Origin of the sequence: Streptomyces sp. NPDC058470, from assembly GCF_042721055.1 — a bacterium.
Classification (GTDB): Bacteria; Actinomycetota; Actinomycetes; order Streptomycetales; family Streptomycetaceae; genus Streptomyces.
On record NZ_JBHXMF010000058.1, the window covers coordinates 1 to 57,671 of the forward strand.

The 57,671-nt window shown below is 69.5% G+C and carries 46 protein-coding genes and 2 pseudogenes (1 of these 48 running past the window's edge); 31 read left to right on the top strand and 17 right to left on the bottom strand.

All coding sequences use genetic code 11. The features are described from left to right. Positions 1-70: 70 nt before the first annotated feature. The gene (locus tag ACFWP7_RS33425; RefSeq protein ID WP_384389268.1) at positions 71-1,603 is read right to left on the bottom strand and encodes an MFS transporter; all 1,533 of its coding nucleotides are present in this window, start codon (positions 1,601-1,603) and stop codon (positions 71-73) included. A 96-nt stretch (positions 1,604-1,699) separates the two neighbouring features. Here ACFWP7_RS33425 and ACFWP7_RS33430 point away from each other — a divergent pair, with 96 nt between their 5' ends. Further along, complete coding sequence (locus tag ACFWP7_RS33430) at positions 1,700-2,299, top strand: TetR/AcrR family transcriptional regulator (RefSeq protein WP_384389271.1); 600 nt, start codon at positions 1,700-1,702, stop codon at positions 2,297-2,299. An 18-nt stretch (positions 2,300-2,317) separates the two neighbouring features. On the opposite strand, the gene ACFWP7_RS33435 is transcribed toward ACFWP7_RS33430, so the two are convergent. From ACFWP7_RS33435 to ACFWP7_RS33450, 4 genes are all read right to left on the bottom strand, one after another. Beyond that, positions 2,318-3,280, bottom strand: coding sequence for an aldo/keto reductase (locus ACFWP7_RS33435; RefSeq protein WP_384389274.1), 963 nt, complete (start codon positions 3,278-3,280; stop codon positions 2,318-2,320). Next, positions 3,277-4,146 carry an amidohydrolase family protein gene (locus tag ACFWP7_RS33440; protein ID WP_384389277.1) on the bottom strand — a complete coding sequence of 290 codons (870 nt, stop codon included), beginning with the start codon at positions 4,144-4,146 and terminating at the stop codon, positions 3,277-3,279. The genes ACFWP7_RS33435 and ACFWP7_RS33440 overlap by 4 nt, the downstream gene beginning before the upstream one ends. An 88-nt stretch (positions 4,147-4,234) precedes the next feature. Next, the gene (locus ACFWP7_RS33445) at positions 4,235-4,564 is read right to left on the bottom strand and encodes an L-rhamnose mutarotase (protein WP_384389394.1); all 330 of its coding nucleotides are present in this window, start codon (positions 4,562-4,564) and stop codon (positions 4,235-4,237) included. Beyond that, complete coding sequence (locus ACFWP7_RS33450; protein WP_384389280.1) at positions 4,564-5,325, bottom strand: SDR family NAD(P)-dependent oxidoreductase; 762 nt, start codon at positions 5,323-5,325, stop codon at positions 4,564-4,566. Before ACFWP7_RS33450 ends, ACFWP7_RS33445 begins: the two co-directional genes overlap by 1 nt. 273 nt (positions 5,326-5,598) lie before the next feature. On the opposite strand from ACFWP7_RS33450, the gene ACFWP7_RS33455 reads away from it, so the two are divergent. The 7 genes from ACFWP7_RS33455 (at position 5,599) to ACFWP7_RS33485 (ending at position 14,905) form a co-directional block, all read left to right on the top strand. Next, positions 5,599-6,447, top strand: coding sequence for a FadR/GntR family transcriptional regulator (locus ACFWP7_RS33455; protein WP_384389397.1), 849 nt, complete (start codon positions 5,599-5,601; stop codon positions 6,445-6,447). Between the two features lie 95 nt (positions 6,448-6,542). Next, entirely contained in the window at positions 6,543-9,887 is a 3,345-nt protein-coding gene (locus ACFWP7_RS33460; RefSeq protein WP_384389283.1) for a discoidin domain-containing protein, read from the top strand. Positions 9,888-9,942: 55 nt separating this feature from the next. Continuing rightward, complete coding sequence (locus tag ACFWP7_RS33465; RefSeq protein WP_384389286.1) at positions 9,943-11,040, top strand: enolase C-terminal domain-like protein; 1,098 nt, start codon at positions 9,943-9,945, stop codon at positions 11,038-11,040. A 94-nt stretch (positions 11,041-11,134) separates the two neighbouring features. After that, entirely contained in the window at positions 11,135-12,565 is a 1,431-nt protein-coding gene (locus ACFWP7_RS33470; RefSeq protein ID WP_384389289.1) for an ABC transporter substrate-binding protein, read from the top strand. After that, positions 12,562-13,494: a carbohydrate ABC transporter permease gene (locus ACFWP7_RS33475; protein ID WP_384389293.1), complete on the top strand. Its 933-nt coding sequence runs from the start codon at positions 12,562-12,564 to the stop codon at positions 13,492-13,494. The genes ACFWP7_RS33470 and ACFWP7_RS33475 overlap by 4 nt, the downstream gene beginning before the upstream one ends. Next, complete coding sequence (locus ACFWP7_RS33480) at positions 13,491-14,408, top strand: carbohydrate ABC transporter permease (RefSeq protein WP_384389296.1); 918 nt, start codon at positions 13,491-13,493, stop codon at positions 14,406-14,408. Before ACFWP7_RS33475 ends, ACFWP7_RS33480 begins: the two co-directional genes overlap by 4 nt. Positions 14,409-14,431: 23 nt before the next feature. Further along, positions 14,432-14,905, top strand: coding sequence for a hypothetical protein (locus tag ACFWP7_RS33485; protein ID WP_384389299.1), 474 nt, complete (start codon positions 14,432-14,434; stop codon positions 14,903-14,905). 156 nt (positions 14,906-15,061) lie between these two features. Here the strand turns inward: ACFWP7_RS33485 and ACFWP7_RS33490 are convergent, their stop codons facing one another. Beyond that, entirely contained in the window at positions 15,062-15,991 is a 930-nt protein-coding gene (locus tag ACFWP7_RS33490; RefSeq protein ID WP_384389302.1) for an AraC family transcriptional regulator, read from the bottom strand. 100 nt (positions 15,992-16,091) lie between these two features. Between ACFWP7_RS33490 and ACFWP7_RS33495 the strand changes: the two genes are divergently transcribed. After that, complete coding sequence (locus ACFWP7_RS33495) at positions 16,092-17,006, top strand: MBL fold metallo-hydrolase (protein WP_384389306.1); 915 nt, start codon at positions 16,092-16,094, stop codon at positions 17,004-17,006. A gap of 125 nt (positions 17,007-17,131) precedes the next feature. Here ACFWP7_RS33495 and ACFWP7_RS33500 read toward each other — a convergent pair whose 3' ends face one another. Then, complete coding sequence (locus tag ACFWP7_RS33500) at positions 17,132-18,319, bottom strand: PucR family transcriptional regulator (RefSeq protein WP_384389308.1); 1,188 nt, start codon at positions 18,317-18,319, stop codon at positions 17,132-17,134. 164 nt (positions 18,320-18,483) lie between these two features. On the opposite strand from ACFWP7_RS33500, the gene ACFWP7_RS33505 reads away from it, so the two are divergent. The 3 genes from ACFWP7_RS33505 to ACFWP7_RS33515 all read left to right on the top strand — a co-directional run bounded on the left by ACFWP7_RS33505 (position 18,484) and on the right by ACFWP7_RS33515 (position 21,694). Next, on the top strand, positions 18,484-19,410 hold the full coding sequence (locus ACFWP7_RS33505) for a proline dehydrogenase family protein (RefSeq protein ID WP_384389311.1): 927 nt from the start codon (positions 18,484-18,486) through the stop codon (positions 19,408-19,410). Between the two features lie 31 nt (positions 19,411-19,441). Next, positions 19,442-21,073, top strand: a complete 1,632-nt coding sequence (pruA, locus tag ACFWP7_RS33510) for an L-glutamate gamma-semialdehyde dehydrogenase (protein ID WP_384389314.1) — start codon at positions 19,442-19,444, stop codon at positions 21,071-21,073. Between the two features lie 84 nt (positions 21,074-21,157). Further along, a complete protein-coding gene (locus ACFWP7_RS33515; protein WP_384389316.1) occupies positions 21,158-21,694 on the top strand; it encodes a GNAT family N-acetyltransferase in 537 nt (178 codons plus the stop codon). Positions 21,695-21,701: 7 nt separating this feature from the next. Here the strand turns inward: ACFWP7_RS33515 and ACFWP7_RS33520 are convergent, their stop codons facing one another. Further along, the gene (locus tag ACFWP7_RS33520) at positions 21,702-22,694 is read right to left on the bottom strand and encodes an NADP-dependent oxidoreductase (RefSeq protein ID WP_384389319.1); all 993 of its coding nucleotides are present in this window, start codon (positions 22,692-22,694) and stop codon (positions 21,702-21,704) included. Between the two features lie 101 nt (positions 22,695-22,795). On the opposite strand from ACFWP7_RS33520, the gene ACFWP7_RS33525 reads away from it, so the two are divergent. Both ACFWP7_RS33525 and ACFWP7_RS33530 read left to right on the top strand, forming a co-directional pair. Then, positions 22,796-23,695 carry a LysR family transcriptional regulator gene (locus ACFWP7_RS33525; RefSeq protein ID WP_384389321.1) on the top strand — a complete coding sequence of 300 codons (900 nt, stop codon included), beginning with the start codon at positions 22,796-22,798 and terminating at the stop codon, positions 23,693-23,695. Between the two features lie 272 nt (positions 23,696-23,967). Beyond that, a complete protein-coding gene (locus ACFWP7_RS33530) occupies positions 23,968-24,111 on the top strand; it encodes a hypothetical protein (protein WP_384389324.1) in 144 nt (47 codons plus the stop codon). A gap of 102 nt (positions 24,112-24,213) precedes the next feature. Here the strand turns inward: ACFWP7_RS33530 and ACFWP7_RS33535 are convergent, their stop codons facing one another. Beyond that, on the bottom strand, positions 24,214-25,809 hold the full coding sequence (locus ACFWP7_RS33535; RefSeq protein WP_384389327.1) for a purple acid phosphatase family protein: 1,596 nt from the start codon (positions 25,807-25,809) through the stop codon (positions 24,214-24,216). 154 nt (positions 25,810-25,963) lie between these two features. Between ACFWP7_RS33535 and ACFWP7_RS33540 the strand changes: the two genes are divergently transcribed. After that, on the top strand, positions 25,964-27,007 hold the full coding sequence (locus ACFWP7_RS33540) for a 3-isopropylmalate dehydrogenase (protein ID WP_384389329.1): 1,044 nt from the start codon (positions 25,964-25,966) through the stop codon (positions 27,005-27,007). Positions 27,008-27,462: 455 nt separating this feature from the next. Continuing rightward, the gene (locus ACFWP7_RS33545) at positions 27,463-28,551 is read left to right on the top strand and encodes a branched-chain amino acid aminotransferase (RefSeq protein ID WP_384389332.1); all 1,089 of its coding nucleotides are present in this window, start codon (positions 27,463-27,465) and stop codon (positions 28,549-28,551) included. Positions 28,552-28,667: 116 nt separating this feature from the next. Here the strand turns inward: ACFWP7_RS33545 and ACFWP7_RS33550 are convergent, their stop codons facing one another. Then, positions 28,668-30,101 (bottom strand): cytosine permease, encoded by a 1,434-nt coding sequence (locus ACFWP7_RS33550; protein WP_384389335.1) that lies wholly within the window; start codon positions 30,099-30,101, stop codon positions 28,668-28,670. A 116-nt stretch (positions 30,102-30,217) separates the two neighbouring features. Between ACFWP7_RS33550 and ureA the strand changes: the two genes are divergently transcribed. The 7 genes from ureA to cimA all read left to right on the top strand — a co-directional run bounded on the left by ureA (position 30,218) and on the right by cimA (position 39,637). Next, positions 30,218-30,910 carry an urease subunit gamma gene (ureA, locus tag ACFWP7_RS33555; RefSeq protein ID WP_384389338.1) on the top strand — a complete coding sequence of 231 codons (693 nt, stop codon included), beginning with the start codon at positions 30,218-30,220 and terminating at the stop codon, positions 30,908-30,910. Beyond that, positions 30,907-32,577: an urease subunit alpha gene (locus ACFWP7_RS33560; RefSeq protein WP_384389341.1), complete on the top strand. Its 1,671-nt coding sequence runs from the start codon at positions 30,907-30,909 to the stop codon at positions 32,575-32,577. Before ureA ends, ACFWP7_RS33560 begins: the two co-directional genes overlap by 4 nt. An 11-nt stretch (positions 32,578-32,588) precedes the next feature. Beyond that, positions 32,589-33,629 (top strand): agmatine/peptidylarginine deiminase, encoded by a 1,041-nt coding sequence (locus ACFWP7_RS33565; RefSeq protein ID WP_384389344.1) that lies wholly within the window; start codon positions 32,589-32,591, stop codon positions 33,627-33,629. 11 nt (positions 33,630-33,640) lie between these two features. Then, the gene (locus ACFWP7_RS33570) at positions 33,641-34,240 is read left to right on the top strand and encodes a TetR/AcrR family transcriptional regulator (protein WP_384389347.1); all 600 of its coding nucleotides are present in this window, start codon (positions 33,641-33,643) and stop codon (positions 34,238-34,240) included. Positions 34,241-34,472: 232 nt separating this feature from the next. Further along, entirely contained in the window at positions 34,473-36,437 is a 1,965-nt protein-coding gene (locus ACFWP7_RS33575) for a TolB family protein (protein ID WP_384389349.1), read from the top strand. A 26-nt stretch (positions 36,438-36,463) separates the two neighbouring features. Continuing rightward, a complete protein-coding gene (locus ACFWP7_RS33580; RefSeq protein WP_384389351.1) occupies positions 36,464-37,732 on the top strand; it encodes a hypothetical protein in 1,269 nt (422 codons plus the stop codon). Positions 37,733-38,032: 300 nt separating this feature from the next. Then, complete coding sequence (cimA, locus tag ACFWP7_RS33585; RefSeq protein ID WP_384389353.1) at positions 38,033-39,637, top strand: citramalate synthase; 1,605 nt, start codon at positions 38,033-38,035, stop codon at positions 39,635-39,637. A gap of 138 nt (positions 39,638-39,775) precedes the next feature. On the opposite strand, the gene ACFWP7_RS33590 is transcribed toward cimA, so the two are convergent. Continuing rightward, on the bottom strand, positions 39,776-41,680 hold the full coding sequence (locus tag ACFWP7_RS33590; protein WP_384389356.1) for a ricin-type beta-trefoil lectin domain protein: 1,905 nt from the start codon (positions 41,678-41,680) through the stop codon (positions 39,776-39,778). Positions 41,681-42,002: 322 nt separating this feature from the next. Here ACFWP7_RS33590 and ACFWP7_RS33595 point away from each other — a divergent pair, with 322 nt between their 5' ends. Both ACFWP7_RS33595 and ACFWP7_RS33600 read left to right on the top strand, forming a co-directional pair. Then, positions 42,003-45,023, top strand: a complete 3,021-nt coding sequence (locus ACFWP7_RS33595; RefSeq protein WP_384389358.1) for a glycoside hydrolase family 3 N-terminal domain-containing protein — start codon at positions 42,003-42,005, stop codon at positions 45,021-45,023. A gap of 198 nt (positions 45,024-45,221) precedes the next feature. Further along, positions 45,222-46,580 carry a hypothetical protein gene (locus ACFWP7_RS33600; RefSeq protein ID WP_384389361.1) on the top strand — a complete coding sequence of 453 codons (1,359 nt, stop codon included), beginning with the start codon at positions 45,222-45,224 and terminating at the stop codon, positions 46,578-46,580. A gap of 38 nt (positions 46,581-46,618) precedes the next feature. On the opposite strand, the gene ACFWP7_RS33605 is transcribed toward ACFWP7_RS33600, so the two are convergent. Continuing rightward, positions 46,619-47,446, bottom strand: a complete 828-nt coding sequence (locus tag ACFWP7_RS33605) for an NAD(P)H-binding protein (protein WP_384389364.1) — start codon at positions 47,444-47,446, stop codon at positions 46,619-46,621. A gap of 165 nt (positions 47,447-47,611) precedes the next feature. Here ACFWP7_RS33605 and ACFWP7_RS33610 point away from each other — a divergent pair, with 165 nt between their 5' ends. After that, complete coding sequence (locus ACFWP7_RS33610) at positions 47,612-47,965, top strand: winged helix-turn-helix transcriptional regulator (RefSeq protein WP_384389400.1); 354 nt, start codon at positions 47,612-47,614, stop codon at positions 47,963-47,965. A 66-nt stretch (positions 47,966-48,031) separates the two neighbouring features. Then, entirely contained in the window at positions 48,032-48,463 is a 432-nt protein-coding gene (locus ACFWP7_RS33615; protein WP_384389367.1) for a group II truncated hemoglobin, read from the top strand. A gap of 184 nt (positions 48,464-48,647) precedes the next feature. Here ACFWP7_RS33615 and ACFWP7_RS33620 read toward each other — a convergent pair. The 3 genes and pseudogenes from ACFWP7_RS33620 to ACFWP7_RS33630 form a co-directional block, all read right to left on the bottom strand. Next, a pseudogene (locus tag ACFWP7_RS33620) lies at positions 48,648-49,100 on the bottom strand (LuxR C-terminal-related transcriptional regulator); the annotation flags it as partial. Between the two features lie 183 nt (positions 49,101-49,283). Next, positions 49,284-49,649: pseudogene (locus ACFWP7_RS33625) on the bottom strand (response regulator transcription factor); the annotation flags it as partial. Continuing rightward, positions 49,646-50,893 (bottom strand): sensor histidine kinase, encoded by a 1,248-nt coding sequence (locus ACFWP7_RS33630; RefSeq protein WP_384389371.1) that lies wholly within the window; start codon positions 50,891-50,893, stop codon positions 49,646-49,648. The pseudogene ACFWP7_RS33625 and the gene ACFWP7_RS33630, both read right to left, overlap by 4 nt. 159 nt (positions 50,894-51,052) lie before the next feature. Between ACFWP7_RS33630 and ACFWP7_RS33635 the strand changes: the two genes are divergently transcribed. Genes ACFWP7_RS33635 through ACFWP7_RS33645 form a run of 3 tightly spaced genes read left to right on the top strand, consistent with a single transcriptional unit; the run spans position 51,053 to position 54,350 of the window. Next, positions 51,053-51,988 (top strand): ABC transporter ATP-binding protein, encoded by a 936-nt coding sequence (locus ACFWP7_RS33635; RefSeq protein ID WP_384389374.1) that lies wholly within the window; start codon positions 51,053-51,055, stop codon positions 51,986-51,988. Further along, positions 51,985-53,565: an ABC transporter permease subunit gene (locus tag ACFWP7_RS33640; RefSeq protein ID WP_384389377.1), complete on the top strand. Its 1,581-nt coding sequence runs from the start codon at positions 51,985-51,987 to the stop codon at positions 53,563-53,565. The genes ACFWP7_RS33635 and ACFWP7_RS33640 overlap by 4 nt, the downstream gene beginning before the upstream one ends. After that, positions 53,562-54,350 carry an ABC transporter permease gene (locus ACFWP7_RS33645; RefSeq protein WP_384389380.1) on the top strand — a complete coding sequence of 263 codons (789 nt, stop codon included), beginning with the start codon at positions 53,562-53,564 and terminating at the stop codon, positions 54,348-54,350. Before ACFWP7_RS33640 ends, ACFWP7_RS33645 begins: the two co-directional genes overlap by 4 nt. Before the next feature lie 92 nt (positions 54,351-54,442). Here ACFWP7_RS33645 and ACFWP7_RS33650 read toward each other — a convergent pair whose 3' ends face one another. Both ACFWP7_RS33650 and ACFWP7_RS33655 read right to left on the bottom strand, forming a co-directional pair. Then, positions 54,443-54,937, bottom strand: coding sequence for an N-acetyltransferase (locus tag ACFWP7_RS33650; RefSeq protein ID WP_384389383.1), 495 nt, complete (start codon positions 54,935-54,937; stop codon positions 54,443-54,445). A 265-nt stretch (positions 54,938-55,202) separates the two neighbouring features. Continuing rightward, positions 55,203-55,817, bottom strand: coding sequence for a YceI family protein (locus tag ACFWP7_RS33655; RefSeq protein ID WP_384389386.1), 615 nt, complete (start codon positions 55,815-55,817; stop codon positions 55,203-55,205). 469 nt (positions 55,818-56,286) lie between these two features. On the opposite strand from ACFWP7_RS33655, the gene ACFWP7_RS33660 reads away from it, so the two are divergent. Beyond that, a protein-coding gene (locus ACFWP7_RS33660; protein WP_384389388.1) for an acyl-CoA carboxylase subunit beta crosses the window boundary here: on the top strand, positions 56,287-57,671 show its 5' portion. Its footprint extends 214 nt past the window's final position; 1,385 of the gene's 1,599 nt are visible here — the first part of the coding sequence; it begins with the start codon at positions 56,287-56,289; the stop codon falls past the right edge of the window.

Sequence of the window (57,671 nt, forward strand, 5' to 3'; positions counted from 1 at the left end):
GTCTGGGGGCGGCAGCCCCCAGGAGCAAGGGACGGGTAGGGGCGGAGGGGGCGAAAAAACCACCACGACCTCAGACCAGCGCCTCCTCGGCCGCCCGTGCCCGCACCCCCCGCAACGTCGCCGCGGCCAGCCCCGCCGCCCCCAGCAGCAGGACCGCTCCCGTGATCGCCGCCGCCTGCATGCCGCTGGTGAACGCGTCCCGGGCGGCGGTCGCCAGGGTCTGGCCCGTGTCGCCCGGCAGGTGCCGGGCCACTGCCAGCGCGCCGCCCAGGGTCTCGTGGGCCGCGGCCGGTGCGTCGGAGGGGATCTCGTTGCGGTAGACCGCCGTGCCGATGGAGCCGAGGACCGCCATGCCCAGCGCGCCGCCGAATTCCGTGCCGGTCTCCAGGAGGGCGGAGGCGGCGCCCGCGTTGCCGACGGGGACGGTGCCGAGGGCGAGGTCCATCATCTGGGACATCACGGTGACGATCCCGGACGCGAGGACGCCGGCGCCGGCGAGCACCAGCCACATCGAGTCGGCCCCGGCGAGGGCCAGCAGACCGTAACCGCACGCGGCGACGACGAAGCCCGCGGTGACGACGTAGGCACGGTTGACGCCCTTCTGCACGAGTTGGGTGGAGACCGGTGCCGCGACGCCGATGAGGACGGAGGGGAGCAGGGCCCAGAGCGCGGCTTCCAGCGCGCTCTTGTCGAGTACCGACTGGATGTACTGGGTCGTGAAGTACGCCGATCCCATCACCCCGAACGCCGAGACGAGGTTGAGGACGACAGCGGGTGTGAATCCGTGCCCGCGGAACAGGGCCGGGGAGATCAGCGGGGACTTCGCGGTGCGCTGGCGCTGGACGAAGAGGTAGGCGAAGAACAGGCCGACGGTGATCGAGAGGACGTACGCGGTGTGCCAGCCCTCGGCCGTGAGCTCCTTCAGACCGTAGATCACGGGCAGCACGGCGGCCATCGACAGCGGGACGCTGAGGAGGTCGAAGCGGCCCGGCTGCGGGTTCCTGGACTCGGGCAGCAGGATCGGGCCGAGGACCAGCAGCAGCACCATCGCGGGCAGGTTGACGAGGAAGACCGAGCCCCACCAGAAGTACTCGACGAGGACGCCGCTCATCACCGAGCCGAGCGCGATACCGCCGGTCATGACGCCGGACCACAGGCCGACCGCCTTCGCCCGCTGGCCGGGGTGCGTGAACATCGTGCGGACCAGCGCCATCGTGGACGGCATCAGCGTCGCGCCGCCGATACCGAGGACCGCGCGGGCCGCGATCAGGGTCTCGGCACTGTTCGCGTACGCGGCCACGAGCGAGGCCGTGCCGAAGGCGGCGGCGCCGAACAGGAGCAGTTTGCGGCTGCCGATGCGGTCACCGAGCGAGCCCATCGTCATCAGCAGGCCGGCGAGCACGAACGCGTAAATGTCGAAGATCCACAGTTGCTGGGTGCCGCTCGGCTCCAGGTCCGCGCTGATCGAGGGGATCGCGAAGTAGAGGACCGAGACGTCCATCGAGACCAGGAGCAGCGGAAGCATCAGCACGCCGAGGGCGGTCCATTCGCGGCGCCCGGCAAAGGAAGGGGGCGCGTTGGTCGTGCACTTCAGGTTCGTCATGGCAGGGACTGTACGAGCGTCTTAAACGCTTGTCTAGTACGGGTGTGTAAGACGTAAGTATGGGACGGATGTATGGATCGGGGTAGGCTGGCCCGCATGGGACACCGTGAGGATCTGCTCGAAGGCGCCAAGCGCTGCCTGCTGGAGAAGGGGTTCGTGCGGACGACCGCGCGCGACATCGTGAAGGAGTCGGGGACGAACCTCGCCTCGATCGGCTACCACTACGGATCGAAGGACAAGCTCCTCGCGGAGGCGTATGTCTCCCTGGTGGAGGGGCTGTCCGGCGCCTTCGACCCCGGCGAGGGCGTCAGCAGCGGTGCCGCGTCGGGCTCCCTCGAACGGTTTCAGGAGGTCTGGTCGAACATCATCAGCACCATGCGTGAGCCCCACTCGATGTGGCGGCTGAGTATGGAGATCGTCGCCATGGGCGACCAACTGCCCGAAGTCCGCGACCACTTGGCGCGTGCCCAGCGTGAGGGGTCACGGGGGTTCGTCCCGCTGTTCCTGGGCGGCCGGGAGGAGGACGTCAGCGAGGAGGAGGTCGACACGGTCGGGCAGTTCTATACGACCCTGATGATGGGGCTCATCGCGCAGTGGACCTTCGACCCCGAGACGGCCACCGATGCCGAGCGGCTCACCACGGGGCTGCGCCGGGTCATCGAGGCGTCGGCGAAGTCCGCGGGACGGCAGGACTAGCAGGACCAGGGCGGAACTTCAGCCGGTGACCGCGTCCAGGTCCCGCCACGCGGCCTCGGTCAGGTCCGTGGCGGCCCACCGCGCGGCGGAAGCGACCTCCGCGGGGGAGCGGAAGCCCGCCACCACACCAGCCACGACGGGGTCGCGGAGCGGGAAGCGGACGGCGGCGTGCGGGAGGACCGTGCCGTGGCGGGTGCAGACCTCGGCAAGCTGCCGGGCGCGGCGCAGCATCGCCTCCGGGGCGGGGCCGTAGTCGAAGAAGGCGTCGTCGGGCGGGCTCGGGCGGCTGAGCAGCCCGGAGTTGAACGGCGCCGCGGCGACCACCGAGACCCCGCGCTCCGCACACGCGTCCAGCAGCGGGCGGGCGGTGCGGTCGACCAGCGTCCACCGGCCGGCCACCATCACGGCGTCCACGTCCGCCTCGGCGACGACCCGCAGCAGCGGGGCGACCGCGTTCATGCCGACGCCGACCGCGCCGATGACGCCCTGGTCGCGCAGGTCGGCCAGGGCGGGCAGCGCTTGGCCGAGCGCGGCGTCCAGGTGGTCGTCGGGGTCATGGACGTACACGATGTCCACCCGGTCGAGGCCGAGCCGGGTCAGGCTGCTCTCCAGGCTGCGCAGTACGCCGTCGCGTGAGTAGTCGGGGCGGCGGATCAGGGTGTCCGGTACGGCGAAGCCCCCGGCGAGGTCGGAACCGGTGGGCGCCGGGTGGGGTTCCAGGAGGCGGCCGACCTTGGTGGAGACGGAGAACTCCGCGCGCGGCCGGCGGGCGAGAGCCGCGCCGAGCCGTCGTTCGGAGAGTCCGAGGCCGTAGTGCGGGGCGGTGTCGTAGTAGCGCAGGCCGGCGTCCCAGGCGGCGTCGACCGTGGCCAGTGCCTGGTTCTCGTCGAGGGGGGTGTAGAGGTTGCCGAGGGGGGCGGCGCCGAAACCCAGTGGGCTGACGCGGACACGCGTACGACCGAGTCGGCGGGCGCCCGTCATACGGTGGTCCCGGCCGGGGGTTCGCCGGCGGCAGCGCTCTCGATTCCGTACCAGCGTGCGGCCGTCGTGCCGAAGACCGACTCCCGCTCGGCGGCGCTCAGTTGGTCCGTGAGTGTCTCGGCGACGGACAGGACGTCGTCGTAGCCGGCCGCGAGCAGGCAGACCGGCCAGTCCGAGCCGTACATGAGGTGGTGGGGGCCGATGGTGGAGAGCAGGACGTCCGCGTAGGGGCGCAGGTCGTCGGCGGGAGCGGGGCCGGTACGGGTGACCAGGCCCGACAGTTTCACGGCGACGTTCGGGCAGTCGGCCAGCTCGGTCAGCAGAGCGGTCCACGGCTCCAGGGTGTCCGTGCCGACGACCGGGTTGCCGGCGTGGTCCAGGACGAAGCGGATGTCGGGCAGTTCGCGTACGGTCCGGACGGCCGCGGCGAGTTGGTCCGGGCGTACCAGCAGGTCGTACACCAGGCCCGCGGCGCCGACCGCCGCGATGCCGCGACGGACCTCGGGACGCGCCGCCCAGTCCGGGTCGGCCTCGTCCTGGATGCCGTGCCGGACGCCGACGAGCGCGGAGCCGCCGGGCCCCTCGCGCAGTTCCGCGAGACGGTCGGCGATACCCGGGTCGGTGAGGCTCGTCCAGCCGACGACCGCCCGGATGTGCGGGTCCTGCGCTGCCAGGGCGAGGAGTTCCGGTGTCTCCTCCGGTACGGCGATGGTCTGTACGACGACCGTGGCGTCGACGGCGTTCCGGTCGAGAGCGGGGCGCAGGTCCGCGGCGGTGAAGGACCGGCGCAGGGTGGGCAGGTCCCGGGTCCAGGGCTGGTCGCGTACCGCGAGGTCCCACAGGTGGTGATGGGCGTCGATGCGCACCGTTCGGTTCCTTGGGTCGGTGGACGGACGGATGGTCTGACGGTCGGAGGGCCGGAGGGTGCACTCGGTCGAGGCATCGGTCGAGGCGTTAGTCGAGGTGGAAGATCTCCTCGGCCGGGGCCCACAACTGCCCCTCGGCCGCGCTGTCCAGCGGCTGTTGGCACGGGTCGGTCCGCGTCCACCACTCGCGGGTGACCGGGTCGGCGGCGATCGGCGCGGTGTCGGCGGCGTAGTCGGTTCCCGTGTACTCGAGGTAGCTGAACAGCAGGCCGTCGCGCAGGAAGATGGAGTAGTTGCCGATGTTGGCCGCCTTGAGGGCCGCGAGTACGCCGGGCCACGCGGCGGCGTGCAGGGCGCGGTACTCGGACTCCTTCTCGGGCCGCAGGCGGACCACGGCGGCGAAGCGCTGCACGGCGATCAGTTCTCCTTCCGCGGCCGGAGCCGCAGTCCGTCCATTCCGCCGTCCACGGCCAGCGAGGCGCCCGTGGTGGAGCCGGCTGCCGGGGAGGCCAAGTAGGCCACGGCGGCGGCGACTTCGTCGGCGCTGACCAGGCGGCCGTGCGGCTGTCTGGCCGCGAGTGCCGCGTGTTCGGCCTCGGGGTCCTCCGCCCGGTCCAGCAGCCGGTTGACCCAGGGTGTGTCGGCGGTGCCGGGGTTGACGGCGTTGACCCGGATGCCTTCCGGCAGCAGGTCGGCGGCCATCGCCCGGGTCAGTGAGAGCACCGCGCCCTTGCTCGCCGTGTACAGGGCCCGCTGGGGCAGGCCGGCGGTCGCCGCGATCGAGCTGATGTTGACGATCGACGCGTGGTCGGACGCGCGCAGGGCGGGCAGCGCGGCCCGGGTGACCCGCACAAGACCGAGGACGTTGATGTCCAGCACACGGTGCCACTCGTCGTCGGTGTTGTCCTCGATGCCGCCCTGCGCGCCGATCCCGGCGTTGTTGACCAGCACGTCAAGACCGCCGAGGGCCGCGACGGCCGCCGCGACGGCGGCCACGACCGACGCGTCGTCGCCGATGTCGGCCCGGACGTGAGCGTCGAAGCGGGGCTTCGCCTCGGTCAGGTCGAGTACGGCCACCCGCGCGCCCTCGGCGGCGAGCAGTCGGGCGGTGGCCAGGCCGATGCCGGAGGCACCGCCGGTGACCAGGGCACCGAGTCCTGCGAAAGCGCCCAGTCTCATCGTGACCTCTCGTGCTGTACGTGAAGAGGGATCCCCGTAAAGAAGGACCCCGTAAGGAAGGATCTGCTTCATCTGGCATCCAGGACCATAAGGATCTGATCCCTTGTTACGCAATAGTTCCAAAGAGATGCGGCAATTAGGACGTTACGTCCGCTTTGTTTAGGACGATTGAACGAACTTCTTCCTCGCTCTTCTCAACGCGTAACACCGATGTCATAGTTGCCCCCACCGATGAACCTGATTAATCCGACCGTGCTGGAGGGGGACAAGGCAGTGGGAGTTCCAACGCAGTTGCCTGGTGGCGGGAATGACGATTCGTCAGGCCGCTACCGGCCCGGTTACGAACTGGTCGCCGAGCAGCTGCTGAACTACATCGCCGAGCAGAACCTGCGCTCCGGGGACCGGCTGCCCACCGAACAGGGCCTGGCGCAGATCCTGGGCGCCACCCGAAACGTCACCCGCGAGGCGGTGAAGGTGCTGGCCGCCATCGGCCGGCTCAGCGTCCGCCGTGGCGCGGGAATCTTCGTCGCCGACTCGACCGGCGGGCTGGTGGACGACCAGCTCTCGCACTTCCGGCCGACGAGCATGGAAGACGTCCTGATGCTCCTGGACTACCGGACGGTGATCGAGTCGGAGACGGCGCGCCGCGCAGCCTCCCTCGCCACGCCGATCGAGGTCAGGACCATCCGGGAGTGCGCCGAGAAGTCGATGGTGGCGGGCAAGGCCGCCGACGGTTACGCCTTCGCCGAGGCCGACACCGCCTTCCATGACGCGGTGGGCGCCGCCGCGCACAACGTGTTCCTGAGGTCGAGCGTCGCCGGCGTACGGCGCCTTGCCTCACAGTCCGACGTCCTGCTGTTCCACGGCGACGCCCCAGGGTCGCTGGAAGTGGCGGCAGGACAGCACCTCGCCATAGCTGAGGCGGTCGCCGCGGGGGAGGCCGATCTCGCGGCGGAGCTGATGGTGGCGCACATCGCCACCACGCAGAGCCAGTTCGAAAGAAAGATCCGCGACCGGCTGTTCAACCTGGACAGCCGAGGCACCTCCGGTACGCCGGTGCAGCCGTCGAGGAGCACCGGTACCGCGGACGCACCGCGGTCGCCGGACGCGTCCGCGTCGTAAGGCCGCATCACGCCGTCACGGTTCGTGAACGGGGCGACCCGCTCTCGCGAGCCGCCAACGCCGGAGGGACCCGGAGGACGACCGGGTCTCCCCAGATGTCATCTCATTCAGGCGATTGGATTTCCGTGTCTGCACCGTCTGCACAGTCGGGGCAGCCTTCACCGGCTGCCCGCGCAAGAATATTTGTGCCGCTCCGAAGAGTGCTGGTAGCCGCCGTGTCCCTGGCCACGATCACGGCGCCGCTGGCCGCCGCGTCGGCCCAGGCAGCCCCTTCGAAGGGCCTGAACGTCTATGTCTCGCCGACCGGTAAGGACACCGGAACCGGCACCTCCGCGCACCCGTTCAAGACGCTGGAATTCGCTCGGGACTATGTTCGTGAGGCCAAGAAGAAGGTCAGCGGCGATGTCCATGTGCTGCTGAAGTCCGGCACCTACCAGCTGAGCCGCACCTTCAGCCTCACCGCCCAGGACTCGGGCAAGGACGGCTCCCGGGTGATCTACGAGGCCGCCCCCGGTGCCACGCCCGTGATCAGCGGAGGCAAGCAGATCAGCGGCTGGACCCCGGCCGACTCGACCGGCAAGGTCTACAAGGCCAAGGTGGGCGACCTCGACACCCGCCAGCTGTATGTGAACGGGGAGCTGGAGACCCGGGCGCGCAGCACGAAGGACCCCTCGGGCTTCAGCAAGACGTCCACCGGCTACACGTTCACCGACAGCGCCATCAGCGCCTACAAGCAGCCCAAGGACCTCGAGGTCGTCAACAGTTGGGGCTGGAAACTGCAGCGCTGCGGTGTGGAGTCGATCTCCGGCAACACGATGACGATGGAACAGCCCTGCTGGCACAACGCCAACCTGCAGCAGGGCCAGGAGATCCAGAACCCCACCTGGCTGGAGAACGCCCGCGAGCTGCTCGACACTCCGGGTGAGTGGTACCTCGACCAGAGCACGGACGAGATCTACTACATGCCCAAGGACGGCCAGAACCTGTCCAAGGCGACCGTCACGGTCCCGGTCGTACAGGACCTGGTCGACCTGAACGGCACCAGGGCCAAGCCCGTCGAGAACGTGTCCTTCGAGGGCATCACCTTCTCCTACTCCACCTGGCTCGCCCCGAGTTCCTCCGACGGCCTGATCGAGGGCCAGGCGGGCTTCCGGATGGTCGGTGACGACAACCCCGACTTCAACTCCACCCGCCTGGAGTGGCAGAAGACGCCCGGCGCCGTCAACGTGAGCTACGGCCACGACGTCAGCTTCGAGGGCAACACCTTCACCCACCTCGGCGCGGTCGGCCTGAACCTGAACACCGGCACCCAGGGCACCGACATCACCGGCAACGTCTTCCGCCAGATCGCCGCCACCGGCATCCAGATCGGCGGAGTCGAGGTGATCGACGCCCACCCCGACGACACCCGGGACATCACCAAGGACACCCTGGTGGACAACAACGTCGTCACCAAGGTCGCCGACCAGTACAACGGCTCCCTCGGCATCCTGGCCGGCTACACCGACCACACGGTGATCACCCACAACAAGGTCTACGACCTGCCCTACAGCGGTATCTCCGTGGGCTGGGGCTGGGGTCTGACCGACGCGGGCGGCGACACCAACTACCCGGACGACAACCTGGGCGTACCGGTCTGGGACACCCCGACGACCAGCCGGGACAACATCGTCACCGACAACGAGATCTACGACATCATGAAGTCGCAGGCCGACGGCGGTGCCATCTACACCCTCAGCTCGAACCCCGGCGGCACGGTGTCCGGCAACTACATCCACGGCGTCCCGACGCACGCCTACGGTGCCGTCTACCACGACGAGGGCAGCCGCTACTGGCAGAACACGGGCAACGCCTTCTGCGACGTGGCGTACCAGTGGCTCCTGTTGAACCACGGCATGGACATCAACGCCAACGGCAACTTCACCACCCAGCCGGCCTTCACCACGCAGTTCAACAGCACGAACAGCAACATCAGCGGCAATGTCACCGTCGACTCCTGCGCCCAGCTCCCGGCCTCGATCGTGAGCAACGCCGGTCTCCAGCCGGCCTACGAGCACCTCGACCCGGGCCCGGCCGTCACCGACACCAAGGCGCCCACCGCTCCCGGCGCCCCGGCCGCGACCACCGACTTCCCGACGGTGGCGGACCTCAGCTGGACGGCGTCCACCGACAACACGGGCGTCACCGGCTACTCGGTCTACCGCGACGGCAAGCTCGTCAGCGCCACCGGCAAGACCTCGGTGCGGCTCTCCGGCCTGACCGCAGGACAGGCCTACAGCTTCAAGATCACCGCCCGTGACGCGGCCGGCAACGAGTCCGCGAAAAGCACGGAACTGAAGGTCACCATGCCTTCCGGCAGCGACCTGGCGCTGAAGCAGCCGGTCACCGCCTCGTCGGACTCGGAGCAGAACTTCCCCGAGAAGGCCGTGGACGGCGACCTGTCCACCCGCTGGGCCCAGGGTCTCGGCCTGCCCGACCCGTCCTGGATCCAGGTGGACCTCGGCGCCCAGTACGACGTGAACGGCGCGATCACCACCTTCGAGAAGGCCAGCGGCTACAAGTACCGCGTCGAGGTCTCCTCGGACGAGGTCAACTGGAAGACGCTGGAGGACCACACCTCCGCGAACACCACGGCGTCGACCAACTACTCCCACACCGACGAGCCGGTCACCGGCCGCTTCGTGCGGCTGACCATCACCGGGACCAGCGGCAACGGCGGCAGCGTCTACGACTTCCAGGTCTACGGCACGCCCGCCACCAGCTCCGACCACACGGCCCCCGCGGCCCCCGGACAGCCCGACGTCACACCGGTGCTGCCCACCGTGGTGGACCTCAACTGGCCGGCCGCGACCGATGACACCGGCGTGACCAGCTACGTCGTCTACCAGGACGGCCAGCGGATCGCCGTCACCGGTGACACCGGCCTGCGGGTCTCCGGCCTGACCCCGGAGAAGGAGTACTCCTTCACCGTCGCGGCCCGTGACGCCGTACTCAACACCTCGGAGCCGAGCCAGGCGGCCGTCTTCACCACTCCGGCCGAGAACGACCTGGCGCTGAACAAGGCGGTCACCGCTTCGTCGGACTCGGAGCAGAACTTCCCCGCGAAGGCGGTGGACGGTGACCTGACCACCCGCTGGGCGCAGGGTCTCGGCCTGCCCGACCCGTCCTGGATCCAGGTGGACCTGGGCAAGGACACCAGCGTCTCCGGCGTGGTGACCACCTTCGAGTTGCGCAGTGGCTACAAGTACCGCCTGGAGTACTCGACCGACGGCACCACCTGGTCGACGCTCGACGACCACACCACCGAGAACACCGTCTCGGCGACCAACTACTCGCTCCCCGACCAGCCCGTCACCGCCCGCTACCTGCGGCTGACCGTCACCGGATCCAGCGGCAACGGCGGCTCCCTCTACGAGATCCAGGCGTACGGCGAGTTCTGACCGTACGAGCCCCCCTCCCCGGGACCGCACGTTCCCACAGAAAACGAAAGCCACGATGAAGATCACCCATGTCGAAGTACACCGGATCGACGTTCCGGCGGCCAGCCCTCCCTTCAAGTGGCGGGACGGACTGAGCGGAAGCGCTCCGGTGGGCGACGGCGCGGTCCTGCACATCGGCACCGACGAGGGAGCCGAGGGAGTGGCCGTGTTCCAGCGGCCAGGCGCCTTCGACACCCTGCGGAACCTGGTCGACATCGTCTTCCGTGACGAACTGGTCGGAGCCGACCCGTTCCAGCGGGAGTGGCTGTGGCACCGGGTGTGGGAGCTGGACCGTATCCACGAACTCCCGCTCCCCACCCTGGGCCTCATCGACACCGCTCTGTGGGACCTCGCCGGCCGGTACTACGGCCAGCCGGTCTGGCAACTGCTCGGCGGTTTCCGGGAGTCGATCCCGGCGTACGCCTCCACCTCGACGTTCTCCAGCATCGCGGAGTTCCTCGACGTGGCGGACCAGTGCCTGGAACTGGGTTACGTCGGCATCAAACTGCACGCCTGGGGCGACGCCCGCCGTGACGCCGAGCTGTGCCTGGCCCTGCGCGACCACGTCGGTCCCTCGATCCCCCTCATGTACGACGGGTCGGCCGGATTCGACCTGCCCGACGCGATCCGCCTGGGGCGGGCGCTCTCGGAAGCCGACTACCTCTGGTACGAGGAGCCGATGCGCGAGTTCAGCATCTCCGCGTACCAGGCACTGGCGGCGGCCGTGGACGTACCGCTGCTGGTGGCCGAGACCTCCGACGGAGCCCATATGAACTCCGCGGACTTCATCAAGGCCGGTGCCGCCACCTTCGGCGTACGGGCCGGTACCACCCTCCGGGGAGGTATCACCGGTGCCATGCGCACCGCACACCTCGCCGACGCCTACCGGCTGCGGGCCGAGGTGCACGGTTCGGACATCCCGAACCACCACCTGTGCATGGCCATCTCCAACACCACCTACTACGAGTCCCTGGTGACCGCGACGACCGTCGTCCGCGAGCGCCATGTGGACGATCAGGGCCTGGTGCACGCCCCCACGGGGCCCGGCATAGCCCTTCCGCTCGACTTCGGCTACGGCAGCGAACTGCTGCCCTTCGTCGAGCAGCCGCGCTGACCGGGAGGTGGCGGTCCGCAAGGCCGCCACCGCACCCGGCGCCCCCCATGAGGCGCGTTACCTGTCCCATGCAAGAAACCAGAAAGGCAAGACAATGAGGTCTTCCGGATCTCCGAGAGTCGGCTCTTCGACAGCCGCCGCTTCGGTAGTCGGTTCCACAGCCGGCCGTCGCCGCACCGTGCTGCGCACCGCCGCCGCCGTGCTCTCCCTGGCCACCGCGGCCGTCCTGACCGGCTGCGCGAGCGCCGACACGTCCACCGGGTCCACCCCTTCGTCGGCCGCGGCGTTCAAGCCGGCCACGCAGAAGGAGGGTTCGCAGATCACGGTGTGGGCCGACTCGACCCGACTGCCGTCGGTGGAGGCGTACCAGAAGGCGCACCCGGACGTGAAGATGGACATCGTCACGTACGACGGCGGCGCCGACGGCTCCACGTATCTCCAGTCGAAGGTGCAGCTCTTCGACCGGACCGGCAGCGGCTGGCCGGACGTGGTGTTCGGCTCACCCACCGACGTGACCTGGGCGTCCGAGCCCACGACCGCCGACGCACAGCCGTTCGCCGCGCCCCTGGACAGCGACCTCGTCCCGCAGAGCACGCTGGACGGCTTCGCCAAGGGCTCGCTCAGCCCCTGCCAGTTCAACGACCACACCTACTGCCTGCGCAACGACATCGCACAGGTCGTCCTCTGGTACAACAAGGACCTCATGGACAAGTGGGGTTACGATGTCCCCACCACCTGGGAGCAGTACGAGGCCCTCGGCAAGCAGGTCGCCAAGGATCACCCCGGCTACCTCGTCGGCTCGGTCGGCGACACCAACTCCCATGAGTCGTACTTCTGGTCCGGCCAGTGCCCGGCGTTCGAGCTGACGAAGCCGGACACCCTGCGCACCGACCTCCAGGACCCGAACTGCACCAAGATGGCGAGCCTGCTCGACGGCCTGATCGACGCCAAGGCCGTCACCACCAAGGGCTTCTTCAGCCAGGGCTTCGCCAAGGACAGCGGCAGCAAGGTCCTGATGGCGTACGGCCCGTCCTGGTACGGCCAGTACCTGTTCAAGACCGCCTTCGAGACCCCGGCCAAGCAGATCGCCGCGGCGCCCCCGCTGAAGTGGGACGGCGAGACCACGACCGCGACCGGCAACGTCGGCGGCGGCGTGTGGATGGTGTCCTCGCACAGCGCCAACCTCAAGGCGTCCACGGACCTGGTCACCTGGCTGACCACCTCCGACGAGAACCAGGCGTCCGCGCCCACCTATCCGGCCTACACCAAGGCCGCCGACGCCTGGCTGGCCAACCCGACCAACAGCGAGTACTTCGCCAACGACGTGAGCGTGCCCTTCAAGGAGGCCGCGAACGACGTGTGGACCGGCTGGTCGAACACCAAGTTCTCGGACGCCACCGCCTGGTCCAGCGTCGTCCTGCCGGCCCTGACCGCCGGCAAGAGCCTGACCTCGACCCTGGAGGCCTGGCAGACGGAGATCAGTAACGAGGCGAAGGCCCAGGGATACAAGGTGACCAACCAATGACCTTGCTGGAGACCGAGCGTGTAGCCGTCTCCCCCCTCCGCCGCGGCGCCAAGCCGCGGCGGAGGGGCCCCGGCCTCACGGGCTACTTCTTCGTCGCCGGCTACGCGATCCTGCTGCTCGCCTTCGGGGTCTTCCCGACCGGCTACTCGTTCTACCTGGCGCTCACCAACGACCAGGGCCAGTTCACCGGGCTCAACCAGTTCGTCAAGGTCGCCCAGGACTACCGCTTCGTGCCGGCCTTCACGCACATGCTGATCTACCTGGTGATGTGGCTGGTGGTTCTCGTCGTGCTGGTCGTGCTGGTCGCGGTGGTGCTGCGCAGCCGGGTGCGGCCGGGTACGTCGGCGCTCTTCCGCTTCCTCTACTACATCCCCGGCGCCCTCGCCGGGGTCGCCAGCGTCCTGGTCTGGCTGTTCATGCTCGACCCGGACGTCAGCCCGGTGTCCTGGCTGCTCAACAGCATGGGCATGCACACCTTCGCGGCCGTGCTCACGCCCGGCAACCTGCCGCTGATCCTCATGCTGATCGCCTTCTGGACCGGCGCCGGCGGCTGGATGGTCGTGATGTACGGGGCGCTCAACAACATCCCCGACGAGGTGCTGGAAGCCGCCCGGATGGACGGCGCGGGGCCCTGGCGCACCGCCTGGCACATTCAGATCCCGATGATCCGGCAGTGGATCGTCTACATGACCATCATGGCGTTCGCGACCGGCACCCAGCTGTTCGTCGAGCCCCAGCTGCTCCAGACCGCCAGCCTCGGCCGGGTGAGCCCCACCTGGTCGCCCAACCAGCTGGCCTACGTCTACGCCTTCCAGCAGGGCGACTTCAACGGCGCCGCCGCCATCTCCGTCTTCCTGCTGGCGCTGGGACTCCTGGCCGCCGGACTGCTGGTCGCCCGCTCGAACCTGTTCAAGTTGGATGAGAAATGACGCAACCCACTCTCACCTCGCCGACAGCGGCGGGGCGACGCCTTCAGCCCTCCCGGGTCGTGTCCTTCCTGATCGTGGGCGTCCTGCTGGCCCTGCTGCTGGTGTTCTTCGTGCTGCCGGTGATCTGGCTGCTGCTCGCGCCGTCCAAGACCGCGGGCCAGGTGGTGCAGGACAACCCGCTCTCCTTCGGGTCGTTCCAGCAGATCGGCGCCGCCTGGCAGCACCTGTTCTCCTTCCAGGACGGCGCGATGCTCACCTGGCTGCGCAACTCGGCGATCTACTCCGGGGGTTCGCTGATCCTGACGCTGGCCGTCAGCATCCCGGCCGGTTACGCGCTGGCCCTGACGAAGTTCCGGGGACGCAAGACACTGCTGACCGTCACCCTGGTCACGATGATCATGCCGCAGGCCACCCTGGTGCTGCCGGTCTTCCTGGAGCTCAACAAGTTCCATCTGATCGGCACCGTCTGGTCGGTGATCCTGCCCTTCTCCTTCTATCCGTTCGGCGTGTACCTGGTCTACATCTACTTCGGCAGCAGCCTGCCCAAGGACCTGCTGTCGGCCGCGCGGATCGACGGCTGCAACGAATGGCAGCTCTTCACCCGCATCGCGCTGCCGCTGGCCAAGCCGGTGGTCGGTCTGGTCGCGTTCTTCAGCTTCGTGGGCAACTGGAACAACTTCTTCCTGCCCTACCTCGTGCTGCCGAAGAGCGAGCAGTTCCCGATCCAGGTCGGCCTGAACCAACTGCTCACCTCCACCCCGTCGTTCAACCCGGTGGCCGGTGCGGGCCTGAACATCACCATCCCGGAACTGGCCCTGGCGATCGTGGTCGCGATCCTGCCCGTCCTGGTGCTCTTCCTCTTCTCGCAGCGCACGCTGGTCTCCGGGATGCTCGCCGGCGCGACCAAGGAATGAACCCGACGACACCTGGAGCAGCGTTGGCATCCGGACCCGGTCACATCACCTGGCCGCCGCCCGAGCTCGCCGTACCACCGGTCCAACTGCCGCCGACCGCGCCCGTCACCGGGGCCGACGACGTCCGCCGGTACGACGGGCTGAGCTACGCCACCAACTCCGGTTACCGGGCGCGGCTGTTGGACCTGTTCGTGCCCCCGGCGGCCGAACCCGCCGCCGTGGTGGTGTGGATTCACGGCGGCGCCTGGATGGAGGGGGACCGGCGTCACCCACCGCCGACCGTGAGCGCGGACCTCCTCTTCGGCTCCCTGCCGCGAGCCGGCCCGGCCGTCGCCACCATCGACGGCAGGAAGCCGGACGACACCGGGCTCGAAGGCGCCGAGGTGATCCCGGAGGGTGACACCACGGTGGCCCCGGTCGTGGACTCGTACGGGATCACCGACGCGGGGGCGCTGCTGCCCGCGGACCCCGTCATGACCGGATTCCGCCTGGAGTGAGCACTGCAGGTGTCGGTCCATCATGCGCTATCGGTGCCCTCGGAACACTGGTCCTGCCACTGCAAGTGCCAGTCGGCCCACCGGCCGATCACCGAACCAGCGCGCAATCTGACGTGGCTTTCTGCGACACCAAGGCTGATGGTTCATCAAGGACTCTCACGTGGATGCCGATCGCCCCGCTGTCTCTGCCCGGAACTGCCCCGGGGTAGTACCGAATTCCCGACTGAAGGCATGTGAGAGGGCGTACGGAGTGCCGTAGCCGACGCGGCGAGCGATGGTGGCCAGCGGGTCCAGGGTGTCGCGGAGCAAAGTGGCGGCCAGCGTCAGGCGCCACCAGGTGAGGTACGCCATCGGCGGGCGGCCGACGAGGGTGGTGAATCGGCGGGCCAGAGTGGCGCGGGACACGCCTGCCTCGGCGGCCAGCCGGTCGTTGGTCCAGAGGGCGGCCGGGTCCGAGTGCAGCGCCCGCAGGGCTGCGGCGGCCACTGGGTCGCCCAGTACGCCCGGCCAGCTGCCGCTCGTGCCCTGGGCCGCCCAGGAGCGGATCATGTAGACGAGGAGGAGGTCGAGCAGGCTGGGCACCGCGAGGCAGGCGCCGGGCCCCGATGTGCTCAACTCGTGGCCCAGCAGGTCAACGGCGGCGCGCAGTTCGGGGTGGGTGCCCACGCGGTTCGGCAGGTGGACGACTGTCGGCAGTTCCGCCATGAGCGGGTGTAGGCGACTGCGGTCGAGACGGTACTTCCCGCACAGCATCTGTACCTCGCCGGAGGTGGCTCGGGGCCGGCTCGGCCCCCGCCCGTCGAGCCATCGCTCGAACGGTACCGACTGTTCCACGGTCCTCGCGTCGGCTGGGGCGTCGGCGATCACATGCCCCGTGCCATGCGGCAGCAGCACCACGTCACCCGCGCCGAGGGAGACCGGAGAGCCACCATCGGGCAGCAGCCAGCAGCTGCCCTCCAGCACCACATGGAAGCCCGCACCGTCGTACGGGGCGAGCCGCGTGCACCAGCTCCCGCTCACCCGCACCCGGTTCGAGGAAGGACGCCCGATGCGTACCGCCGAGACCGCGTCGCTCACCACATCCATCGGACCAGATTACCCGTAGTGTCAATGGTGAGACAGATGCGTATCTGAATGAGCAGAACAGGCATTGGAAAGCTCATCTGTCGTACCTAGAGTCGAGGTCATGAAGAGCGAGAGCAGGCAGAGCATCGTGCTCGGCGATGTCGAGGTCATCCGAGTCGTCGAGTGGCAGGGGGCGTTCGCGCCCGCACGGGGCCTGGTTCCGGAGTCCGGCGCCGAGGTGTGGAAAGGCAACGAGGACTGGCTGACACCTGATCACTGGGAGTCGGACAGCGACAGGGCGGTGGTGGCGCTGCAGACCTGGGTGCTGCGCAGCGGCGGACGGACCGTCCTGGTCGACACCGGCGTCGGCAACGGGCGCGAGCGGCCCGGCTCGCCGCAGTTCCACCACTGGCAGGCTGATTTCCTGGGTGGGCTGGCGCAGGTCGGCGTCCGGCCGCAGGACGTCGACGTCGTCGTCAACACCCACGTCCACGGTGATCACGTCGGTGGGAACACCGTCGGTGTGGACGGAGGGTGGGAGCCGGCGTTCCCCAACGCCCAGTACCTCATCCCGGCCGCGGACGACTTCCACTTCGGCCCGGGCAACGCGTACGGGAACGGCCTCAGGGAGGACGACCGGCTGATCTACGAGGACAGCATCGCGCCCGTCCATCGGGCCGGGCAGGCTGTCCTGTGGGACGGCACCCACCGCATCGATGAACACCTCACTCTGGAGCCCGCGCCCGGTCACACGCCCGGCTCATCCGTACTGCGGCTCGCGTCCGGCGGCGACCGGGCGGTCTTTGTCGGCGATCTTCTGCACAGCCCGGTGCAGATCCTTGCACCCTCCTGCAACAGCTGCTTCTGTCTGGATGCGGATCAAGCAGCGGCCAGCCGCCATCGAGTTCTCGAACGAGCGGCCACCGAAAGGGAGTTGGTCGTCCCTGCACATTTCGGCGGGGCGGGCGCCGTGGAAGTCCGGCAAGAGGGCGGCGGGTTCACCCTCGGACGGTGGGCGGCCTACGGTACGGAGTAGGTCGGGTCAGCCGTAGCGACACCCGCCTCATCCTCGGCGCGAGGAGGGGAAGAGGGTGACCATCCGGAGCCGGTGCACACTGAACCTCGGAATTGCGCATCCATCGCGCAACTCACAGCACGGCGTCAGAGCCGCGCACCCTTCAACGCCATGTGCAGCAACAGCCGGTCCTCCCCGTCGTCCAAGTCGAGGCCGGTGAGCTGCTCGACCCGGGACAGGCGGTAGTACAGCGTCTGGCGGTGGATGCCCAACTCCGCTGCCGTGCGCCCGGCTTGGCCCGCGCAGTCGAGGAAGACCTCTGCCGTGCGGGCGAGTTCGCGGTGGACGGGTGCCAACAGCGTGCGTACGACGGGATCGTGGGCCGCGTCCGGAGGAAGGGACGTCAGGAGCCGGAAGGGTCCGATCGACGCCCACTCGGCGACCGGGCCGAGGCGGGGCTCGGCCAGTACGGCACGTGCGGCGGCCGACGCCTCCTGCCAGGCGGCTCCCAGCTCGGCCAGACCGGTGCGGGCTCCGGCGACACCGGCCGCCGCGTCCGCCGCGGCCTCCCGCACGAACCGCGAGGCCGCCGTCAGCGCCGGAGTCATCACCTCGGGCGACCGGAGCCGTACGAGCAGCGCCAGACTCTGCCCCGCAGCGCCCCACGGCACCGTGCACAGCGCGGTCGCCCCCGGCACCGTACGCACGGATGGGGCCTCGTCAGGGTCCGCGGAGGGCCAGGGGGCCACGCACACCACCGTGTGCAGGCCGTCGCCGCGTGTGCCAAGGGCCGTCCGCAGTTCGGCGACGGCCATGTCGCGCTGCCAGCCGCGCTCGGCGGTGAGGACGGCGCGGAGTTCGCGGGTGAGGTCGGCGCCGGCCTGTGCCTCGTCGGTGAGCAGGGCGCCGATGCGGGAGGCGACCTCCATGGCGGCGGTCAGCTGGTCCGCCGTCGGTCCCGGGTCGTCGTCGAGCAGCCAGACGTAGCCACGGACGACACCCCGATGGCGTACGGGAAGGCAGATCCGGCCCCGGTACACCCCCGCCTCCGGGGTGCGTGGAATGCGGACCGGGGCGGTGGCCCGGGTGATGCCGAAGCCCTCGAACCAGGTGCGCACTGCCGTGGTGGAGCGGCGCGTGAGGATCGAGCGGGCGCGCACGGGGTCGAGGGCGGAGGGATCGAGCTCGCCCTCGCTGTCGTAGGCGGCGAAGGCGATCAGCTCGAAGTCCCGGTTCTCCAGGGTCGCCGGCATGCCGAGGAGCGCCGAGATCTCGTCAACCAGCTCCTGATAGTCACCCCTGTATTCAGCCGTCACCCGGGCATTCTCCCGCATTTCCCCGAAGGCTTCATACATCTGTCTGAGATCCGGGGCACGGATGCGTGACAGCTGTCGATGGCAGACGATCGGAGGGATCCTTAGGTTTCACGGTGGTTGCCCGTGCCGTACCCGAATCGTCGGGATTCGGCCTCCTGCCGGCCTTGTTGTGGAGGTGCCCCGTGCTGGGTCCCGTGATTCTCGCCGCGTCGCGCAGCGACAGGATGCGCCGCTTCGTGTCGGCGGCCCCCGGAACCAAACAGGTGGTCGCCCGCTTCATCGCCGGCGAGTCGGTCGACCAGGTCGTACCGGTCGTACAGGACGCCTGCGCGAAGGGCCTCGCGGTCACCCTCGACGTCGTCGGCGAGGACATCACCACGCGTGAGCAGGCGTACGCCGCGCGGGACGCGTACCTGGAGCTCGTCGAGCACCTCAAGGCGCTGGACCTCGGCACCCGGGCCGAGATGTCGATCAAGCTGTCGATGTTCGGGCAGGCGCTGGAGGACGGGCACGAGCTGGCCCTCGCCAATGTCCGCCCGGTCGTCGAGGCCGCCGCCGCCATCGGCACCACCGTCACGCTGGACGCCGAGGACCACACCACCCTCGACTCGATGTTCGCCATCCACGAGGAGCTGCGGAAGGACTTCCCGGCGACCGGCTGTGTCATCCAGGCCTACCTGTTCCGCACCGAGGCCGACGCCCACCGCCTCGCCGGGAGCGGCAGCCGCGTACGGCTCGTGAAGGGCGCGTACAAGGAGCCCGCCGAGGTCGCCTACCAGCAGAAGGCCGAGGTCGACAAGGCGTACGTCCGCGTCCTGCGCGTCCTGATGGAGGGCGACGGATACCCGATGATCGGGTCCCACGACCCGCGCCTCATCTCCATCGCCCAGGAGCTGGCCCGCAGGGCCGGGCGCAAGCTCGACGAGTACGAGTTCCAGATGCTGTACGGCATCCGCGGCGAGGAGCACCTGCGGCTTGCCGCCGAGGGCCACCGGATGCGTGTGTACACGGCGTACGGCACCGACTGGTACGGCTACTTCATGCGCCGCCTCGCGGAGAAGCCGGCCAACCTCCTCTTCTTCGCCCGCTCGATCCTCACCAAGGGCTGACCCACCGCTCAGTTAAGGAGTCACGGACACCATGGACGCTGTAACCCAGGTCCCCACCCCCGTCAACGAGCCGGTGCACGGCTACGCCCCCGGTTCGCCCGAGCGCGCCCGCCTGGAGGCCAAGCTCAAGGAGCTGGCCGAGAACCCCATCGACCTGCCGATGACCATCGGCGGCGAGAAGCGCCTCGGCGGCGGCGAGGCCTTCCAGGTCGTCCAGCCGCACAACCACAAGGCCGTCCTCGGCACCGGCCGGGGCGCCACGCAGGCCGACGCCCAGGACGCGATCGACGCGGCCCTCGCCGCCGCGCCGGCCTGGCGCGCGATGTCCTTCGACGACCGCGCCGCGATCATCCTGCGCGCCGCCGAGCTGCTGTCGGGCCCCTGGCGCGAGACCCTCGCCGCCTCCACCATGCTCGGTCAGTCCAAGACCGCCCAGCAGGCCGAGATCGACTGTCCCTGCGAACTGGTCGACTTCTGGCGCTTCAACGTCAAGTACGCCCGTGACCTGCTCGCCGAGCAGCCCCCGGCGAACTCCCCGGGGGTCTGGAACCGCCTCGACCACCGCCCGCTCGAAGGCTTCGTCTACGCGATCACGCCGTTCAACTTCTCGGCGATCGCGGGCAACCTGCCCACCGCGCCCGCGCTCATGGGCAACGTCGTCGTCTGGAAGCCGTCGCCGACCCAGACGCACGCCGCCGTGCTGCTGATGCAGCTCCTGGAGGAGGCCGGTCTCCCCAAGGGCGTCATCAACCTCGTCACCGGTGACGGCATCGCGGTCTCCGAGGTCGCCCTCAACCACCGTGACCTCGCCGGCATCCACTTCACCGGCTCCACGAAGACCTTCCAGCACCTGTGGAAGACGGTCGGCGAGAACATCGCGAACTACCGCACGTATCCGCGGCTGGTCGGCGAGACGGGCGGCAAGGACTTCCTGGTCGCGCACCCCTCGGCGGACCGCGGGGTGCTCAAGACCGCGCTGACCCGCGGCGCCTTCGAGTACCAGGGCCAGAAGTGCTCCGCGACCTCCCGCGCGTACATCCCGGCCTCCATCTGGAACTCCGGCTTCAAGGAGGAGTTCGCGGCCGAGGTCGACTACCTGACCATGGGTGACGTCACCGACCTGGCGAACTTCGTCGGCGCGGTCATCGACGAGCGCGCCTTCGCCAAGAACAAGGCGGCCATCGACCGCGCCAAGGCGGACCCGACCTGCACGATCGTCGCGGGCGGCTCCTACGACGACTCGGTCGGCTACTTCGTGCGCCCGACCGTCGTCGAGTGCTCGGACCCCGAGAACGAGGTCTTCAAGACGGAGTACTTCGGCCCGTTCCTGGGCGTGCACGTCTACGAGGACGACCGTTACGACGAGATGCTCACGCAGATGGAGTCGGCGTCCGACTACGCGCTCACCGGCGCGGTCGTCTCCAACGACCGCGCGGCAGCCGCGTACACGATGGAAAAGCTCCGCTACGCGGCCGGCAACTTCTACATCAACGACAAGTCGACCGGCGCCGTGGTCGGCCAGCAGCCCTTCGGCGGCGGCCGTGCCTCCGGCACCAACGACAAGGCCGGAGCTCCGCAGAACCTCCAGCGCTGGACCCTGACCCGCGCCATCAAGGAGACCCTGGTCGCGCCGACCGACTACGCGTACCCGCACATGGGCTGACGCCCAAGGGTGCAGTTTCCGGGCCGGGCAGCCGCCGTTCAGGGTGGCCGTCCGGCCCGCACGCGTGCTGGGAATACTGAGCCCATGACCTCCCGACTGCGCACCGCCCACACCGCGGACCTCACACCCGCCGAACTCCATGCCGTCCGCGCGCTCCTGGACGACGCCTTCGAGGGGAACTTCAGCGACGAGGACTGGGATCACGGCCTCGGCGGCGTCCATGTGCTCGTGCGGGACGAGCGGGGACTCGCCGCACACGGCTCGGTGATCCAGCGCCGGGTGCTGCACCGGGGGCGCTCGCTGCGGGTCGGGTACGTGGAGGCCGTGGGGGTGCGCTCCGATGTCCGGCGTACGGGGCTGGGGGGCCGGGTGATGGCGGAGCTGGAGCGGGTGGTCGACGGCGCGTACGGGCTCGGTGCGCTGTCCGCGAGCGACGAGGGGGTGGCGCTCTACGTCGCCCGTGGCTGGCAGCGCTGGCCGGGTCGCATCTGTGCCCTCGGGCCGAACGGTGTCGTGCGCCTGCCGGACGAGGAGGGTTCCACCTTCGTACGGCCTGTCGCCGCCGGCCTCGATCCCGCGCACGAGCTGGTCTTCGACTGGCGTGACGGGGAAGTGCTCTGACGGTCCGTCAGGCCGCGCGCACGATCATCTTGCCGGTGTTGCCGCCCCGCAGCATGGACAGGAACGCGTCCACGATCCGCTCGAAGCCGTCGAGGACGGTCTCGTCCAGCGCGAGCCGACCACTGCGCAGATGCGGGACGGCGAACTCGTACAACTCTTCTTGTAAGTCAACGTAGTTGCGCACCAGGAAGCCCTCGATGCGCAGGCTCCTCTCCACGACGTCGGCGTGGTTGAAGTGGGCGGGCGGTGCGTCCGAGGTGTTGTACTGGCCGATCGTGCCGACCCGTACGACCCGGCCGCGTTCGCGCAGCGCGCCGATCGCGGCGCCGAGGTGGTCGCCGCCGACGTTGTCGACGAACACGTCGATGCCGTCCGGGGCGGCCTTGGCCAGGAGGTCGCTCACGGGGCCCGAGTGATAGTCGAACGCCTCGTCGTAGCCGACGTGTTCCTTCAGGTACGCCACCTTCGCCGCCGTTCCCGCGCTGCCCACCAGCCGTCCGGCGCCCAGCAGTTGAGCGAACCGTCCGGTGGCCGTGCCCACCCCGCCGGCGGCCCCGGAGACGAACAGGTCGTCGCCTTGCCGGAGTTGGGCGATCCGCGTGAGTCCGACGTACGCCGTCAGGCCGGTGCCGCCGAGGACGCTCAGGTGTGCGGAGAGCGGCACCCCCTCGTGGTGCGGGAGGCGTCTGGTCTCCTCGGGGCGGACGACGGAGTGGGTGCGCCAGCCGCGCCGGTGGAAGACGATCTCGCCCTCGGAGAGCGCCGGGTCCCGGGAGTCGATCACGCGGCCGATGGTGCGGCCCTCCAGCGGGGAGCCGAGCTCGAAGTCGCCGTCCATCATCTCGCGGTGGTAGGGGTCGACGGACCAGTAGAGGTTCTCGACGAGGGCTGTGCCGGGCGCGGGCTCAGGGACGGGTGACTCGGCGAAACGGAAGTGCTCCGGGGTGGGGAAACCGGTCGGGCGGGAGATCTGCTGCACGGTGAGCGCGATGTCGTTCATGAAGGGGACCGTAGTGAGGAATGCGGCCATCGGGCAGAGGGTTGCGCTCATGGAACGGCCGCATCCATGAGCCGTTCTCATGGAAGCAGGTGGGACCCCTGATGACTGGCGAAGACCTTGCCCCGCGGGAGCTGCGGACCCTCGTGGCCATCGCCCATGAGGGTGGCTTCTCGGCGGCGGCCGGCACGCTCGGCATGACACAGTCCGCGGTCTCGCACGCGGTGCGCGGCATCGAACGCAAGGTGGGCGTCGTGCTGTTCGAACGCGGGCGGCATGGGGCGCGCCCCACGTCCGCGGGGGAGCGGGCGGTGGCACACGCGCGGCGGGTGCTGCGGATGCTGGACACACTGGTCGCGGAGGCCCGGGGCGCGGGCGCCGGTCCCGGCGGCGCCGACACCGTCGCCGGGCCGCTGCGCATCGCCGCCTTCCGCAGCGCGGCACTGCACCTGCTGCCGCCCGCGCTGCAGCGGCTGGCGGCCCGGCATCCTGGTATCGAACCGACCGTGCGGGTGGTACGGGAGGTGGGGCCGGGCACGGCGGGTGAGGTGGTCGCGGGCCGGGCCGACATCGGGATCGCCACGCTCGGCACGAGCGCGCCCGTACCGCCGGAGCTGATCGGCGACGTACTCGTCGAGGAGCCGTACGCCCTGGTGCACCCGGCCGGTCATCCGGACCCGCGCTCGCTGCCGCTGGTCGACTGGACCGAGAACTGCTCCTCCTACACCCGGACCTGGTGGGCCGCTCAGGACTGGATCCCGTGCGCGACGGTCCATGCCGAGGACGACGGAGCAGTGCTCTCGATGGTGAGCAGTGGTCTCGGAATGGCCATCATGCCCGCGCTCTCGCTCACGAGTGCACCGCTCACAACCGAGATCACCGATCTCGGTCCGGAGCGCCCGACACGTTCGGTCGGGTACGTCACCACGTCGGAGCTTGCCACGACGGTCGCCGTTCGCGCGCTGATCAGGGAACTGCGGGCGTTGCATCCCCGGCGGGCGTGACCTCGGCCGGAATGTTTCCCCAGGTCAGGGCCTTGCGACCCGATCCGCCGTCTCAGATAGTAGGAAGTCCGAGTAATTGTAGAGACAGACGCGCGCTCCTCGCCTAGCTTTGTAGGAGCCGAACGTCTCGCTCGACCAAGCGAATGGCGGTCGTGAGCCGGAGCCTTTGGCAGGCAACCCCTGCGGCACCGCTCCCCGCCCCTTCCGGCGTCTCGAAACCCCACACCGCACTTCCGGCCGCCCCGCGTCCGGAGGCAAGGAGTCGATTCATCATGGCCGAGACGACCGTCCGCCGAGTCCGTCGTGTGTCCCGTACGAGCGTCTCTCGTACGAGCGAGTCCGACCGCAAGAACGCAGCCGCCGCTCTCCAGCGTGCCCTCGACCGCAGGGACAACGGCGGCGCGACGGGCCACTGAGGCCCGCCACTCATACCGGGAGCCGTGCCCGAACGGGGTGCGGTGCGGGGTCTTCACCCCGCGCCGCGCCCCGGAGTACTCGCGCCCCGCACTCCGGAGTGCTCACGCCCCGCGCCGCACCTCGAAGTAGTCGACGCGCCTGCCGCTCTGCGCCAGCGCCGACACCTTGAGCCGGGGCGCCGCGCCCGACTCCGCCTCCACCGAGAGGAAGGAGTAGCCGGTGTACCGCACGCGCGACCACTCCACGGTCTCGGCCTGCTGGTCCTGCGACTTCGTCCAGTGGAAGGTGTCCACCGACTCGCGGTCGGCGACCTTCCCCTCGTAGCTGTCCTCGACCCCGGCGGGGAAGCTGTAGAGGCTGCGGCCCGCCCCGCCCGCCGTGACGTACACGATCCCGTCGCGCGTCGGATCCGTGGACCCGCCGACCGGCACCGGCCTGCCCACCTTGCCGCCCTTGATGGCGTCGGTCCGCTCGTACACGTGGTTGTGCCCGTTGATCACCAGGTCCACCTGGTGCTTGGTGAACAGCGGCAGCCAGGCGTCCCGTACGCCCCCGTCGGAGGCGTGGGAGGACGTCGAGTACGTGCAGTGGTGGAAGAAGACCACGACGAAGTCGACGCTCCCGCGCAGTTCACCGAGCCGCTTGTCGAGCCAGGCGGTCTGCCTGCCGCCCGTGTAGCCCTGGTTGGCGGGGATCTCGTACGAGACGTCGTTCGCGTCCAGCGCGACGATCCCGACGTTGCCGTACGTGAAGGAGTAGGCGCCCGGCGCGTTCCGGGCGTCGAAGCCGTTGCCGGGGAGCGTCCAGCGGGCCGACTGTCCGCCGTATCCGTTCGGCGAGTACCAGGCCTCCATGTCGTGGTTGCCGGTGGTCACCATCCACGGCACCGACTTCGCCACCGACTCGGTCTGCTTCAGGAACAGGTCCCAGGCGCCGGGGTCGTAGGAGTCCGACTTCTCGCCGTGGCCGGTGACGTCCGCATAGCAGATGTCACCCGCGTGCAGATGGAAGGCCGGGCGGCGGCCGAGGATCAGCTTGTCGTTGGCGAGCGCGTCGGGGGTGACGCCCTGGTCACCGAAGGCGGTGAACACGAACTTGTCAGGGCTGGTGGCAGGAGCCGTGCGGAAGGAACCGACCGCGGAACGGCGCTCCTTGGACGCGGGGTCGAGCCCCTCGTGGCCGACGCCGTAGTAGTACGTCGTGCCGGGGCGCAGGCCGTCGAGCGCCGCGTGCAGGTAGTACTGGTCCAGCGTGAGCCGTACGCCGGTCAGCCCCGGGGTGTGCAGGTCGCGGAGTTCGGCGTCGACCTTCCTGCTCAGGTCCCAAGGCGCCAGGCCCACCCGGATGTACGGCTTCCTGACCGCGAGCGGCACCTGCCAGGAGATCCGCATCTGGGTCTTCGGGTCCGCGCCGAAGGCGAGATGACGGCCGAAGGGTGTGATGGCGGAACCGTGCACCAGCCCGGTGGCCGTGGCCGAGGGGTCCTTGGTGTCCGACGTGGTGCCCGACGCGCAGCCGGCCAGCAGTCCGCCGCCCGCCAGCGCACCCGCGGTCACCAGCGCGCGGCGCCGGGTGAGCTTCGTCCGCAGGTACTCGTGCTGCTCCGCCATCGTCATACGGCGGGCGAGCCGCGGCGGAATGCCGAAGTCGGGAAGGTGCGGGCCGGCGTCCATGCCGGGGTCCCTACCGGAGTCCATGCTGGGGTCCATGGTGGTGAACTTCCCATCAAGCCCCAACACCCGGCAAACCTATGGGTGAACGGAGGTCGACGGGTCGGTGCGGCACGGGGGGCGATGTCCGTATGGCGGACATGGCGTGTCATCCCATGGGACGAAGGAGTACGGTGCCGTCATGTCTCGCAGCATCAATCTCGCAGTGATTCCCGGTGACGGCATCGGCCAGGAGGTCGTGGCCCAGGGCCTCAAGGTCCTCTCCGCCGTCCTTCCGCAGGATGTGAAGCTGGAGACGAAGGAGTTCGACTTCGGCGCCAAGCGTTACCACGCGACCGGTGAGACCCTCACCGATGCCGATGCCGAGGCCCTCAAGCAGCACGACGCGATCCTGCTCGGCGCGATCGGTGACCCGTCGGTTCCGTCCGGCGTCCTGGAACGCGGCTTCCTGCTGAAGCTCCGCTTCCTCTTCGACCACCATGTCAACCTGCGTCCGTCGAAGCTCCTTCCGGGTGTGGCCACCCCGCTCGCCGGACAGCCGGAGATCGACTTCGTCGTGGTCCGTGAGGGCACCGAGGGCCCGTACACCGGAAACGGCGGCACCATCCGCAAGGGCACCCCGCACGAGGTTGCCACCGAGGTCTCCGTGAACACGGCCTTCGGCGTCGAGCGCGTCGTCCGCGACGCCTTCGCCCGCGCCCAGGCCCGCCCGCGCAAGAAGCTGACGCTGGTCCACAAGAACAACGTGCTGACCTTCGCGGGCCACCTCTGGACGAACGTCTTCAACAAGGTGGCCGAAGAGTTCCCCGAGGTCACCACGGACTACATCCACGTGGACGCCGCGACGATCTACCTCGTCACGGACCCCGCCCGCTTCGACGTGATCGTCACCGACAACCTCTTCGGTGACATCATCACCGACCTCGCCGCGGCCGTCTCCGGCGGTATCGGCGTCGCCGCGAGCGGGAACATCAACCCGTCCGGCGAGTTCCCCTCGATGTTCGAGCCCGTGCACGGCTCGGCGCCCGACATCGCGGGCCAGGGCAAGGCAGATCCCAGCGCCACGGTTCTCTCCGTCGCCCTCCTGCTGCGTCACCTCGGCTACGAGACCGAGGCCGCCCGCATCGAGGACGCCGTCGCCACCGACCTCGCCGAGCGCGTGGGCATGCCCGCCCGCTCCACCGAGGAAATCGGCGACGCGCTCGCCGTACGAGTAGCCGGCTGACCCCCCGCGCCACTTACGTTTCGTAGGAGCCGCCGGGTCGCATCCGCACCCGGCGGCTTTCGCTATGCCCTCGCCGGGTGTCACCATCTATCCCAGGGCAATCCCCGGGGCAATCCTCTGGGCCGCATTCACACCGTTTTCGTCCACGGCTCCACTCTTGCGATACTCGAACGCGGAGCCGCGGAATGAGGGAATGCTCGGACGTCCCAGGGCTTGTCCGACCATTCCCGTCGTCGCCCGGAGGGCGGCCTCGCGGGGTCAGGTGCGTGCTCTCGGCGTGCCGGGCGTGGACCCTCGTACTGGATGTACTTGGGTCTGCGTCCGGTGCGGCGAGAGTGCGTGCATGGCGTCGCGGGGCAGACGGGAATGGTCGGACAGGCCCTGGCACTGGCCACTGGCAGTACTGGCGTGAGCGCGGCCCGCCACACACATCATCCGGTGAAGGACATCCACTCATGACGACGCCCACGATCGAGCTCAAGCCCTCTTCGCAGCCCCGCTCCGCCGCGGAGCGCGAGGCGATCCTCGCCAGCCCCGGGTTCGGCCGCTACTTCACCGACCACATGGTGACGATCAAGTGGACCGAGGGCCGCGGCTGGCACGACGGCCAGCTCGTCCCGTACGGCCCGCTCTCCCTCGACCCGGCGAACATGACCCTGCACTACGCGCAGGAGATCTTCGAGGGACTCAAGGCGTACCGGCAGCCGGACGGCTCCGTCGCCACCTTCCGCCCCGACATGAACGCCAAGCGCTTCCAGTCCTCGGCCCGCCGCCTGGGCATGCCGGAGCTGCCGGTCGAGATGTTCATCGAGGCGTGCGACGTGCTCGTCCAGCAGGACAGGGCCTGGGTCCCGGCGCACGGCGGGGAGGAGTCCCTCTACCTCCGCCCGTTCATGATCGCGACCGAGGTCGGCCTGGGTGTGAAGCCCGCCAACGAGTACCTCTTCCTCGTCATCGCGTCCCCCGCGGGCGCGTACTTCCCGGGCGGTGTGCAGCCCGTGTCCATCTGGCTCTCCGAGGACCGCGTGCGCGCCGTCCCGGGTGGTGTGGGCGACGCCAAGACCGGCGGCAACTACGCAGCCTCCCTGCTCGCCCAGGCCGAGGCCGCAGCCAAGGGCTGCGCCCAGGTCGCCTACCTCGACGCCGTCGAGCACAAGTGGGTCGAGGAACTCGGCGGCATGAACCTGTACTTCGTGTACGGCGACAAGATCGTCACCCCCGAGTTGACCGGCTCGCTCCTCGCCGGCGTCACCCGCGACTCGCTCCTCACCGTCGCCCGCGACCTGGGCTACACGTCCGAAGAGGGCCGTATCTCCATCGAACAATGGCAGCGCGACTCCGAGAACGGCACTCTCACGGAGGTCTTCGCCTGCGGCACCGCCGCCGTCATCACCCCGGTCGGCACGGTCAAGCGCACCGGCGTCGAGTGGCAGCAGTCGGGCGGCGAGCCGGGCCCGGTCACCATGAAGTTGCGCGAGGCGCTCCTGGACATCCAGCGGGGTGTCAGCGGGGACGCGCACGGCTGGATGCACCGGCTGGGCTGACGGTGTTGTCCTGAATCCCGGCCCCCCTCCAAGAAGGGGGGCTGGGAAACGCTCCCAAAGGGGCGCGGGGAACTGCGCGCTCAGCCACGACGCGCCCGCAGGCGACGCACCGGCCTTCAGCGCCCGCTTCCCGCGCCGGCCAGCTCCTGCCCGGCCCCGACCCCCTGTGACGCGTGCCGGGCCGACAGCGCCAGGTACACAACACCCCCGACGCCCCCCGACAGCAGGAAACTGCAGTCCACCCCGCCCGTCAGGGCGAGCAGCGGCCCCTCGTACGAGGGAAGCGACACCGCCAGGAGTCCGACAACCGCACCGAGGGCCCACGCCACCACGGCCTGGACGTTCCAGCCGTGCCGGTACCAGTAGATCCCGCCCCGCGAGCGGCGGTTGAAGACCTGGAGGGCGTCCCGGTCGTACACACCGCGGCAGCGGGCGAAGCCGATGAGGGTGATGACGGCCCACGGGGTGCCGATGGCGGTGAGGAGCGGGACGAAGGAGGTCATCGCGTCCTGCGCGCTGGAGGCATAGTGCCCGGCGAAGACACACCCCGTGGCGACGACGGCGACCGCGAGCGTGGCGTGGGCGCGTGAGGCGCGCGGGAGGATCGCGTCCAGGTCGAGGCCCATCGAGTAGAGCATCAGGCCCGCGTTGCCGACCGAGCCCGCGGAGGCGGCGAGCAGCAGCGGGACCAGGTACCAGGTGGGGGAGGCCGTCACGAGCGGCCCCGCGTAGTCGAGGGCCGCGCGGGCCGCGTACGCCGTGAAGGTGCCGAAGAGCTGGGGGACCAGGAGTCCGACGGTCAGGCCAAGCCAGGTGGCGTGCAGGACCTTGCGGGAGGAGTGGCGGGCCGGGGAGATGTAGCGCGTGTAGTCGCCGAGGAGGGTGATGAACGCGATGGGACCCGACAGGCCGGCGGCCACTGCCGCGAGCAGCCAGGTCGGCCAGAAGGAGCCGAGCAGAGGGCCGCCGGCCCCCGGGAGCGCGGCGGTCGTGAACTGCGGGGCGTACGCGATCACGCCCACGACCAGTAGGGCCGTCATGCCGATCGCCAGGACGCGGGACATGGCGAGCAGCACGCGGTAGCCGTACACCGCGCCCGCCACCGTCGCCGCCGCGAGCAGCCCGTAGATCACGCCGTACGAGATGCCGTTGGCCGGCAGTCCGAACAGCCGGTTGAGCACGCCCGCCAGCACGTCGCCGCCGATCCAGACGGTCAGCGTGGTGTAGCCGAGGGCGAGCAGCAGGCCGACGACCGAGCCGACCAGCCGTCCGCGCACGCCGAACTGGGCGCCGGAGGAGGTGGAGAGGTTCGTCGCGGTGCGCAGGGAGATCAGGGCGAGCGGAGCGGTGATCGCCGTGCCGACGACCGTGCCCGCCACGATCGAGCCGACCGAGGCCCACCAGCCGAGCCCGAAGGACGCCGGCAGCCAGCCGAAGATGATCACGCCGAGACAGAGGTTGGAGCCGAGCAGGATCGACACGAGGTCGCGAGGGCCGCTGGTGCGCTCCTCGTCGGGGATGGTGTCGACGCCACGCTGTTCCACCGGCATGGTGGGCCTCTCCTTCTTAGAGTGACGCTCAATGTGAGCCTGGACAGGCTGACGCGTCAACCCTTCCGGAGATGGGTTTTACCGTTTAGAGTGATGCTCTAAGAGAGGGATGTGAGATGAGGCTGACCCCGACGGAACGTGACCGGTTGCTGCTGTTCTCGGCAGCCGAACTGGCCCGGGCCCGCAAGGCTCGGGGTCTGAAGCTCAATGTGCCGGAGGCCACCGCGCTCATCGCGGACACCGTCTGCGAGGCCGCCCGGGACGGGAGGCGGCTGGCCGAGGCCATCGAGTGCGCCCGCTCCGTACTCGGCGCGGGCGACGTGCTGCCGGGCGTCGCCGACGTCGTCACCGAGGTGCATGTCGAGGCGGTCTTCGACGACGGTTCGCGTCTTGCGGTCGTCAGCGACCCCATCGGCGGCGGCCTCGGGGATCAGGCTCCGGGCGCGCTGCTGCCCGGGCCGACGCACGCTGAACCGGCCACCGTGCTGCGGCTGCTCGTCACGAACACCGCGACCGTGCCCGTCTCCGTCACCTCCCACTTCCACTTCTTCGAGGCCAACCCACGGCTCGACTTCCCACGGGCGGCGGCGTACGGGATGCGGCTGTCCGTCCCGGCCGGGTCGTCCGTGCGGTTCGGCCCCGGCGAGAGCGTCGAGGTAGGACTGCTGCCCATCGGCGGCGAGCGGATCGCGATCGGGTTCGCCGGTCTGGTTGACGGGCCGCTCGATGCGCCGGGGGCGAAGGAAGAGGCGCTGCGCAGGGCCGCCGCCTGCGGGTATCTCGGAACCGATGGAGCTGGGCAACGATGAATCCGTACGAGTACGCCGCCACCCACGGCCCGCGCGCGGGCGACCGCGTTCGCCTGGGTGACTCGGGGCTCACGATCCGCGTCGAGTCCGACGCCCAGAAGTACGGTGACGAGTTCCTCGCCGGCTTCGGCAAGACCGCCCGCGACGGGCTGCACCTCAAGGCCGCCGCCGTCCGTGACACCTGCGACGTCGTGATCAGCAACGTGGTGGTGATCGACGCGGCGCAGGGGATCCGGAAGGTCTCCATCGGCATCCGCGAGGGACGGATCTGCTCCATCGGACGGGCCGGTAACCCCGACACCCTCGACGGCGTCGACGTCGTGGTCGGCACGGGGACGTCCATCGTGTCCGGCGAAGGACTCATCGCCACCGCCGGCGCCGTCGACACCCACGTCCACCTGCTGTCGCCGCGCATCATGGAGGCCTCGCTCGCCTCCGGGGTGACCACGATCATCGGCCAGGAGTTCGGCCCGGTGTGGGGCGTCGGCGTCAACTCGCCCTGGGCGCTGCGGCACGCCTTCAACGCCTTCGACGCCTGGCCGGTCAACATCGGCTTCCTGGGCCGGGGTTCGTCGTCCTCGGACGCCCCGCTGATCGAGGCACTGGCCGAAGGCGGCGCGTCCGGCTTCAAGGTCCACGAGGACATGGGCGCCCACACCCGCGCGCTGGACACGGCCTTGCGTGTTGCCGAGGAGCACGACGTCCAAGTCGCCCTGCACAGCGACGGGCTGAACGAATGCCTGTCGGTCGAGGACACCCTCCGCGTGCTCGAAGGACGCACCATCCACGCCTTCCACATCGAGGGATGCGGCGGCGGGCACGTGCCGAATGTGCTGAAAATGGCGGGAGTTGCGAACGTCATCGGCTCCTCCACCAACCCCACCCTGCCCTTCGGCCGGGACGCGGTCGCCGAGCACTACGGAATGATCGTCTCCGTCCACGACCTGAAGACCGACCTGCCCGGCGACGCCGCCATGGCCCGCGACCGGATCCGGGCCGGCACGATGGGCGCCGAGGACGTGCTGCACGACCTGGGCGCGATCGGCATCACCTCCTCGGACGCGCAGGGCATGGGCCGCGCGGGCGAGACCGTACGCCGGACGTTCGCGATGGCCGGGAAGATGAAGGCCGAGTTCGGTGCTCCCGGGGATCACGACAACGAGCGCGTGCTGCGTTACATCGCCAAGCTGACGATCAACCCCGCCATCGCGCACGGCCTTTCGCACGAGATCGGCTCCCTGGAGATCGGCAAGCTCGCCGACATCGTGCTCTGGCGACCCGAGTACTTCGGTGCCAAACCGCAGCTCGTCCTGAAGTCCGGCTTCCCGGCGTACGGCGTCGTCGGCGACCCGAACGCGGCGACCGACACCTGCGAACCCCTCGTCCTGGGACCGCAGTTCGGGGCGCACGGCTCGACGCCCGCCGACATCTCGGTGGCCTTCGTCGCACAGGCGGCGCTCGACCAGGGCAACGACCTGATGCCCACCCGCCGCCGACGGGTCGCCGTCCGTGGCACGCGCGGTATCGGCCCGGCCGACCTGCGCCTCAACTCCCGTACCGGAGCGGTCGACGTCGACCAGCGCACCGGCCTGGTCACCCTCGACGGCGACCCGATCCGCTCCGAGCCCGCCGACTCGGTCTCCCTCAACCGCCTGTACTTCCTGTGAGGACCTCCGCCATGAACACGCCTGCAGTCGACGGCTTCCGGATGCCCGCCGAGTGGACCCCGCACGAGCGCACCTGGATGGCGTGGCCGGGCCCCAACCCCACCTTCGAAGACCCCGGCGACCTCGCCGAGTCCCGTGCGGCATGGGCGGCGGTGGCCCGGGCGATCCGCCGCTTCGAACCGGTGACCGTGGTGTGCGGTCCCGGGCAGTCCGCGGCGGCCCGCGAGCTCCTCGGCCCGGGCATCGACACCGTCGAACGCGACCTCGACGACGCCTGGATGCGTGACATCGGCCCCACCTTCCTCAGCAACGGGAAGGGCGAACTCGCCGCCGTGGACTGGACGTTCAACGGCTGGGGCGCCCAGCACTGGGCCCGCTGGGAGCACGACGCGAAGATCGGCGCGTACCTCTCGGACCTCGCGGGGGCACGGACGTACGCCTCGAAACTCGTCAACGAGGGCGGCGCGATCCATGTCGACGGCGAGGGGACCGTCCTGCTCACCGAGACCGTGCAGCTCGGCCCCGAGCGCAACCCGGGCTGGACCCGCGAGCAGGTCGAGGCGGAGATCCACGCCCATCTCGGCACCCGCAAGGCGATCTGGCTGCCGCGCGGACTGACCGGCGACTACCCGCCGCACGGTTTCGGCACGCTCGGCCATGTGGACATCGTCGCCGCGTTCGCGCGCCCCGGTGTCGTCGTCGCGCACTCCCAGCCGGACCCGGCGCACCCCGACCACGAGCTGAGCAAGGAGATCACCGGCCTGCTCCGGGCGGGGACCGACGCGCGGGGCCGCAGGCTGGAGGTCGTCGAGGTCCCCGCCCCGACGGTGCTGGAAGCGGACGGACACTGGGCCGACTACTCCTACATCAACCACTACCTCTGCAACGGCGGCGTGGTCCTCTGCGGCTTCGACGACCCGCGTGACGAGATCGCGGCCGGCATCTTCCGCCGACTGTTCCCCGAACGGACGGTCACGCTGGTGGACGCACGTACGATCTTTGCCGGGGGCGGAGGCATCCACTGCATCACCCAGCAGCAGCCGAAGATCTAGGGAGTCGGGCGATGGCCGGTGCGCGCAGGAACGCGCCCCCGCGTGAGGACGTGCTCGCCGCGGCCATGGACATGATCGCCGAGCGCGGTCTGGAGAAGCTCACCATGGCGGCGCTCGGCCGCGAGGTCGGCATGAGCAGCGGCCACCTCCTCTACTACTTCCGCTCCAAGGACGAACTGCTGCTGCGGACCCTGGAGTGGAGCGAGGGCCGCCTCGGCGCCGAGCGAAGCCGACTGCTGGCCGCACGCGGAACCGCCCGCGAACGCCTCGACGCGTACGTCGACCTGTACGTCCCCGGCGGCCACCGCGACCCGCACTGGACCCTCTGGCTCGAGGTCTGGAACCGCTCGCAGAACGCCGACGACGACGCCCGCGAACGGCAGGTCGCCATCGAGAGCGCCTGGCACCGGGACCTGGTGGCCCTGCTCGCCGAAGGCGTCTCGCACGGCGAGTTCCGTCCCGTCGACCCGGACCGCTTCGCCGCCCGACTGCGCGCCCTCCTCGACGGCTTCTCCATCCACGTGGCGATCGGCCTGCGCGGTACGGACCGGGGGCAGATTCTCGGCCACGTACGGGAGTTCCTGGACGAGGGACTCCTCCCGGACGCCTGATCAACCGCCCGGGTTGTACGCAATGCGGGGGATTGACCCTGTAGTGGGTGGTGCGTTTGCATCCAGGAGTGCCCTTGGCACGGGGCCGGGGGCGACACGATTCCAGGGGGAAATCATGTGGAGAGCCGCAGGTGTGTCGGGCGTTGGCTTAGGGGTGACGCTGCTACTCGCACTCACCCCGCCGACCGCGTCCGCCACACCGCATGCACCTCATACGCCCACGGTGGAGAGGGTGAGCACGGCCGCCGACGGCAGCCAGGCCGACGGAGAGTCGAACGGCGCGGCGATCAGCGCCGACGGTCGCCACATCGCGTTCACGTCCACCGCGCCGAGCTTCGGCTGCGCGAACTTCTCCATGTGCCTGCTCACGAAGGACCTGACTGACGGCGAGGTCACCACGATCGACATCGGCAGCGGCTACACATATGGCTCGCCGATGCCGAGCGCCGACGGGAGCCGTATCGGCTACACCGCGGGCACCCGGTTCCTGGCCCCGTACCTGTACGACCGAGCCACCGGCAGTTCGGAGAAGCTGTGGCCCGAGAACCCGCCCGGTTTCAACGAGTTGGGTCGCGTGCAGTCGATCAGTCCGGACGGCACGCACGTCGCGTACACCATCGGCAACCGCAACGGCTCGGAGAACTTCCGGCTGTTGTACGTCCGCGACACGGCCACCGGCGCCGACGAGCTGATCTCACCGGCCGAGGAAGGCGACAAGGCCGGGGCCTCGGTGAGTGGCGACGGCGAGCGTGTCGCGTACGCCGTCCGCAGCGACTCCGAGGAGGACCCGGTCGACGTCTTCGTCAAGGACCGGGCGACGGGCGAGCGGACCCAGGTCGACAAGGACCTCGGCGTCGCCGATCTGGTCCGCATCACCGCGGACGGCCGCCGCGTTCTCCTCAACGCCGAGGGCGGTGTGTACATCCACGACCTCCGCACGGGCGAATCGCGGCGCGTTGCCGAGGGGACCGGCTTCTCGGCCACGGCGGACGGCCGGTACGCCGTAGTCGCGGGCGAGGACGGCGAGCGGGTGCGGGACCTGCGGACGGGGCTGCGCGGGGCCGCCCTCCCGCCGAGCGCCCAGTCAACAGACGACGTGCTGACCGCCAACGGGCGTGCGGTGGTGTTCAGTTCGACGGCGTCCCACTTGGTGCCGGGTGACACCAACAGGGAGTGGGACGTGTTCGTCTTCTCGGGCGCGCTCCGGGAGAACCCGGAACCGATGCCCTCCGTCACCGAACGGATCAGTGTGGCGCCGGACGGGCAGCAGCTGCCCGGGGCGTCCTACGACCCGGTGATGGGGGAGGGCAAGGTCGTCGCCTTCACCTCGCAGGGGGCCGACGACCCGAAGGACACGAACGTGTTCGTCCTGGCGGGCGGCGCAGTCTCCTTGGTCAACTCCAGTGCACAGGGCCCGTCCCACGAGGGCACGCCCTGCTACAGCGGACGCATGGTCGGCTACGTGGCCCCGCTCGAATCCGACGGCGCCCCCGGCGTCCACATACGCAACCGCTCGGTCGGCAAGCTGACCAGCCTGGGCTCCTACCAGGGCGTCCGCTTCACCTGGATGGGACAGCCCAGCGTGGACCCCAGCTGCCAGTGGATCACCTACGCCGCCACGCTGCCCGCCACCGACGCCGACCCGCACCCGCAACCCCGCGTCTACCGTTTCCGGTTCAACGGCGGCACCACCGACGTGGTCAGCGCGTCCACGGGCGAGGCGGCGGGCAACCCGGCGATCAACGAAGGCGGCCGGTACATCGCCTTCGAGCAGAGCGGCGGCATCTACGTCCGCGACCTGGACACCGGTGACTTGGAGAAGGTCAGCAGCAGCTCCTCGGCTCCCTCGATCAGCGCGGACGGACACAAGGTCGCCTTCCAGCAGGGCCGGAACGTCTATGTCCGTGACCTCGACGCCAAGACCACGACCGGGGTCAAAGGCGCGGAGCCCTCGCTTTCCGGGGACGGCGCGCAGGTCGCGTACACCTCGGGCCGTTCCGTGTATCTGCTCGAACTCGCCACCGGTAAAAGTCAGTTGATCAGTGTCGACCGTTGGGGTGGTCGCAACGACCTACCGGCAAGGCACCCATCCGTCAACGCCGGCGGCACCGTCGTCGCGTTCGAGTCGGCATCACCCGATCTGGTGGAAGGGGACACCAACGGGGTGCCGGACGTCTTCCTGAGGACAGTGCAGTGACAACGACCAACCACGGGGGAATGACCATGCACAGCAGCACATCGCACCGCCGCGTCGCTCTGGCGGCCGGCGTCGTCGCGCTCGCCGCCGCAGCGGCGCTCACCGGCCCCACGGCGAGCGCCGCCCCCGGCGCTCCGCGCACCGAGAAGGGGAGCGTGGCCCCGGACGGCACGGACGGCAACGCCCCCTCCGGTGGGGGGAGCATCAGCGCGGACGGCCGCTACCTGGCCTTCGTCTCCTCCGCCGACAACCTTGTCGCGGGCGACACCAACGGGCTGGCCGACGCCTTCGTACGCGACCTGAAGACCGGCACCACCCGCCTGGCGAGCAACAGGGCGGACGGCAGCCCTGGGGACGGCCACGTCCTGGACGTCTCTTTGAGCGCCGACGGCCGGTATCTGGCGTTCACCTCCAATCCCACCTACGACACCGCCGACAACCATGTCTGGGTGAAGGACCTGAAGACCGGCGCCCTCCAGCGGGTCGACGACACCGTCGCCCCGGGCTACAGCGCGGCGAGCAGCCCCGCCCTCAGCGCCGATGGCCGCTACCTCGCCTTCCTCGCCCTGAACACGGGTGAGGCGCCGGCGGGAGACAACACCAACCGGGCCTACCGCGTCGACCTCGTCACCGGCAAGACCGTCCGGATCAGCCAGGTGCCCGGTGTGGGCGTCTGGAAGTCCGCCGCCGGCTATCCCTCCATCAGCGCGGACGGCAGTCGGGTCGGCTACATGTTCTTCGTCCCGCACCCCTTCCCGGGCGACTGGAGCGACGCCTACGTCCGTGATGTGCGAAGCGGCGAGCTGTTCCAGATCGACAAGGCGCCGGAAGGCAAGGTGTCCGACGCGCAGACCGAGTCACCGCAGGTCAGCGCCGACGGGCGGTACGCGGTGTTCAACTCGCTGGACTCGCAGCTGACGCCGGGCGACACCAACAACGCCCACAACGTCTTCATCCGAGACCTGAAGACGGGGGAACTGCGCAGCATCGACGCCGCCGACCCGGCCGCCAGCTCCGGCGCCGCGTCGCTCAGTGCCGACAACCGGTACCTCGCCTACCTTTCCGCCGACCTGCGTGATCCCGACCGCACCGGGCAGGTGTACGTACGCGATCTGCGGACCGGGCACACGGTTGTGGTGAACCCCAACACCCAGGGCGGAAACAGCCAGGCGGCGGTGTTCGACCTGGCGATCGACCGGCACGGCCGCCAGGTCGCCTTCAGCAGCTGGGGCACCGACCTTGTGCCCGGTGACACCTACGACACCACCCACGTCTACGTCCGTCACCTGAGGTGATCGACCGCATCCTGAGACAACGGTGAGCGAGGCGCGGGGGCTGTGCCAGACTGCCCCCGTGCTCTCGTTCGCCGTGATTATTGGCAGCAGGCGCGCCGGTCCGCAGTGACCGCCACGTACCACCACGTACGGGCGGGCACCGTCGTCTTCGACCCGCGCGCAGACCTCTCGCACCCGCGAGGGGTTTTTCGTTTTCCTGGCCCACCTCAAGCCGGGAAAGGAGCGCGAGGGATCATTGGAGGACGGTGGAGCCGGTCATTCCGGTACAGACCGAGATCCAAACCTCAGGAGCCAGACACCATGACGGACACCAGCGAACTCGACGATTCGTTCCACGTCTTCGACACGACCCTGCGCGACGGCGCGCAGCGCGAGGGCATCAACCTCACCGTGGCGGACAAGCTGGCCATCACCCGGCACCTGGACGACTTCGGGGTGGGCTTCATCGAGGGCGGCTGGCCCGGTGCCAACCCGCGTGACACCGAGTTCTTCGCCCGCGCCCAGCAGGAGATCGACTTCAAGCACGCCCAGCTGGTCGCCTTCGGCGCGACCCGCCGCGCCGGAGCCAAGGCTTCCGAGGACCCACAGGTCAAGGCCCTCCTCGACTCCGGCGCCCAGGTGATCACCCTGGTCGCGAAGTCCCACGACCGCCATGTCGAGCTCGCGCTCCGCACCACCCTCGACGAGAACCTGGAGATGGTCCGTGACACGGTCTCCCACCTGCGCTCCCAGGGCCGCCGAGTCTTCGTCGACTGCGAGCACTTCTTCGACGGCTACCGCGCGAACCCCGAGTACGCCAAGGCCGTCGTCCGCGCTGCCTCCGAGGCGGGCGCCGACGTGGTCGTCCTCTGCGACACCAACGGCGGCATGCTCCCGGCCCAGGTCCAGGCGGTCGTCGCCACCGTCCTGGCCGACACCGGCGCCCGGCTCGGTATGCACGCCCAGGACGACACGGGCTGCGCGGTCGCCAACACGCTGGCCGCCGTCGACGCGGGCGCCACGCACGTCCAGTGCACGGCGAACGGCTACGGCGAGCGGGTCGGCAACTCCAACCTCTTCCCGGTGGTCGCGGCCCTGGAGCTGAAGTACGGCAAGAAGGTGCTCCCGGAAGGCGCCCTGCGCGAGATGACGCGCATCTCCCACGCCATCGCCGAGGTGGTGAACCTGACCCCCTCCACGCACCAGCCGTACGTCGGTGTCTCCGCCTTCGCCCACAAGGCCGGCCTGCACGCCTCCGCGATCAAGGTCGACCCGGACCTGTACCAGCACATCGACCCCCAGCTGGTCGGCAACACCATGCGGATGCTGGTCTCCGACATGGCGGGCCGCGCCTCCATCGAGCTCAAGGGCAAGGAGCTGGGCGTCGACATCAGCGGCGACCGCGAGCTGGTCGGCCGGGTCGTCGCCCGCGTCAAGGAGCGCGAGCTCCAGGGCTACACCTACGAGGCGGCCGACGCGTCCTTCGAGCTGCTGCTCCGCGAGGAGGCCGAGGGCCGCGCCCGCAAGTACTTCCGCGTCGAGTCCTGGCGCGCCATCGTCGAGGACCGCCCCGACGGCAGCCACGCCAACGAGGCCACGGTCAAGCTCTTCGCCAAGGGCGAGCGCATCGTCGCCACCGCCGAGGGCAACGGCCCGGTCAACGCCCTCGACCGCGCCCTGCGCGTAGCCCTTGAAAAGCTCTACCCCCAACTCGCCAACCTGGAGCTCGTCGACTACAAGGTCCGCATCCTGGAGGGCAAACACGGCACCCAGTCCACCACCCGCGTCCTCATCTCCACCTCCGACGGCGCGGGCGAGTGGTCGACGGTCGGCGTCGGCGAGAACGTGATCGCCGCTTCCTGGCAGGCGCTGGAGGACGCGTGCACGTACGGTCTGCTGCGGGCGGGGGTGGAGCCGGCGGAGTAGGCGTTCTCAGCCCGTCCGGCGTTTGAGGACGAGGCCGTTCAGGCCGAAGCGGGGGTCTGGGGGCGGCAGCCCCCGGGAACAAGGGACGGGTAGGGGCGGAGGGGGCGAAAAACCCTCCCCGCCCCACCCCGCACCCCCCTACTGCAGATGCCACTTCTGGTTGGCAGCCCCCGTGCAGGTCCAGATCTGCGCCCGAGCCCCGTTCGCCGACGAATTCCCGGTCACATCAATGCACTTATTGGCCGCGGTATTGACGACATCCCCGGTGGTGGAGTTGTACGTCCACCGCTGAGCCCCCGTACCGTTGCAGTCGTAGAGCTGAAGCTGCGCCCCGTCCGCAGTGGACGCCGACGTCACGTCGAGGCACTTCCCGAGCGACTGAACCGAACCGTCGGCCTTGACCGTCCAGGTCTGCGCGGTCGACCCGTTGCAGTCGTAGAGCTGCACGGCGGTCCCGTTGGCCGACGAACCCCCGGCCACATCAAGGCACTTACCGGCAAGCCCCACAAAGGCCCCGCTCTGGTCACCGCCACCTGCCTGCGTCCCGGACCAGGTGAACGTCGCCGAGGTCTTGCCGGGCAGCGAGTAAGTCGCGTGCTGCCCACCCCAGTTGATCGTCACCGTCTTCGCGGTGGACGCGTCGTTGTACGCGATCAGCGCCTTCGACCCGTCCGGGTTGCGCCACGCGACATTGGGCACGGACGTACTCGCCGTGGAGGCGATCCGCTGCGCGCCCGGCTTCACGAACTTCGTGAGGTGCCCCATCGTGTAGTACTCGATGGTGTAGTCGACCTGCCCGCTCTGTGCGTCGCCGTTGTGGACGGTGACGAGCCCGGTGCAGGTGCCGCAACCACCGTTGTGCGGCCCCATGTTCTGGTCCACGGCCAGCGACCACTTGGTGATCGACTTCGCCCAGTTCCGGGTGTAGTCGACGATGTTGAGCATGTCCTCACGCTGCTGGTTGGCGATCCAGGTGCCACCGGAGTGCTCGGTTCCGAAGGCGTCGAGCGTGGGGTACTGGTTGTGGACGGTGGTCTGCTTGGTGACGTCGCCGCCATAGCCGTGCCAGGCGACCCCGCCGAAGTTCGGATGCGTGCGGACCGCCGCGTCGTCGACCGTCGAGGCGGCGTACGAGTCGTACACGTCCCAGTTCCAGTCATGGGCGAGCACCTTGGTCGAAAGCCCCGCCGCCTGGAGCTTCGGCAGCAGCTCGCTCTTGGTGAAGTAGGCGAGTCCCGAGGCGTTCCAGCTCATCGACGGGTACCCGGAACAACACGTCGGCTCGTTCTGCACGGTGACGTACGAGACGGGCACACCCTGAGCCTGGTAGGCCTGTAGGTACTTCACGAAGTACGAGGCGTACGCCGAGTAGTACTCCGACTTCAGCCAGCCGCCGTTGAGCGACCCGCTGTCCTTCATCCAGGCGGGCGCCGTCCACGGCGACGCCATCACGGTCAGTGCGGGATTGAGCGTGCGCGCCTGCTTGGTCAGCGGTACGACATCCGCCAGGTCGTGTGCGATGGAGAACTGCGCGAGATTCGGGTCGGTCTGTCCGGCCGCCACGTCGTCGTAGGAGTACCCGTACCGCGCGAGGTCCGAGGCGCCCATCGGATTGCGTACGAAAGAGAGCCCGATCCCGGCCGTCGGCGAGAACAGCTTCGTCATCGCGGCGTCACGCTGGGCCTGCGTCAGCGCCCCACTGCTGTTCATCAGCCAGGCGGCGGTGTCGGTGAAAGAGGCGCCGCCGCCGGTGAACGTCTGGTAGCGGGTGTTCTCGTCCACGGTGATGTTGTCGCCGCTTCCGCCGCTGCCGGCCGAGAAGGCGAAGGGGGTTTGCGCCTGCAATCCGCGGGTGACATGGCGGCCGCCGGTGTCGTCCGTCGTGGTCAGGTAGGCGGTGACCTGCTCGCCCGCCGCGTGGGCGGGAACAGTGCCCACGGCGCCGAGTCCGGCTGTCGTCAGCAGTCCGGCGACGAGCAGCCGCGCTGCCCGGCCCGTTCTCTTCAGGCTTCTTGGAGATCTTGCTGTGCTCGTGGTGCTCATCGGCGCGCAGCCCTTCTGGAGGTGGGGGATGGGGGCGTGCGAGGCGTGAGTAAATGACGGCTGCGGGCCTGAGTCAAGGGGTCGCGCGTTCAAAGACTGAAGGAACAACTCTGCTGATCCAGCCGGGTATTGCCCGTGTACCGGTTCTGACGTGAAGTCTTGACGGTTTGCAGGGACGCCAGTTAACTCACGGCGTGATCTAAGTCGTAAGAGTACTGAAGAGCGCTGAAGAGAGCACTGAAGAGCACCGACGAGTACTCAGTACACCGAAGAGGGTTTGACACACGAACCAAGAGGATCAACGAGAGTCGAGGGAAGGTCCATGCGAAGAACCGCCCTGCTCGTTTCCGCCGCCTTGCTCACCGGGCTGCTGCCCCTGGCCTCCGCGTCAGCCGCCGCTCAGGCCGACGACCCGTCCCCTGTCCCCGTGGACACCTTCGAGGGCGAGGTCCCGTTCGCGAATCCGCCTGCCGAAGGCCTCTTCACATGGGGCGGCGACACCGACGATCCGCCCCAACTGGCCCTGACCGCCCGGGCCGACGCCCCCGAGGGCGCCAAGGTCCTCACCGGCACCTACGACATCAGCGGCTACGGCGGTTACAGTCACGACTTCGCCTCCGGACAGCCGGCCCATGACTGGTCCGCGCACAAGGGCATCCGCTTCTGGTGGGACGGCCAGAACAACGGCAAGAAGATCCCCTTCGAGATCAAGGACGGCGGCGCGAACGGCGCGGCCTCCGAACTGTGGACGACATCCTTCACGGACGACTTCACCGGCTGGAAACAGATCGAGATCCCCTTCGCAGACTTCGCCTATCGCACGGACTATCAGCCAGTGGGCGGCATCGACCACATCCTCGGCCTCACCGAGATGTGGGGCTACTCCCTCACCCTCCCCGTCGGCCTCAAGGCCCAGTTCGCCATCGACGGCGTGGAGTTGTACGGCACCGCCGACCAGTCACTGCGCGCGAGCGTCCTCACCGACTCCACGGTCTACCCGGTCAAGGAGGGCGGCAGGGCCAACGTCAAGGTCTCCGTCGCCACCACCGGCGCTCTCCCGCTCGACGAGCCGGTGACCGTCGCGTACGAGACGACCGGCGGCACCGCCGACTCCGGCAAGGACTACAAGCCCGTCAAGGGCTCGATCACCTTCCCGGCGGGCACGGCCTCAGGCGCCTCGCGCACCGTCTCCGTGACCACCGTCAAGGACAGGTCCGGGGAGTCCGCCGAGACGATCCCCCTGAAGCTGACGGTCACCGGAGCCAAGCCCCCGGTCGGCACCCCGCAGGTCGTCATCGACGCCCACGGACTCCCGTACCTGGACCCGAAGTTGTCGGTGGAGAAGCGCGTCGCCGACCTCGTGTCCCGGCTGTCCCTGGCGGAGAAGGCCGGTCAGATGACCCAGGCCGAGCGCAACGCGATCAACCCGCAGAGCGACATCGCGACGTACGCCCTCGGCTCGCTCCTCTCCGGCGGCGGCTCGACCCCCACGCCCAACACCCCAGAGGCGTGGGCGAAGATGATCGACTCCTTCCAACTCCAGGCGCAGGCAACGCGGTTCCAGATCCCGCTGATCTACGGCGTGGACGCGGTGCACGGCCACAACAACCTCGTCGGCGCGACGGTCATGCCGCACAACATCGGCATCGGCGCCACCCGTGATCCCCAACTCGCCGAGGAGACGGGCGAGGTGACCGCCGCCGAGGTCCGTGCCACCGGCATTCCGTGGACCTTCGCGCCCTGCCTGTGCGTGACTCGCGACGAACGCTGGGGCCGCAGTTACGAGTCCTTCGGTGAGGACCCGGCCCTCGTCGAGTCCCTGGAGACGATCATCCAGGGTCTCCAGGGCCGCGCCAACGGCAAGGACCTGAGCGACAGCGACAGGGTCCTCGCCACCGCCAAGCACTTCGTAGGCGACGGCGGCACCGAGTACGGCTCGTCCACCTCGGGCTCGTACACCATCGACCAGGGCATCACCAAGGTCACGGAGCAGGAGCTGGAAGCGGTGCACCTGGCGCCTTACCAGGACGCCGTGGACCGCGGCGTCGGCTCGGTCATGCCTTCCTACTCGTCGGTCGACATCGTCGGCGACGACGCCGGCCCGGTGAAGATGCACGCCAACGCGGCGCTCATCAACGGGGTGTTGAAGGACGAGATGGGCTTCGACGGCTTCGTCATCAGCGACTGGGACGGCATCAACCAGATCCCCGGCGACTACGCCTCCGACGTCCGTACGTCCGTCAACGCGGGCATGGACATGGTCATGGTCCCGTACGCGTACAAGGACTTCCACACCACGCTCATCAGCGAGGTGAACGCGGGCCGGATCAGCGAGGCGCGCGTGGACGACGCCGTATCGCGCATCCTCACGCAGAAGTTCAAGCTCGGCCTCTTCGAGGAGCCGTACGCCGACACGAGCGGCGCGTCCGACATCGGCTCGCCCGAACACCGGGCCGTGGCCCGCGAGGCGGCGGCCGAGTCGCAGGTCCTCCTCAAGAACGCGGGCAGCGTCCTGCCCCTCAAGAAGTCCCAGAAGGTGTACGTCGCCGGGTCCAACGCCGACGATATCGGCAACCAGACCGGCGGCTGGACCATCACCTGGCAGGGCTCCTCCGGCGCGATCACGGAGGGCACGACCATCCTGGAGGGACTGCAGCAGGCCGGCGGCAACGTCACCTACTCCAAGGACGCGTCGGCTTCGACCGCCGGTTACGACGTCGGTGTGGTCGTCGTCGGCGAGACCCCGTACGCCGAGGGTGTCGGCGACGTGGGCAACGGCAACGACCTCGAACTGACCGCCGCGGACAAGGCCGCCGTCGACAAGGTCTGCGGCGCCATCAAGTGCGTGGTCCTGACCGTCTCCGGACGGCCGCAGCTCGTCGGCGACCGCCTCGGTGACATCGACGCCCTCGTCGCCTCCTGGCTGCCGGGCACCGAGGGTTCCGGCGTCGCGGACGTCCTCTACGGCAAGCGTCCCTTCACCGGCCAACTCCCTGTCACCTGGCCCAAGTCCGAGTCCCAGCTGCCGATCAACGTCGGCGACACGTCGTACGATCCGCAGTTCCCGTACGGCTGGGGCCTCACGACCCTCACCAGGACACCCGAGGGTGGCACGGCGACCCTGAAGGCCCTCGCCCTGGCCGCCAAGGCCGCCGAGCGGACGGGCTCGGCCAAGGCAGGCCAGGCCGCCGTCACCAAGGCCCGCCTCCTGGTCCAGCAGAAGATCGGCACCACCATCACAGCCGCCGTCTCCAAGCCCTTCGCCGACGCCGACCACCTCCTCCTGACAGGCCGGTACGAGGACGCGGTGGCGAAACTGAGGGAGGCGTACGCGGCGACGTAGGCACTGCCATGCGCCGGACGGGTCCGACAGCCCGTCCGGCGTTTGAGGACGAGCGCGTTCAGCGCGAAGCGGGGGTGTGGGGGCGGCGGTAGCCCCCAGGAACAAGGGACGGGTAGGGGCGGAGGGGGCGAAAAACCCCACCCACCCCCGCCCCACCCGCACAGCCACTTCCCGTCACTGTCAGGTACCGTCGAAGACATGAGGGCCGCACGCGCAAGAAGGCTCCCCGGACTGCTGAGCGTACTGACGCTCGCCGCCCTGGCAGTCCTCACCGCCCAGGCGCCCACGGCCCACGCGGCCACCGACGTAGGCACGGTAGCCGCAGCCCTCCGAGAGTCCCCTGTATACGTCGACCCCGCCGCCTCCGCCCAGCTCTCCACCGCGGAAGCCGACACCCTCGCGAAGAAGATCAGGACCGCGGACAAGCCGGTCTTCGTCGCGGTACTCCCCGCGGACTTCCCCACCCAGAACCTCTTCCAGAACCTCCGCACCGCCACCGGCATCACCGGCCTGTACGCGATCAGGCTCGGCGACCGCTTCGACGCCAGAGCCGACTCCGCGGTGATGTCCACCACCGCCCTGCAGAACCTCCTCACCAGCGTCCAGAACAACGAGAACACCAACACCCAGCTGGACGACTTCACGGACCGTGCGCTCGCCAACATCGGCGGCGCGGCCCCCGCGAGCTGGGACTCCGGCAGCACCGACGGCGCCGGCGTCTCCACAACCGCCCTGATCACGGTCGGCGCGGTGGCGGTGCTCGGCGGCGCGGGCGCCTACACGCTCGTACGACGGAACAAGCGCCGCAAGGCGGAGGAGCAGCGGGCGGCCCTCGACAAGCTCCGCGTGGTGGTGGACGAGGACATCACGGCGTTCGGCGAGGAACTGGACCGCCTCGACTTCCACCCCGCGGAAGCGGGCGCGGACGACTCGATGCGCGCGGACTACGAGCGCGCCCTGGACGCGTACGAGCAGGCGAAGTCGTCCATGGCCGCCGCCGAGTACCCAGAAGACGTACGCGCCGTCACCAAGGCCCTGGAGGACGGCCGCTTCTCCCTCGCCGAGCTCGCCGCCCGCCGCGAGGGCCGCCCGGTCCCCGAGCGCCGCGCCCCCTGCTTCTTCGACCCGCGGCACGGCCCCTCGGTCGCCGACGCGACCTGGACGCCGGCCGGCGGCTCGACTCGTGAGGTCCCGGTCTGCGCGGCGGACCGGGCCCGCCTGGCGGACGGCGCCGACCCGGCGATCCGCGAGGTGGACACCGAGTACGGACGCCGCCCCTACTGGGATGCGGGCCCGGCCTATGGCCCCTGGGCGGGCGGCTACTTCGGCGGCGGCCTGCTGCCCGGCCTCCTCGTCGGCACGATGCTCGGCAGCATGATGGCCAGTCCCGCGTACGCGGCCGACTACGGCTCCGGTTACGGCGACTTCGGCTCCGCCGGATACGAAGGCGGCGATGTATCGGGCGCCGACTTCGACTCCGGCGACTTCAGCGGCGGATTCGGCGGTGGAGGCGGCGACTTCGGCGGCGGTGGAGGGGACTTCGGCGGCGGCTTCTGACGATGAGGCGGCCGCCGAAGGACCTCAGGCCGTTCCCGTCACTTGAACGCGGCGAGGTTACGCTCCGCCCACTGAGCGAACGTACGCCCCGGACGTCCGAGAATCCGCTCCACATCGGGACTGACCCGCTGCTCCTCGGCCGTGGGTGTTCCCATGATCCCGAGCGTGGCTTCCACGACCGGCTCGGGCATGAACCCCAGCATCTGCTCCCGTGCTTCGTCACGCGTCTGCTCGACGAACCGCACCGGCTCGCCCAGCGCGTCCCCGATCGCCGCGACCTGCTGCCTGGGCGAGACAGGCGCAGGCCCGGTCAGTGTGTACGTGCTGCCGCCGTGACCGGACTCCCGCAGCGTGACGGCGGCGACCTCGGCGATGTCGGCCGGGTCGATGGTCGGCAGCGCGACGTCACCGAACGGCGCGGCGGCCACCCGCCGCGCGCGAACCGGCTCGGCCCACGCGAACGCATTGGAGTCGAATCCCCCCGGCCGGAGCACGGTCCACTCCAGCCCCGACCGCTTGACCGCCTCCTCCAGCTCCGGCGGATGCCGTAGCGTCCCGACGCCCTGAGACGAAAGAAAGACGATCCGTCGTACGCCCCCGATCCGAGCCGCGTCGAGGATCCCGCTCAGATCCCCGACAGTCGCGAACCATTCGCCGGAGATCAGCAGGAACAGCGCCTCGGCGCCGTCGAGCACGGGCTCAAGGCTCTTGGGTTCACTCAGATCGGCCTGGACGTGGCGCACCCCCGTCGGCACGTCCGCCGCTGAAGCCCCGCGCGAGACGGCTGTCACCTGCTCGCCCGCCGCGGCCAGCGCCCGCACGAGCGGCCGCCCGACATTCCCCGTCGCTCCCGTTACCACGATCATGTTCACTCCCCAGTGACCCGTTTGACCTGCAGTGACCTGCCGGCCCAGCCCCTTGTGGGGCCTGATGAGAAGCTACTGGCGATGGCATAGTAGGTACCTAGAGGAAAGTAATGGGGAGAGGGGTCGATTGTGACCGACAGCACATGGCGGGCGACGGCGACGGACATGTCGATCGACCCGGAGGTGGCCTGTCCCATCGCCCCGGTCGTCGACATCGTCTTCAGCCGCTGGACGACCCCGATCCTGTGGTCGCTCAACGAATACGGGCGGCATCGCTTCGTGGAGCTGGAACGCCGCATCACCAAGATCACACCCAAGGTGCTGACCCAACGCCTGCGCCAGTTGGAACGAGATGGTCTCGTCGTGCGCACCTACCACCCCGAGGTCCCGCCCCGTGTCGAGTACGAGATCAGCCAACTGGGCCGCAGCCTGGCCCCACTCTTCGCCACTCTCGCCGACTGGGCCTCCGTCCACCTCGACAAGGTCGAGGACGCCCGCCAGGACTACGACGCCCGCTGAGTTCATGAGTTCATGTGGCCCCCGCAGGACTTGGCGGAACCTGTGCCACCGCCCCACGATGAGAGCGTGACGAGTCTCTACGAACACGCGGGCGGCGACGATGCCCTGCACCGCCTGGAGGAGATCTTCTACGCGAAGGCGCTCGCGGACCCCGTCCTGCGCGAGGTCTTCCCGCGCCGCGAACCGCATCACGTCGACCATCTGACCTGGTTCACCGCCGAGTCGTTCGGCGGCCCGGACCGCTTCACCCAGGAACTCGGCTTCGCGCACATCATCAACGTGCACCGGGGCCTGCGGATCACCGACGAACAGCGCGACCGCTTCGTGCAGGTCTATCTGGAGTCGCTCGACGAGGCGGACCTGCCCGACGACGAACTCTTCCGCACCGCCGTCCGCTCCCATGTCGAGTTCGGCTCGCGCGTCGCCCAGCAGAACTCCCTGGCCGAGACGGACCGGGAACTCCACCCACTCCGCGAAGTCCCGCACTGGGACTGGTAGTTCACCTAGGTCAGTCCTGTCGTCAATTTCCCGTCGTCGCCCGGAGGGCGGCCTCGCGGCGTCGGGTGCGTGCTCTCGGTGTGCCGGGCGTGGACCTTCGTACGGGACGTACTTGGGTCTGCGCCCGGTGCGGCGAGAGGGCGTGCATGGCGTCGCGAGGAAGACGGGAAGGTGACGACAGGACCTAGGGCGCCCCCAACGGCTCGCCGCCCGTACGCGGCACGACCAGCCCACTCTCGTACGCCGTCACCACCGCCTGTGTACGGTCACGCAGACCGAGCTTGGACAGAACGCGGCTGACGTGTGTCTTCACGGTCTCCTCGCCCACGTGCAGCCGCCGGGCGATCTCGGGGTTGGACAGGCCCTCCGCGATCAGCCGCAGCACCTCCGTCTCGCGTGGTGTCAACGCGCCGAGTGTCTTCCGTGCGGGCGTCCGGGGCTTCAGCCGGGCGAACTCGGCGATCAGACGGCGGGTGATGGCGGGCGCGAGCAAGGCCTCCCCGGCGGCGACGACCCGTACCGCCTCGAAAAGCCGCTCCGCGGTGACGTCCTTGAGGAGAAACCCACTCGCCCCGGCAGCGAGAGCGTCGTACACATGCTCGTCGAGGTCGAAGGTGGTGAGGATGAGCACCCGGGGAGGGCCCTGAGCAGCAGCCTCACCGAGGCCCTCGCCAGGGCGTTCGCCAAGCCGCTCGGGAAGGCGTTCGCCAGGGCGCTCGCCAGGGCGCTCGCCAAGGCGCTCGGGAAGGCGCTCGGGAAGGCTCTCGAGTTCGCTCCTGCCCGTGAGCTCGCCCCGGCCCGTGAACTCACCCCCGCCCGTGGGGTCGTCCCGGCCCTTTTGCGCGTCAGAGCCCGCGCGCTCGGCGGGCGTCGCCTGTGCGGGCGTCGCCCGTGCGGCCATTTCCTGTACAGCTGTTGCCTCGGGCGCCATCAGTTCGGCGGTCGCCTGGATCCCGTCCATGACCGGCATACGGACGTCCATGAGAACCACGTCGGGTCGCTCCGCCCGGCAGATCCGCACCGCCTCGGCGCCGTCGCGCGCGGTGCCGACGACCTTGAAGTCTGCCTGGGTGGCAAGGAGTCCGGCATATCCCGCACGCACGACCTCATGGTCGTCGGCGACGACGATACGGATCGGCGCGGTGGCTTCGGCCCGAGTGGGGGTGCTCGCATGGGTCTCGGTCATACAAGGGCCTCCGCCCGTACGGGAAGCCGCGCCTCGACGAGGAACCCGCCGCCGGGTGCCGGGCCGGTACGGAGGGTGCCGCCGACCGTGGCGGCACGTTCGCGCATGCCGAGGAGCCCGTGGCCGGCGTCCGAGGCACGGGAGACGTCTGAGCCCTGCGAAACGCCCGAGGCCTCCGAGTTGCTGGTGCCGACGGGCGGCCCCGGCCCGTTGTCGCGGACGCGGATCGCCAAGTCCTCGTCCGAATAACGGAGCTCGACATCGACGGCGGCACCCCGCGCATGTCGGCGGGCGTTCGTCAGGGCCTCCTGGACGATGCGGAACGCGGTGACCTCGATGCCCGGTTCGAGCGCGGCGACAGGGCCGCTGACGATCAACCGGGTACGGGAGCCGGAGGCGTCCCGGGAGTCGTCGATCAGCTCCATGAGCTGGCGCAGTCCGGGCTGCGGGCGCCGGGTGACACCCACGTCGGCGTCCTCCCGCAGCACCCCCAGCAGCCGCCGCATCTCCGTCAGCGCGCTCCGGGCGGTGTCCCCGATGGCGAGCAGCCGGGTGGCGCCGTCCGCGGGGAGCCCTGCCGTGGTCAGCCGGGCGGTCTCCGCCTGGACGGCGATCATCGAGATGTGGTGGGCGACGACGTCATGCAACTCCCGCGCGATCCGCGCCCGTTCGCCGCGCGCGGCATGCGCGAGCAGGGTGTCCGCGAAGGCCCGCTCCGTCGCGCTGTGCGCGAGTGCGGCACTGCGGACCTGATGGGCGATGCCCGTCGCGGCCGCGGCGGAGGCGAGCGTGGTCACGAGCACGGCCATCACCCGGGTGGTGAGGTCGTCCTGGCTGGCGAGGGCCAGGACGACGTACGGCAGGACGAGCGCGCCGCTGAGCCGGGGTGCCCCGGCTCGCCCGAGCCAGTACACAGAAGCCAGTTGGGCCACTACCCCCGCCAGGGTCAGCGCTCGGAACGGCGTCAGCGCAAGCACTCCCGCGGAGGTCACCGCGACAGCGGCCCCGGCCCGCACCACCATGGCACGGTCGGCCCCGAGCACGAAGGTGAGCGGAAGAGTGGTGCAGACCCCGAGCAGCAGGGCGAGCGCCAGATTCTCGCGCAGGCTTACGACTCGGAGCAGAACCTCTGCGCAGGCGAGGAGAGCGAGGGCAACCGGGTACGTCACGGGGGCCGGGAAGCGCCGTAGCCACTCCCACACCCCCGCGACCCCATCGCCGCGTCGCGCAGTGTCCTCGCTCATGCACGCCATTGTGCCGTCGGCGGCGCCGCAGCGCGTCACCCTGGGGTTTCTCCCCCGCACGGGGGACCCGGCAGGGGATCCGTCCCTCACGCCAGGGGCGCCGAAAACGGCTCCCTGGCGGGACGACTCGAAGCCCGCCAATCCCTAATCTCGCTGAGCATGAGTGACGCAACGATCGAAGTCCAAGACCTGCGCAAGCGGTTCGGCCGGACCGTCGCGGTGGACGGGCTGTCCTTCACGGTCGAGCCGGGGCAGATCACCGGTTTCGTAGGGCCGAACGGGGCGGGCAAGTCCACCACGATGCGGGCCGTGCTCGGCCTGGACGCCCCCGACGAGGGGCGCGCGCTCATCGGCGGCCGCCCGTACCACGCCCTGCGCTCCCCTCTGTTGGAGGTGGGTGCCCTGCTCGACGCGGCCGCACTGCACCCGAGCCGCCGCGGCCGCGACCATCTGCGCTGGCTCGCGCACTCGCACGGCCTGTCCCTGCGCCGCGTGGACGAGGTCCTCGAACAGGTCGGAATGGCCCAGGCCGCCCGACGCCGCGCAGGCGGCTACTCACTCGGTATGCGTCAACGTCTGGGTATAGCTGCCGCGTTGCTGGGCGACCCGCCGGTCCTCCTCCTCGACGAACCGGTCAACGGGCTCGATCCCGAGGGCATCCAGTGGATCCGCGGTTTCCTGCGCCGTCTGGCCGCCGAGGGCCGAGCCGTCCTGGTCTCCAGCCATCTCATGAGCGAACTGGAGGACACCGCCGACCACCTGGTCGTCATCGGCCGCGGCCGGCTCATCGCCGACACCGCCGTCGCCACCCTGCTCGCGGCCGCATCCGGCGACCGGGTCGCCCTGCGTACGACCGCGCGCACCGAGGCGATGGAGCTGCTCGCCCGCGCGGGCGGCACGGTGGCCGTCACAGGCGCCGACACACTGACGGTCACCGGCCTGCCCGCGGAGCGGATCGTGGAGCTGCTCGGCGCGGCCCGGATCCCCTTCGCCGAAGTAGGCGCCCACCGGGCGACGTTGGAAGAGGCGTACATGGAGCTCACGCGACACGCGACCGAGTTCACCTCGGCCCCCGAGGGCGAGGTCACCCGATGACCTCTCCTTCTCCGACCATCGCTCCTTACCGCTCACAACTCCCGCCCACCCGCGAAGGATTCGGACGGCTGCTGCGCGCGGAGTGGTCCAAGTTCTGGACGGTGCGTGTCTGGGTGCTGGTGCTCGTCGTCGCGGCGGCGGTCACGGTCCTGATCTCGCAGCTTGCCGCGAGCGGCTCGTCGGTCAGTTCCGGCGGGGCGCCCGTCACCCTCGCCCCGGACGGCGCCCAGGTCACCGACAGCTTCCGCTTCGTCCATCAGCCCTTGGCCGGTGACGGCAGCGTCACGGTCCGGGTGTCCGACCTGAAGGGGCTCGGCGGACGCGATCCGGAGCCCTGGGCGAAGGCCGGGATCATTATCAAGCAGAGCACGGAGGCCGGCAGCCAGTACGCGGCCCTCATGGTGACCCCGGACCACGGCGTCCGCATGCAATGGAACTTCACACAGGACAAGGCGGGCAGCGGCGCCTCCGGTGATCCGCGCTGGCTCCGTCTGACACGGACGAGCACGCAGTTGACGGGATATGAGTCCGCCGACGGCTCCGACTGGACGAAGGTGGGTTCGGTCACGCTGCCCGATCTGGCGGGCACGACCCAGGCAGGCCTGTTCGTCGCCACCCCGCTCCACAACAACCTGCGCCGCTCCTTCGGCGGCACCTCGGAGACGGCCGGCAGTACGAACATCACGGCGAGCTTCGACCACCTCGCCCTGAGCGGCGGCGCCAGGGGAGCGGCCTGGACCAGTACGGACGTGGGCGCCCCCGCCCCGAATGCCCCCGCCCCGAATGCCTCCGACCCGAACGCCTCCGGCGCCCCGCAGTCCGGCCCGGCGCACCCCGAGCCCGGCACCACCCGGGTATCGGCCTCCGGCGTCTACACCGTCGCCGGCACGGGCGACATCGCCCCGGACGAGACCGGTCCCGACGTCATCCAGATGAGCTTCCAGGGCGTTTTCGTGGCCGTGGTGTTCATGGTGGCGCTGGGAGCCCTCTTCATCACGACCGAGTACAAACGCGGCATGATCCGTACGACGTTCACGGCGACCCCGCGCCGCACCCGCGTCCTGACGGCCAAGGCCCTGGTGATCGGCGGCGTCACGTTCGCCGTCAGCCTGGTGGCAACGGCCATCACCTTTCCCCTGGCCCAGAGCACTATGCGCTCCAACGGGTTCAAGCCCCCCGTGTATCCCGACCTCTCCCTCCTGGACACCACGGCTCTGCGAGCGATCGTCGGCAGCGCGGCACTCCTGTCCCTGGTGGCGGTCCTCGCGCTCGCTGCCGGGGCGATACTCCGCAACAGCGCGGCCGCGATCACGGTCGTCGTGGTCCTCGTGATCCTCCCGCAGATCCTCGCCTTCGCCCTCCCTCTCCCGGTCGGGCAATGGCTGCTCAAGCTGACCCCGGCGGCAGCGTTCGCCGTCCAGCAGGGAGCGACGTACTACCCACAGGTGGATCACAACTGCCTTCCGGAGAGCGGCTGTTACCCCCTCGCTCCCTGGAACGGCCTCGCGGTCCTGTGCGCATACGTGGTCGTGGCTCTGGCGCTGGCCGCCTGGCGCCTGCGCAGGAGGGACGTATGACCTGGTCGTTCCACGCGGAGTGGACAAAACTCCGCACACTGCCCAGTAGCTGGCTTCTGCTGGCCGCGACCGTCGTCCTGACGGTCGCGGTGGGTACGGCCTCGGTGTCGGCGGTCACCACCCGGGACTGCCTCACGGCGGCCGCGTGCCACGAGGACACCGTGAAGCTCAGCCTCACGGGAGTCTGGCTCGGCCAGGCGACGATCCTGATCCTCGGAGCCCTGTCGATGGGAGCGGAGTACGGCACGGGCACGATCGGGACGACGCTGACGGCGACACCCGGCCGTTCACGCGTCCTGGCGTCAAAGGCGGCCGTACTGGCCACGGCAACAGCGGCAGCAGGCGCTCTGGCCATCACCGCTTCCCTCTACGCGGCCCGTCTGATCCTCCCTGGCAACGGCTTCACTCCCGCCGAGGGCTACCCCCTCCTCACCCTCACCGACCCGACCACACTCCGCGCCGCCGTCGGTTCAGTGCTCTGCCTGATCCTCATAGCCGTCCTGGGCCTGGGCCTGGCAGTCCTCCTACGGGACACCGCGGGCGCGATCACGCTGGGCCTCGGCCTCCTGTACGTCGTGCCGCTCCTGGCCGACCTGCTCGGCTCCGCCACCTGGAAGGACCGCGTCGAGCGCTGGGCCCCCATGCCGGCCGGCATGGCCATCCAGGCAACCCGGGACCTCGCCCGACTCCCGATAGGCCCGTGGCCAGGGCTGGGCGTGCTGGCGGCGTACGCGCTGGGGCTACTACTGGTCGGCGCCGCGGTATTCAGATGGCGCGACGCTTAAGGACACGTCCGACTGCTCATGCCGACGAAATACAGCCGCTTTCCGGCGGCTTGACCGGCCGGACAGGTCCTGAGCCGCGCTCTCTCTGAGAATCAGCCCGCGTCCGGCAGCGCCAGCCACTCCTTCCACGACAGGTCCCGGCCGATGAACCGAGGCTGCTCGAAGGGCCAGTCCCCGGCGATCCACCGAGGCACGAGCGAGTCCAGGTCCCGCTCCAACTCACTGCCCACGCGCTCATCCACGACCCACCAGGAGATCTCGGCATCGGCGCCGGCCTTCCCCGGAGGATCGATGTAGACACACCCGAATTCCTCGGTACCCGCGTCATTGAGCAGCACGTAGTTGAAGGACTCATGGGCGGTGATCTCGGCCGCGTGCCGCTCCAGGTCCTCCTTGTTCGCCTCGTACGACATGGTCTCGGCGGGCCACCCCCACGCCTCACCGAAAATGGACCACAGCCGCTCGCGCGAACCCATCACGGTCGGGTAGTCGATGTCCGCATCCGCCCCGCTGATCGGACGCAGGTGGTACCCGCCCGGCAATTCGACGCGCAGGGGATGTACGAAGTCAGTGGGCAGCCAAGTCATGGACGGAGGCTAACTGCCACCCGGGTCGACCGCACCGGGTTATTCCCCGGGACCGAGGAACCGCAGTCGGAACCGACGTTGCGGGTCGCGGGGGAGCGGGACCCTTGCAAGTTGGTGCTCCCTGGCGGCGGAGCCGGGAAATGCGCACGCGTGCGAGCGATGGTCGCGAGGGCGGGCGCCCGGACATGGCACAGCGCCCGCCCTCTGGTTACCGGAGTGTCAGAGGACGGGCGCTTCGAGGGTGCTGGAGGCGTCGACCGCGGAATCAGGCGGCGTTCTTGATCGCCGAGATGTCGAAGACCAGCTTGATCTTGTCGGAGACGAGGACGCCGCCGGTCTCCAGCGCCGCGTTCCAGCTGAGGCCCCACTCGGAGCGCAGGATCTCGGCCTTGCCCTCGAAGCCGACGCGCTGGTTGCCGAACGGGTCCGTGGCGGAGCCGTTGAACTCAAGGTCGATGGTGAGCGGTTTGGTGGTGCCGAGGATCGACAGCTCACCGGTGATCCGGTAGTCGTCGCCGCCCAGGGCCTCCGCCTCGGTGGAGCGGAAGGTCATCGTCGGGAACTCGTCCGTCTTGAAGAAGTCGGCGCTCTTCAGGTGGCCGTCGCGGTCCGCGGAGCCGGTCTCGACGCTCTCCATCTTGACGTCGATCGAGGCGGTCGACTTGGACGGGTCGGAGCCGTCCAGATGCAGTGTGCCCTCGAAGTCCTTGAAGCTGCCCTTGACGTTGGTCACCATCGCGTGGCGGGCGACGAAGCCGATCGTCGTGTGCGACGGGTCGAGCGTGTAGTCGCCGGTCAGCGCGGCCAGTTCGGGGTTCACCGCGACAGGGGTCGTGTCCGTGCCGGCGGCGTTGTCGGTCTTGCGGCCGAAGATGCTCATGGTGTGCTCCTTGGGGGACGGGTCGCGGTTTCGTGCGGAAGCCGCGACGCGAGGTGGTTGAGCGAGGCTGTTTAATATTCAACGATGCCAACAAGGGGGAAGGTAGACCTATTCCATTCAAGTTTCAACATCATTCACCACGTGTTCGGAACGTTACGTTGCGTCACACAACCGCGCTCCGCAAGCGACATCTTTGGGGTGCCCCAGGGGTGTCCCAGGGGTGCGCCTGGGGCAGCTGCAAGGTCACCGCTCAGGTGGCTGTTCACTCCAGGGATGGCATGTGCTCCTCATGAATGTGAGGTGGCTCTCAGCTGGCGGGTTTGTTCGACCTCTACAAGGAAGAGGCCCCCTGAGCAGTCAGATCGCCTGCCTGAAGCAGTGGTTCTGTTGGGGGGTACCAGGAAAACGGCCCGGAGACTGTACGGAGTCGACGGCCCCCTTTCCTTGGTGGGCTTCGTAAGGTCGCTACATGACCGTTTTGGATGAGGCCGAATCCTCAGGATCCTCAGGCGAACCCACGGATGCACGCGGGCGCGTGGCCGAGCTGCACGCGATCCGTGCGGAGGCGCTGCGGGGCCCCAGCGAGAAGGCGACCGCCGCGCAGAAGGCCAAGGGCAAGCTGACGGCGCGGGAGCGTATCGACCTGCTGGTTGATGCGGGTTCGTTCCAGGAGGTCGAGCAGTTGCGTCGGCACCGGGCGACGGGGTTCGGCCTGGAGGCCAAGAGGCCGTACACGGACGGTGTGATCACCGGCTGGGGCACGGTCGAGGGCCGGACGGTCTTCGTGTACGCGCATGACTTCCGTATCTTCGGCGGTGCGCTGGGCGAGGCGCACGCCACGAAGATCCACAAGATCATGGACATGGCCATCGCGGCCGGGGCGCCGCTGGTGTCCCTGAACGACGGCGCGGGAGCCCGTATCCAGGAGGGCGTGTCCGCGCTCGCCGGTTACGGCGGCATCTTCCAGCGCAACACCAGGGCGTCCGGGGTCATCCCGCAGATCAGCGTGATGCTCGGCCCCTGTGCGGGCGGCGCGGCCTACAGTCCCGCTCTGACCGACTTCGTGTTCATGGTCCGCGAGACCTCGCAGATGTTCATCACGGGCCCGGACGTCGTCAAGGCGGTGACGGGCGAGGAGATCACCCAGAACGGTCTGGGCGGCGCGGATGTCCACGCCGAGACCTCCGGTGTCGCGCACTTCGCCTACGACGACGAGGAGACCTGCATCGCGGAGGTCCGCTACCTCCTGTCGATGCTGCCGCAGAACAACCGCGAGAACCCCCCGGGTGTCGCGTCCGAGGACCCCGCCGACCGCCGCTCGGACGTTCTGCTCGACCTGGTTCCGGCGGACGGCAACCGTCCGTACGACATGACGAAGGTGATCGAGGAGCTCGTCGACGACGGCGACTACCTTGAGGTGCACGAGCGTTGGGCCCGCAACATCATCTGTGCGCTGGCCCGTCTCGGCGGCCAGGTCGTCGGCATCGTCGCCAATCAGCCGCAGTCCCTCGCGGGTGTGCTGGACATCGAGGCCTCCGAAAAAGCTGCGCGCTTCGTCCAGATGTGTGACGCTTTTAACATCCCGATCGTCACTCTCCTGGATGTCCCCGGGTTCCTGCCCGGTGTCGACCAGGAGCACGGCGGAATCATCCGGCACGGCGCGAAGCTGCTGTACGCGTACTGCAACGCGACGGTGCCGAGGATCTCGCTGATCCTGCGCAAGGCGTACGGAGGTGCGTACATCGTCATGGACAGCCAGTCCATCGGCGCGGACCTCACGTTCGCCTGGCCGACGAACGAGATCGCCGTGATGGGCGCGGAAGGCGCCGCCAACGTCATCTTCCGCCGCCAGAT

Bases quoted from the DNA above. Each gene is read 5' to 3' on its own strand.
- ACFWP7_RS33425 (WP_384389268.1), bottom strand. From the start codon at position 1,603: ATGACGAACCTGAAGTGCACGACCAACGCGCCCCCTTCCTTTGCCGGG.
- ACFWP7_RS33430 (WP_384389271.1), top strand. From the start codon at position 1,700: ATGGGACACCGTGAGGATCTGCTCGAAGGCGCCAAGCGCTGCCTGCTG.
- ACFWP7_RS33435 (WP_384389274.1), bottom strand. From the start codon at position 3,280: ATGACGGGCGCCCGCCGACTCGGTCGTACGCGTGTCCGCGTCAGCCCA.
- ACFWP7_RS33450 (WP_384389280.1), bottom strand. From the start codon at position 5,325: ATGAGACTGGGCGCTTTCGCAGGACTCGGTGCCCTGGTCACCGGCGGT.
- ACFWP7_RS33460 (WP_384389283.1), top strand. From the start codon at position 6,543: ATGTCATCTCATTCAGGCGATTGGATTTCCGTGTCTGCACCGTCTGCA.
- ACFWP7_RS33465 (WP_384389286.1), top strand. From the start codon at position 9,943: ATGAAGATCACCCATGTCGAAGTACACCGGATCGACGTTCCGGCGGCC.
- ACFWP7_RS33470 (WP_384389289.1), top strand. From the start codon at position 11,135: ATGAGGTCTTCCGGATCTCCGAGAGTCGGCTCTTCGACAGCCGCCGCT.
- ACFWP7_RS33475 (WP_384389293.1), top strand. From the start codon at position 12,562: ATGACCTTGCTGGAGACCGAGCGTGTAGCCGTCTCCCCCCTCCGCCGC.
- ACFWP7_RS33480 (WP_384389296.1), top strand. From the start codon at position 13,491: ATGACGCAACCCACTCTCACCTCGCCGACAGCGGCGGGGCGACGCCTT.
- ACFWP7_RS33490 (WP_384389302.1), bottom strand. From the start codon at position 15,991: ATGGATGTGGTGAGCGACGCGGTCTCGGCGGTACGCATCGGGCGTCCT.
- ACFWP7_RS33495 (WP_384389306.1), top strand. From the start codon at position 16,092: ATGAAGAGCGAGAGCAGGCAGAGCATCGTGCTCGGCGATGTCGAGGTC.
- ACFWP7_RS33500 (WP_384389308.1), bottom strand. From the start codon at position 18,319: ATGCGGGAGAATGCCCGGGTGACGGCTGAATACAGGGGTGACTATCAG.
- pruA (WP_384389314.1), top strand. From the start codon at position 19,442: ATGGACGCTGTAACCCAGGTCCCCACCCCCGTCAACGAGCCGGTGCAC.
- ACFWP7_RS33515 (WP_384389316.1), top strand. From the start codon at position 21,158: ATGACCTCCCGACTGCGCACCGCCCACACCGCGGACCTCACACCCGCC.
- ACFWP7_RS33520 (WP_384389319.1), bottom strand. From the start codon at position 22,694: ATGAACGACATCGCGCTCACCGTGCAGCAGATCTCCCGCCCGACCGGT.
- ACFWP7_RS33525 (WP_384389321.1), top strand. From the start codon at position 22,796: ATGACTGGCGAAGACCTTGCCCCGCGGGAGCTGCGGACCCTCGTGGCC.
- ACFWP7_RS33530 (WP_384389324.1), top strand. From the start codon at position 23,968: ATGGCCGAGACGACCGTCCGCCGAGTCCGTCGTGTGTCCCGTACGAGC.
- ACFWP7_RS33535 (WP_384389327.1), bottom strand. From the start codon at position 25,809: ATGGACTCCGGTAGGGACCCCGGCATGGACGCCGGCCCGCACCTTCCC.
- ACFWP7_RS33540 (WP_384389329.1), top strand. From the start codon at position 25,964: ATGTCTCGCAGCATCAATCTCGCAGTGATTCCCGGTGACGGCATCGGC.
- ACFWP7_RS33545 (WP_384389332.1), top strand. From the start codon at position 27,463: ATGACGACGCCCACGATCGAGCTCAAGCCCTCTTCGCAGCCCCGCTCC.
- ACFWP7_RS33550 (WP_384389335.1), bottom strand. From the start codon at position 30,101: ATGCCGGTGGAACAGCGTGGCGTCGACACCATCCCCGACGAGGAGCGC.
- ureA (WP_384389338.1), top strand. From the start codon at position 30,218: ATGAGGCTGACCCCGACGGAACGTGACCGGTTGCTGCTGTTCTCGGCA.
- ACFWP7_RS33560 (WP_384389341.1), top strand. From the start codon at position 30,907: ATGAATCCGTACGAGTACGCCGCCACCCACGGCCCGCGCGCGGGCGAC.
- ACFWP7_RS33565 (WP_384389344.1), top strand. From the start codon at position 32,589: ATGAACACGCCTGCAGTCGACGGCTTCCGGATGCCCGCCGAGTGGACC.
- ACFWP7_RS33570 (WP_384389347.1), top strand. From the start codon at position 33,641: ATGGCCGGTGCGCGCAGGAACGCGCCCCCGCGTGAGGACGTGCTCGCC.
- ACFWP7_RS33580 (WP_384389351.1), top strand. From the start codon at position 36,464: ATGCACAGCAGCACATCGCACCGCCGCGTCGCTCTGGCGGCCGGCGTC.
- cimA (WP_384389353.1), top strand. From the start codon at position 38,033: ATGACGGACACCAGCGAACTCGACGATTCGTTCCACGTCTTCGACACG.
- ACFWP7_RS33590 (WP_384389356.1), bottom strand. From the start codon at position 41,680: ATGAGCACCACGAGCACAGCAAGATCTCCAAGAAGCCTGAAGAGAACG.
- ACFWP7_RS33595 (WP_384389358.1), top strand. From the start codon at position 42,003: ATGCGAAGAACCGCCCTGCTCGTTTCCGCCGCCTTGCTCACCGGGCTG.
- ACFWP7_RS33600 (WP_384389361.1), top strand. From the start codon at position 45,222: ATGAGGGCCGCACGCGCAAGAAGGCTCCCCGGACTGCTGAGCGTACTG.
- ACFWP7_RS33605 (WP_384389364.1), bottom strand. From the start codon at position 47,446: ATGATCGTGGTAACGGGAGCGACGGGGAATGTCGGGCGGCCGCTCGTG.
- ACFWP7_RS33610 (WP_384389400.1), top strand. From the start codon at position 47,612: ATGTCGATCGACCCGGAGGTGGCCTGTCCCATCGCCCCGGTCGTCGAC.
- ACFWP7_RS33630 (WP_384389371.1), bottom strand. From the start codon at position 50,893: ATGAGCGAGGACACTGCGCGACGCGGCGATGGGGTCGCGGGGGTGTGG.
- ACFWP7_RS33635 (WP_384389374.1), top strand. From the start codon at position 51,053: ATGAGTGACGCAACGATCGAAGTCCAAGACCTGCGCAAGCGGTTCGGC.
- ACFWP7_RS33640 (WP_384389377.1), top strand. From the start codon at position 51,985: ATGACCTCTCCTTCTCCGACCATCGCTCCTTACCGCTCACAACTCCCG.
- ACFWP7_RS33645 (WP_384389380.1), top strand. From the start codon at position 53,562: ATGACCTGGTCGTTCCACGCGGAGTGGACAAAACTCCGCACACTGCCC.
- ACFWP7_RS33650 (WP_384389383.1), bottom strand. From the start codon at position 54,937: ATGACTTGGCTGCCCACTGACTTCGTACATCCCCTGCGCGTCGAATTG.
- ACFWP7_RS33655 (WP_384389386.1), bottom strand. From the start codon at position 55,817: ATGAGCATCTTCGGCCGCAAGACCGACAACGCCGCCGGCACGGACACG.